The organism is Dechloromonas hortensis (assembly GCF_009469765.1).
GTDB lineage: Bacteria > Pseudomonadota > Gammaproteobacteria > Burkholderiales > Rhodocyclaceae > Azonexus > Azonexus hortensis.
Genome location: NZ_SSSQ01000014.1, coordinates 57,672 through 114,079 on the forward strand (window position 1 = coordinate 57,672; position 56,408 = coordinate 114,079).

The 56,408-nt window shown below is 58.9% G+C and carries 58 protein-coding genes and 1 pseudogene (2 of these 59 cut by a window edge); 39 read left to right on the forward strand and 20 right to left on the reverse strand.

The window, feature by feature from the left end:
- From GH663_RS17930 to GH663_RS17945, 4 genes and pseudogenes are all read right to left on the reverse strand, one after another.
- A protein-coding gene (locus GH663_RS17930) for a site-specific integrase (RefSeq protein WP_153133017.1) crosses the window boundary here: on the reverse strand, positions 1–1,100 show its 5' portion. 184 nt of this gene lie to the left of the window's left edge; the window shows 1,100 of its 1,284 coding nt (coding positions 1–1,100); its start codon is at positions 1,098–1,100; its stop codon lies off the left edge, out of view.
- Between the two features lie 17 nt (positions 1,101–1,117).
- On the reverse strand, positions 1,118–3,343 hold the full coding sequence (locus tag GH663_RS17935; protein WP_153133018.1) for a S8 family peptidase: 2,226 nt from the start codon (positions 3,341–3,343) through the stop codon (positions 1,118–1,120).
- Positions 3,344–4,516 carry an AAA family ATPase gene (locus tag GH663_RS17940; RefSeq protein ID WP_153133019.1) on the reverse strand — a complete coding sequence of 391 codons (1,173 nt, stop codon included), beginning with the start codon at positions 4,514–4,516 and terminating at the stop codon, positions 3,344–3,346. It abuts the gene before it with no gap.
- Between the two features lie 95 nt (positions 4,517–4,611).
- Positions 4,612–4,967 (reverse strand): annotated as a pseudogene (locus GH663_RS17945) (response regulator); the annotation flags it as partial.
- Positions 4,968–5,116: 149 nt separating this feature from the next.
- On the opposite strand from GH663_RS17945, the gene GH663_RS17950 reads away from it, so the two are divergent.
- The 8 genes from GH663_RS17950 (at position 5,117) to GH663_RS17985 (ending at position 15,758) form a co-directional block, all read left to right on the forward strand.
- Entirely contained in the window at positions 5,117–5,746 is a 630-nt protein-coding gene (locus GH663_RS17950) for a c-type cytochrome (protein ID WP_153133020.1), read from the forward strand.
- Positions 5,747–5,852: 106 nt separating this feature from the next.
- A complete protein-coding gene (locus GH663_RS17955; protein WP_153133021.1) occupies positions 5,853–6,287 on the forward strand; it encodes a DUF411 domain-containing protein in 435 nt (144 codons plus the stop codon).
- Positions 6,288–6,310: 23 nt separating this feature from the next.
- Positions 6,311–6,649, forward strand: a complete 339-nt coding sequence (locus GH663_RS17960; RefSeq protein WP_153133022.1) for a copper-binding protein — start codon at positions 6,311–6,313, stop codon at positions 6,647–6,649.
- A gap of 47 nt (positions 6,650–6,696) precedes the next feature.
- A complete protein-coding gene (locus GH663_RS17965; RefSeq protein ID WP_153133023.1) occupies positions 6,697–7,968 on the forward strand; it encodes a TolC family protein in 1,272 nt (423 codons plus the stop codon).
- Between the two features lie 8 nt (positions 7,969–7,976).
- Positions 7,977–9,548 carry an efflux RND transporter periplasmic adaptor subunit gene (locus tag GH663_RS17970; protein ID WP_343029834.1) on the forward strand — a complete coding sequence of 524 codons (1,572 nt, stop codon included), beginning with the start codon at positions 7,977–7,979 and terminating at the stop codon, positions 9,546–9,548.
- A gap of 11 nt (positions 9,549–9,559) precedes the next feature.
- Positions 9,560–12,694, forward strand: a complete 3,135-nt coding sequence (locus tag GH663_RS17975; RefSeq protein ID WP_153133025.1) for an efflux RND transporter permease subunit — start codon at positions 9,560–9,562, stop codon at positions 12,692–12,694.
- 10 nt (positions 12,695–12,704) lie between these two features.
- On the forward strand, positions 12,705–13,454 hold the full coding sequence (locus GH663_RS17980; protein ID WP_153133026.1) for an HD-GYP domain-containing protein: 750 nt from the start codon (positions 12,705–12,707) through the stop codon (positions 13,452–13,454).
- Positions 13,455–13,484: 30 nt separating this feature from the next.
- Positions 13,485–15,758 (forward strand): heavy metal translocating P-type ATPase, encoded by a 2,274-nt coding sequence (locus GH663_RS17985; protein ID WP_153133027.1) that lies wholly within the window; start codon positions 13,485–13,487, stop codon positions 15,756–15,758.
- A gap of 20 nt (positions 15,759–15,778) precedes the next feature.
- On the opposite strand, the gene GH663_RS17990 is transcribed toward GH663_RS17985, so the two are convergent.
- Positions 15,779–17,029, reverse strand: a complete 1,251-nt coding sequence (locus GH663_RS17990; RefSeq protein WP_153133028.1) for a type II restriction enzyme NmeDI-related protein — start codon at positions 17,027–17,029, stop codon at positions 15,779–15,781.
- 248 nt (positions 17,030–17,277) lie between these two features.
- Here GH663_RS17990 and GH663_RS17995 point away from each other — a divergent pair, with 248 nt between their 5' ends.
- The 4 genes from GH663_RS17995 to GH663_RS18010 all read left to right on the forward strand — a co-directional run bounded on the left by GH663_RS17995 (position 17,278) and on the right by GH663_RS18010 (position 19,014).
- A complete protein-coding gene (locus GH663_RS17995; protein WP_153133029.1) occupies positions 17,278–17,778 on the forward strand; it encodes a YHS domain-containing protein in 501 nt (166 codons plus the stop codon).
- 17 nt (positions 17,779–17,795) lie between these two features.
- Positions 17,796–18,026, forward strand: coding sequence for a DUF2933 domain-containing protein (locus tag GH663_RS18000; RefSeq protein WP_153133030.1), 231 nt, complete (start codon positions 17,796–17,798; stop codon positions 18,024–18,026).
- Positions 18,023–18,667: a methyltransferase family protein gene (locus GH663_RS18005; RefSeq protein ID WP_153133031.1), complete on the forward strand. Its 645-nt coding sequence runs from the start codon at positions 18,023–18,025 to the stop codon at positions 18,665–18,667. Before GH663_RS18000 ends, GH663_RS18005 begins: the two co-directional genes overlap by 4 nt.
- Positions 18,668–18,756: 89 nt before the next feature.
- Positions 18,757–19,014 carry a hypothetical protein gene (locus GH663_RS18010; RefSeq protein ID WP_153133032.1) on the forward strand — a complete coding sequence of 86 codons (258 nt, stop codon included), beginning with the start codon at positions 18,757–18,759 and terminating at the stop codon, positions 19,012–19,014.
- A 50-nt stretch (positions 19,015–19,064) separates the two neighbouring features.
- Here GH663_RS18010 and GH663_RS18015 read toward each other — a convergent pair whose 3' ends face one another.
- Complete coding sequence (locus tag GH663_RS18015) at positions 19,065–19,214, reverse strand: hypothetical protein (RefSeq protein WP_153133033.1); 150 nt, start codon at positions 19,212–19,214, stop codon at positions 19,065–19,067.
- 365 nt (positions 19,215–19,579) lie between these two features.
- Here GH663_RS18015 and GH663_RS18020 point away from each other — a divergent pair, with 365 nt between their 5' ends.
- A complete protein-coding gene (locus GH663_RS18020; RefSeq protein WP_153133034.1) occupies positions 19,580–19,831 on the forward strand; it encodes a hypothetical protein in 252 nt (83 codons plus the stop codon).
- A gap of 38 nt (positions 19,832–19,869) precedes the next feature.
- Here the strand turns inward: GH663_RS18020 and GH663_RS18025 are convergent, their stop codons facing one another.
- The gene (locus GH663_RS18025) at positions 19,870–21,276 is read right to left on the reverse strand and encodes a heavy metal sensor histidine kinase (protein ID WP_153133035.1); all 1,407 of its coding nucleotides are present in this window, start codon (positions 21,274–21,276) and stop codon (positions 19,870–19,872) included.
- Positions 21,273–21,950: a heavy metal response regulator transcription factor gene (locus tag GH663_RS18030; RefSeq protein ID WP_153133036.1), complete on the reverse strand. Its 678-nt coding sequence runs from the start codon at positions 21,948–21,950 to the stop codon at positions 21,273–21,275. Before GH663_RS18030 ends, GH663_RS18025 begins: the two co-directional genes overlap by 4 nt.
- Positions 21,951–22,127: 177 nt before the next feature.
- On the opposite strand from GH663_RS18030, the gene GH663_RS21395 reads away from it, so the two are divergent.
- The gene (locus tag GH663_RS21395) at positions 22,128–22,256 is read left to right on the forward strand and encodes a hypothetical protein (RefSeq protein ID WP_281349788.1); all 129 of its coding nucleotides are present in this window, start codon (positions 22,128–22,130) and stop codon (positions 22,254–22,256) included.
- 87 nt (positions 22,257–22,343) lie between these two features.
- Here the strand turns inward: GH663_RS21395 and copK are convergent, their stop codons facing one another.
- From copK to GH663_RS18050, 3 genes are all read right to left on the reverse strand, one after another.
- A complete protein-coding gene (gene copK / locus GH663_RS18040) occupies positions 22,344–22,631 on the reverse strand; it encodes a periplasmic Cu(I)/Cu(II)-binding protein CopK (protein WP_153133037.1) in 288 nt (95 codons plus the stop codon).
- A 105-nt stretch (positions 22,632–22,736) separates the two neighbouring features.
- Positions 22,737–23,129, reverse strand: coding sequence for a CzcE family metal-binding protein (locus GH663_RS18045; RefSeq protein WP_153133038.1), 393 nt, complete (start codon positions 23,127–23,129; stop codon positions 22,737–22,739).
- Between the two features lie 188 nt (positions 23,130–23,317).
- Positions 23,318–23,953: a recombinase family protein gene (locus GH663_RS18050; protein ID WP_153133039.1), complete on the reverse strand. Its 636-nt coding sequence runs from the start codon at positions 23,951–23,953 to the stop codon at positions 23,318–23,320.
- Positions 23,954–24,132: 179 nt separating this feature from the next.
- On the opposite strand from GH663_RS18050, the gene GH663_RS18055 reads away from it, so the two are divergent.
- The 4 genes from GH663_RS18055 (at position 24,133) to GH663_RS18070 (ending at position 28,615) form a co-directional block, all read left to right on the forward strand.
- Entirely contained in the window at positions 24,133–25,815 is a 1,683-nt protein-coding gene (locus GH663_RS18055) for a TnsB C-terminal domain-containing protein (protein WP_011494284.1), read from the forward strand.
- A gap of 2 nt (positions 25,816–25,817) precedes the next feature.
- Complete coding sequence (locus GH663_RS18060; protein ID WP_013741668.1) at positions 25,818–26,726, forward strand: TniB family NTP-binding protein; 909 nt, start codon at positions 25,818–25,820, stop codon at positions 26,724–26,726.
- A complete protein-coding gene (locus GH663_RS18065; protein ID WP_009288528.1) occupies positions 26,723–27,940 on the forward strand; it encodes a TniQ family protein in 1,218 nt (405 codons plus the stop codon). The genes GH663_RS18060 and GH663_RS18065 overlap by 4 nt, the downstream gene beginning before the upstream one ends.
- 75 nt (positions 27,941–28,015) lie before the next feature.
- Positions 28,016–28,615 (forward strand): recombinase family protein, encoded by a 600-nt coding sequence (locus tag GH663_RS18070; protein ID WP_034390065.1) that lies wholly within the window; start codon positions 28,016–28,018, stop codon positions 28,613–28,615.
- Between the two features lie 38 nt (positions 28,616–28,653).
- On the opposite strand, the gene GH663_RS21105 is transcribed toward GH663_RS18070, so the two are convergent.
- From GH663_RS21105 to merT, 7 genes are all read right to left on the reverse strand, one after another.
- Positions 28,654–28,857: a DUF3330 domain-containing protein gene (locus GH663_RS21105; protein ID WP_005413391.1), complete on the reverse strand. Its 204-nt coding sequence runs from the start codon at positions 28,855–28,857 to the stop codon at positions 28,654–28,656.
- 132 nt (positions 28,858–28,989) lie between these two features.
- Positions 28,990–29,226 carry a broad-spectrum mercury transporter MerE gene (gene merE, locus GH663_RS18080; protein ID WP_005413392.1) on the reverse strand — a complete coding sequence of 79 codons (237 nt, stop codon included), beginning with the start codon at positions 29,224–29,226 and terminating at the stop codon, positions 28,990–28,992.
- Entirely contained in the window at positions 29,223–29,588 is a 366-nt protein-coding gene (gene merD, locus GH663_RS18085; protein WP_005798827.1) for a mercury resistance co-regulator MerD, read from the reverse strand. The genes merE and merD overlap by 4 nt, the downstream gene beginning before the upstream one ends.
- A gap of 17 nt (positions 29,589–29,605) precedes the next feature.
- Positions 29,606–31,291 carry a mercury(II) reductase gene (gene merA, locus GH663_RS18090; protein ID WP_005798829.1) on the reverse strand — a complete coding sequence of 562 codons (1,686 nt, stop codon included), beginning with the start codon at positions 31,289–31,291 and terminating at the stop codon, positions 29,606–29,608.
- Positions 31,292–31,329: 38 nt separating this feature from the next.
- The gene (merC, locus tag GH663_RS18095) at positions 31,330–31,755 is read right to left on the reverse strand and encodes an organomercurial transporter MerC (protein WP_000522996.1); all 426 of its coding nucleotides are present in this window, start codon (positions 31,753–31,755) and stop codon (positions 31,330–31,332) included.
- Between the two features lie 27 nt (positions 31,756–31,782).
- The gene (gene merP / locus GH663_RS18100; RefSeq protein ID WP_004178136.1) at positions 31,783–32,058 is read right to left on the reverse strand and encodes a mercury resistance system periplasmic binding protein MerP; all 276 of its coding nucleotides are present in this window, start codon (positions 32,056–32,058) and stop codon (positions 31,783–31,785) included.
- Positions 32,059–32,071: 13 nt separating this feature from the next.
- A complete protein-coding gene (gene merT, locus GH663_RS18105) occupies positions 32,072–32,422 on the reverse strand; it encodes a mercuric ion transporter MerT (RefSeq protein WP_005798838.1) in 351 nt (116 codons plus the stop codon).
- Positions 32,423–32,493: 71 nt separating this feature from the next.
- Here merT and merR point away from each other — a divergent pair, with 71 nt between their 5' ends.
- From merR to GH663_RS18155, 10 genes are all read left to right on the forward strand, one after another.
- Positions 32,494–32,928, forward strand: a complete 435-nt coding sequence (merR, locus tag GH663_RS18110) for a mercury resistance transcriptional regulator MerR (protein ID WP_005798840.1) — start codon at positions 32,494–32,496, stop codon at positions 32,926–32,928.
- A gap of 298 nt (positions 32,929–33,226) precedes the next feature.
- Positions 33,227–33,610, forward strand: coding sequence for an ArsR/SmtB family transcription factor (locus GH663_RS18115; RefSeq protein WP_153133040.1), 384 nt, complete (start codon positions 33,227–33,229; stop codon positions 33,608–33,610).
- Positions 33,607–34,782 carry a tetrahydromethanopterin S-methyltransferase subunit A gene (locus GH663_RS18120; RefSeq protein WP_246181639.1) on the forward strand — a complete coding sequence of 392 codons (1,176 nt, stop codon included), beginning with the start codon at positions 33,607–33,609 and terminating at the stop codon, positions 34,780–34,782. The genes GH663_RS18115 and GH663_RS18120 overlap by 4 nt, the downstream gene beginning before the upstream one ends.
- A 22-nt stretch (positions 34,783–34,804) precedes the next feature.
- Positions 34,805–35,245, forward strand: coding sequence for a hypothetical protein (locus GH663_RS18125; RefSeq protein WP_170291455.1), 441 nt, complete (start codon positions 34,805–34,807; stop codon positions 35,243–35,245).
- Positions 35,242–36,405, forward strand: coding sequence for an ABC transporter permease (locus GH663_RS18130; RefSeq protein WP_153133042.1), 1,164 nt, complete (start codon positions 35,242–35,244; stop codon positions 36,403–36,405). The genes GH663_RS18125 and GH663_RS18130 overlap by 4 nt, the downstream gene beginning before the upstream one ends.
- Positions 36,398–37,087 (forward strand): ABC transporter ATP-binding protein, encoded by a 690-nt coding sequence (locus GH663_RS18135; protein ID WP_153133043.1) that lies wholly within the window; start codon positions 36,398–36,400, stop codon positions 37,085–37,087. Before GH663_RS18130 ends, GH663_RS18135 begins: the two co-directional genes overlap by 8 nt.
- Complete coding sequence (locus GH663_RS18140) at positions 37,074–37,580, forward strand: TlpA disulfide reductase family protein (protein WP_211371199.1); 507 nt, start codon at positions 37,074–37,076, stop codon at positions 37,578–37,580. Before GH663_RS18135 ends, GH663_RS18140 begins: the two co-directional genes overlap by 14 nt.
- Before the next feature lie 40 nt (positions 37,581–37,620).
- Complete coding sequence (locus tag GH663_RS18145; RefSeq protein WP_153133044.1) at positions 37,621–38,070, forward strand: protein-disulfide reductase DsbD N-terminal domain-containing protein; 450 nt, start codon at positions 37,621–37,623, stop codon at positions 38,068–38,070.
- A 108-nt stretch (positions 38,071–38,178) separates the two neighbouring features.
- Positions 38,179–41,148, forward strand: a complete 2,970-nt coding sequence (locus GH663_RS18150; protein ID WP_153133045.1) for a Tn3 family transposase — start codon at positions 38,179–38,181, stop codon at positions 41,146–41,148.
- A 163-nt stretch (positions 41,149–41,311) separates the two neighbouring features.
- The gene (locus GH663_RS18155; RefSeq protein WP_153133046.1) at positions 41,312–43,549 is read left to right on the forward strand and encodes a heavy metal translocating P-type ATPase; all 2,238 of its coding nucleotides are present in this window, start codon (positions 41,312–41,314) and stop codon (positions 43,547–43,549) included.
- A gap of 38 nt (positions 43,550–43,587) precedes the next feature.
- Here the strand turns inward: GH663_RS18155 and GH663_RS18160 are convergent, their stop codons facing one another.
- Complete coding sequence (locus tag GH663_RS18160) at positions 43,588–44,919, reverse strand: heavy metal sensor histidine kinase (RefSeq protein ID WP_153133047.1); 1,332 nt, start codon at positions 44,917–44,919, stop codon at positions 43,588–43,590.
- Positions 44,916–45,599, reverse strand: a complete 684-nt coding sequence (locus GH663_RS18165; protein ID WP_153133048.1) for a heavy metal response regulator transcription factor — start codon at positions 45,597–45,599, stop codon at positions 44,916–44,918. Before GH663_RS18165 ends, GH663_RS18160 begins: the two co-directional genes overlap by 4 nt.
- A gap of 144 nt (positions 45,600–45,743) precedes the next feature.
- Here GH663_RS18165 and GH663_RS18170 point away from each other — a divergent pair, with 144 nt between their 5' ends.
- The 11 genes from GH663_RS18170 to GH663_RS18220 all read left to right on the forward strand — a co-directional run.
- Entirely contained in the window at positions 45,744–46,121 is a 378-nt protein-coding gene (locus GH663_RS18170) for a hypothetical protein (protein ID WP_153133049.1), read from the forward strand.
- 136 nt (positions 46,122–46,257) lie between these two features.
- Positions 46,258–46,602, forward strand: a complete 345-nt coding sequence (czcI, locus tag GH663_RS18175) for a cation efflux protein, CzcI family (protein ID WP_153133050.1) — start codon at positions 46,258–46,260, stop codon at positions 46,600–46,602.
- 123 nt (positions 46,603–46,725) lie between these two features.
- Positions 46,726–48,048, forward strand: a complete 1,323-nt coding sequence (locus GH663_RS18180) for a TolC family protein (RefSeq protein WP_211371200.1) — start codon at positions 46,726–46,728, stop codon at positions 48,046–48,048.
- A gap of 15 nt (positions 48,049–48,063) precedes the next feature.
- On the forward strand, positions 48,064–49,662 hold the full coding sequence (locus tag GH663_RS18185; RefSeq protein WP_153133069.1) for an efflux RND transporter periplasmic adaptor subunit: 1,599 nt from the start codon (positions 48,064–48,066) through the stop codon (positions 49,660–49,662).
- 16 nt (positions 49,663–49,678) lie between these two features.
- Positions 49,679–52,864 carry a CusA/CzcA family heavy metal efflux RND transporter gene (locus tag GH663_RS18190; protein ID WP_153133051.1) on the forward strand — a complete coding sequence of 1,062 codons (3,186 nt, stop codon included), beginning with the start codon at positions 49,679–49,681 and terminating at the stop codon, positions 52,862–52,864.
- An 87-nt stretch (positions 52,865–52,951) separates the two neighbouring features.
- Entirely contained in the window at positions 52,952–53,257 is a 306-nt protein-coding gene (locus tag GH663_RS21455) for a zinc ribbon domain-containing protein (RefSeq protein WP_153133052.1), read from the forward strand.
- Between the two features lie 229 nt (positions 53,258–53,486).
- A complete protein-coding gene (locus GH663_RS18200; RefSeq protein ID WP_153133053.1) occupies positions 53,487–54,431 on the forward strand; it encodes a cation diffusion facilitator family transporter in 945 nt (314 codons plus the stop codon).
- Between the two features lie 28 nt (positions 54,432–54,459).
- Positions 54,460–54,885, forward strand: coding sequence for a hypothetical protein (locus tag GH663_RS18205; protein WP_153133054.1), 426 nt, complete (start codon positions 54,460–54,462; stop codon positions 54,883–54,885).
- 3 nt (positions 54,886–54,888) lie between these two features.
- Positions 54,889–55,140, forward strand: a complete 252-nt coding sequence (locus GH663_RS18210) for a hypothetical protein (RefSeq protein WP_153133055.1) — start codon at positions 54,889–54,891, stop codon at positions 55,138–55,140.
- A 33-nt stretch (positions 55,141–55,173) separates the two neighbouring features.
- Positions 55,174–55,803: a flagellar basal body rod protein FlgB gene (flgB, locus tag GH663_RS18215; RefSeq protein ID WP_153133056.1), complete on the forward strand. Its 630-nt coding sequence runs from the start codon at positions 55,174–55,176 to the stop codon at positions 55,801–55,803.
- A 287-nt stretch (positions 55,804–56,090) separates the two neighbouring features.
- Positions 56,091–56,408 carry the 5' portion of a DNA-binding protein gene (locus tag GH663_RS18220; protein WP_153133057.1) on the forward strand. Its footprint extends 759 nt past the window's final position, so 318 of the gene's 1,077 nt are visible here — the first part of the coding sequence; the start codon lies at positions 56,091–56,093; its stop codon lies beyond the right edge, outside the window.

The following is a 56,408-nucleotide window of genomic DNA, read 5'->3' on the forward strand; positions in this document are numbered from 1 at the left end:
AACTGCGCAAGGCAAGTGTTCGTCATGTCCCGCAAAGCATTGGCGACGCCGCGTCGGCCGCCGTTGAAGGCCGACAAATCGATGGAAACCTCGATCATTGCGAGTGGGATCTCGGCCAGACTGGGCAACTGCGGAATCGAGGCTGTTGCTGTGTCCGGCAGCGCTCGATCCAGTCCCTGCTCGAAACGCGCCTTCTGGTCGGTGCTGACTCCATCCAGATAGCGCATGGCTGCCTTCACGTCACGCCAGCCCACGTAACTCATCAACTCCCGGATATCCCAGCCGCTCATTCCAGCCCACTGCGCGAACCCACGGCGTAACGAGTGACTGCTGAAGGCCTCGGCATCGGCCACGCCTGCCCGGCTCAGCAACTTTCGAAGCATGGGAATGATACTGCTCGGGGTCAATTCGGCTTCAGATAGATGCCCCCAGCGATCGACCTTGCGGAATAGCGGTCCTCCGGTCAGTTTGGACAAGGCTAGCCAGTCTTCAACTGCCTCGACCGGACACAGCCGGGACAGTGCTGGACATGAGTAGCTTCGACCTTCCAGTTTTCGATCCCCTTTGCTGCGAGGCAAGAAACAGGTCAGCCCCTCGCCAGGCTTGATCTCGATAAACTCGATGCGAAGGTTGACCAGTTCGTCGGAGCGGAACCCGCGCCAGAAACCGAGGAGAATCAGGGCTCGATCCCGGGTATGTCGCAGGGCGCTGGCCGAATCCCCCCGGCCAACCGCTGCGGCCGTCGCCGACATGAGCCAGTCGGCAACACCGCGCAGAATTTCCAGCTCCAGCGGCTTGGCCCGCTTTTCCTGGGCTGGATGCAGGGTTCGGATACCTTTCAACAATTGCCGGATCTTCTGGGCTTTAGTCGGGTCTGGAAAACCATGATCCTGGTGCCAACGCGACAGCGCGGCGAGGCGATGCTTGAGGGTGTTCAGTGATAGGGATTCGGCGTAGGCAGCAAGGTAGCGGGAAATCGAATCGATGGTCGCTGGCAACAGGCCTCCCCACTCGATCTCGAAGTGCTGGATGGCTGACGCATAGCTGCGTCGGGTATTGGCCCGTTCAGCCGCATCGAGGTAAAGATCGACCTGGCTCATCGCATTCCCGACTGGATTTAGGTCCGTGCTCGTAGCGGCAGCGAGACCTGCGGTTCTAGAGCTTGCAATACAGCGTGGGCCTTGAGGATTTCCTGATGCAACTGCGTATGCTTCGGGGCATGCACGGTAACCACCAAGGCGTAGCGGATGGCCGGTGCTCCGGATGATGCCTGGCCACCGGCCTCGCGTGCGTTGTAATGCACGTCGAAGACCGGTTCCAGCAGGCTGCTGCCGTAGTAACTGTGCTCAGCGTGCAGCACTGTTTCCCACTTGCCCAGATCAGCCCGCAGTTCGGCCTCGGTCCGAAAGTCGGCCGATGGGAAAAAGCTGATCGACGACGCATTCGTAGCACCGGCCTTGCGCTTGCTGCTGTTGGGGCGAAAGGTAATGCCGAGACCGGCTTTCGTGTAGGCGCCGGCATCCTGAGGGTCGACCGGGCTGGCATAACAGAAGGTTGCCCGCAAACGTACCTTCCCCTCCAACTGGAAAGCCGGCAAAGGAATCGGTGCGCGCAGGAATTTTCCCGGGCGTAGCTCGCCCTGATAGATGATTCGAGCTTCCCCATCGTCACAGGTAATCAGGCGATTGATGTCCGACGGGACACGTCCCCAACCGACATGATGCACATCGTGCTCTTCATTGCTTTCGCAGCCATGGACCAACAGCGTCTTGATGGTCAACGGGTGTACAGGGTCGCCCAGAATAGCCCGGATACCGACTGCCGAGCGCAGCGCGAGTGGTGCCGCGAAGCTGGTTCCCAGCGTGGCGGCCAGGCTCGGTCGGCTACCAGGGGCTGCTACGTGAAAATACTCCTTGGGCGCTCCGCCAAACGCCACCACATCGGGTTTTCGTCTTCCCGGGCTACGACCGGGACCGGTGGCGCTGTAAGCGGCGCGTTTCCAATCAGCGCCGCTTCGGTCGGCAGCGCCCACGGATAACGCATTCACGCTATCAGAAGGCACCTGGATACGATTAAGGCCAAGTGCTGCATCGCGCTCACCGTTGTTGCCGACTGCGACGGTCATCAGGGTTTCACCATCGCTCAAAATGCTGTCGATCACCGCCGTCCACGCGTGTACATCTTGGTCCTCGACTGGCAGATCCGGACCCAAGCTGAGGTTGATGAACTGGTATTGACGGGAAAGCAGTACGGTTTCGACGTGGCCGAGCGTGCGATACAACTCATAGGGATCTTCCCCGTCGATCTTGGCATCCAGCACGCGATGATGGTCAACCGGCGCATAAGGACGTTCTGCCGCAGCTTCTGGCTCAATCGGCCCAAACAGCAAAGCCGAGGTGACGCCGAGGCCATGCTCGGTAAAGTCGGGTACGTCGCTCGCATCTTTGTCAGCCAGGAAATAGCGGCGGACATAGCCATCGAGGATGTGCTCCGTCGGTAGGCCGCCATCCAGGACAGCGACCTTGGGTTCGCGAGAAAGCGGCTCGCCGCTCGGCAACGAGAACGACACCGAAAGCGGCATGCTGCGGGTGACCGGACGTGCCGCCCGCAAATGCGGCATCGGCCGGACTACGCGGGTCAGGGTGAACTGGGCCAGGTTTTCCAGGCCGGCAGCGTCCCCCTCGACCGCAACGAACAGCAGGCGGCCCGCTTCAAATTCGAATTCGCCATTGACCTTGAAGCCACAGTCCTTGGCATAGTCGGCGAACATGGCACGAACATCCGAGGCGTCGCCCTCGGGGGGTAAATGCAGACCGACCTCGAAAACGTGGGCGATATGGGCGCCCTCAAGATGCAGGCGATCAGATGGGGTCATAGCGGCAAAGGTCTCGATGCGAGCAAACTGCTCGGCGACCGGCATCTGTTCGTTCAGGCTTCGGGCAAAAGCTGGGAAGTTTCCCAACGCTGCACGTGTGCCAGCCACGAAGAGTTCCGTGGTTTCTACTTCCGGCGGCGCCTTCTTCTGGGTCTGGCGACGCGGTTGGATACGGCGGGTCCGCGACCCGACCGAGGCGAGACCGACCTGATCGAGCAGCAGTTTCGGAAAGAAAGACTTGGCCAGGTAGGCTGGATGCAATACCAGACGGGCCACCGCCAGATCATCGGCGCAGGCTTTCGGCGACAGCGCCTGAAAAATGCTGTTGGCTGCCTCGATCTCCGGCACGATGACGCGTTTTGCCTCGCTGAGCGTATAGGGATGAGCCTTGTCGCCGACCTTCTTCTTGGGCGCTTCGATGGGATAGGTCAGCAATTCTGCACGACCGATCAAATATCGCGTAGTCATTTATTTGAGCCCCCTGCCTTTGCGGGGAGATGGCCCCGCATGTTTGCGAATGGTGTCGCGAGCGACCCCCGTCATCTGGCTGATCTGCATGTGCGTATGCTGACCCGCCTTGGCCAGTTCGATCGCGAGATTGAGGCGTTCTGCCTTGCTCAAGGCTTCCTGGCGCTGACCAAGTGCCGAGCCGATCAGTTGCTCCAACGGCGCCGTCTGCAAAACATGGCCGCGACGCAGTGCGTTGATGCTGCGTTCAACATCTGACAGCGACTGCCCCTGTAGGCCGGCGGCCAGTACATCGATCCAGGACTCAAACAGTTTCAGGTCGTCACCAAGGAATCGCTGGATGGCCACCGCAATCGCCGAGGCATCCGGTGCGTCGAACTTGAGGACCAGATCGAAACGTCGCCACAGCGCAGGATCGACCAGTTCCGGGTGATTGGTGGCGGCCAGAAGAAGCCCGCTGTCTGGCCACTGATCGACTTCCTGCAACATTACTGTGACCAGGCGTTTCAGTTCGCCGATATCGGACTCATCACTGCGTCGCTTGGCGATGGCGTCGATCTCATCGAGCAGCAGGACGGCTGCGTGTTTCTTGGCATGGTCCAGCGCAGCGCGTAGGTTGTTGCCGGTCTTGCCAAGCAGGCTGCTCATGACCGCCGTCAGGTCGAGCACCCATAGGGGCTTACCCAAGGCACTGGCGATCCAGCGGGCCGAGAGTGTCTTGCCGACCCCGGGTGGTCCAACCAGGATGGCTGAGCGGGTCGGGCTGATCCCCCGGGCGGCCAGTCGTTCTCGTTCCTGGCGTTCGCGAATAATGGCGCCGATGGCGCCATGAACGCTACCGGGAAGAATGGGCGGGGCCAACCCAGCGCGATCATCGAAAACCCGGATCAGCGCTAGGCGGGAGTCTCCGTCGACGGGGAGCGGCGCCTCGTTTGGCTCCATTGCCGGTGCGCCGCGCCGCAGGATTGAATTGCCCGCCGAGCGGGTTTGGGAAGCCTTCAGGGATTGGTCGAGACGTGCGGCTAACTCAGGGCGTTGCTGACGGTACTTGCGTATGAGACGCGCCAATAGCAAGCGGGTATCCTCATGAGAGTCTGAGGCGGCAAGACGGGCTAAATTGGCGAAGTCTTCTTCAAGAGTGTTGATATCGCCGGAGTTTGTTTTTTCTGCCACGAAATAGCCTTTTGCTGCGCGTTTGATTATGGCGAATTTTATGGCGAATATTTGTGGTTGGTCAATATTGTTTTTCTGGTGCTACCTACGTACTACCCCATGTTCATGTTGATACGCCCCCTTGCCAATAACTCGGAAAACGCAAATGGCTTCACCAGATAGTCATCAGCACCTAGTTCCAATCCCTTCACGCGGTCTTCAACCGAATCACGGGCAGTCAGAAACACTACGGGCATTTCTTTACCGGCACGTCGAATACCTTGAAGTACCTGCCAGCCCTCAATGCCCGGTAACATGACATCCAGTACGGCCAAGTCGTATGACTCGGTCAGTGCAAGGTGACCCCCTCCAAGCCATCTCTGGCTAGGTCGACCATAAAGCCGGCTTCTGATAGCCCTTGCTTAAGATAATCGCCTGTTTTCGGCTCGTCTTCGACGACTAATAGCCTCATCGAACCACTCCCTGTGATGCCTGTGTTACTGCTCATTTTGCTCTGAGGCGGCTGATTAGCCGCCTAGATTACGGAAATGTAATTTATCTGTCAGTATCTGGTTAGGTCGACTTCCCCAAAATGGTGCATGTTGAAATCAGGGGAAGTAGATGAAGCAATTTCTTTTTGGCGCTGTGTCCGTAGTTAGTCTCGGGGCTATCGCAGGCTACGCACTCATACAAAGCGGAAGCATCGACTTTGCTGCCGATTCGGCCCACTCACCCAGCATCATCAAGTTTATCGAATGGGCTCGTGAGCAGTCCGTAGCCAAGCAGGCTAAGGACATCATCCTTCCTACCGACTTGGCATCCGAAGAACGCATTCGTCGCGGCGCAGGAAACTACGAGGCTATGTGCGTTGGTTGCCACCTGTCACCCGGTGTCGAGGATAGCGAGATACGCAAGGGTCTGTATCCAAGCCCGCTAAACCTGTCGCTGGCAGGCGCGGCAGCCGAGGAACAAGAAACGGATGTCCGCCGATTCTGGATTATCAAACATGGCATTAAAGGTTCCGGGATGCCCGCCTGGGCGAAGGGCGGGATGGATGATGAAGCCATTTGGGACCTGACGGCATTCATCAAAATCTTGCCAAAGCTCTCGGCCACCGACTATCAGTCACACGTTGCAGCCAGCGAAGGACACTCGCACGCCGGCATGGAGCCCACTGCATCAGCACCGAGTTCGCCCAAACCTCATAACCATGAAGGCCATTCCCACAGCAAGCATGAGCACAGCCATTGAGGCCCTTTGATTACCGAAATGTAATTTTTGGGTCAGCTTGCTGTTGGGTGCAGATACCTAAACTTTGTGCCAATACGTTCCCCCTCACTGCTCAACGAAGGTCGATATGCTTAAGACCAGCTCCCTGATTTTTGCCCTCTCGCTGTTTGCCGGCATCAGCCTGGCCCAGGCGGCGGAACGCGTTGAAGTGTTCAAAAGCCCGTACTGCGGCTGTTGTGGGAAATGGGTCGAACACATGCGCAAGGCCGGCTTCGATGTCGTCACGAAGGATGTCAATGATGTGCCGGCGGCCCGGAAAGCTACCGGCATGCCGGAGCGCTTCGGTTCCTGCCATACCGCGAAAGTGGGTGGCTATGCCGTGGAGGGACATGTTCCCGCAATGGATGTCCAGCGCCTGCTGAAGGAAAAGCCCAAGGCGGTTGGCCTGGCCGCCCCAGGCATGCCCCAGGGCTCGCCGGGCATGGAAACCAATCACCCGCAACCCTACGACACGCTGCTCGTTCAGGCGGACGGCAGCTACCAAGCTTTTGCTAAACATTAACCCTTATCTCTCGGAGAACCCCCATGAATAAGCTGATTGCTTCCTTTGCTTTGGTCGCCACCCTGGCGCCTGCTTTCGCAATGGCCGCTGACCATGACATGCATGCCGGTCACGGCACCATGTACTCGGACGCTGCCCAATCCGCACTTATCGACGGCCTGGTGAAAAAGGTCGACAAGGCCGGCGGCAAGCTCACCGTCTCTCATGAAGCCTTGCCCAACGGCATGCCGGCCATGACCATGGCGTTCAAGGTCAAGGACGCCTCTTGGCTCGACAAGGTGAAGAGTGGTCAGAAAGTCCGCTTTGCATCGGACAACGTCAATGGTGCGATGACCATCGTCCGCCTGGAATTGCCAAAGTAAGCGTGTTGGCACGCGGTGCCACCGGAAATCATCACGAGGACAAACAGATGAAACGAATAACTACCTCGCGCCAACTCCTGTGCGCCGCGCTCACCGCAGCCTGGTGCCTGGGTGCCCAGGCCCAGGTTCAACCGGGCAGCAATGTTGAAAGCCTGCTTTCCCTGGCGCGGGAAGCCAACCCCGACTACGCCAGCATGCGTTATGAAGCCGATGCAGCGGCTGAACGCATCACGCCCGCTGGCGCTCTGCCTGACCCCAGGCTGCGCACGGAGCTGATGGATATTACCAAGGGCGGTTCACAAGGTGCCTCCCTGTCTCCCAGCCGTGTCGGCAGTACACGCTACACGCTGATGCAGGACATTCCCTGGTTCGGCAAGCGGGACTTGAAGCGTGAGATTGCCGTGCTTGAAGCAGATGGCGCCAAGGGGCGCGCCTACGGCACCTGGAGCGAGGTCGCCACCAAAATCAAGACCACCTATGCGCAGCTCTACTATCTTGCCCGCAATGACAGCCTGACCCGGGAAATCCTCGACCTGATGGTCCGTCTGGAAAAAATTGCCCAGGTCCGCTACGCCGGCGGCCTGGCTGCCCAGCAGGACGTCATCCGGGCGCAGGTCGAACAGACAGCGATGCGTAACGAACTCATCGCTCTGGAAACCGAGCATCATCATTTGATGACCCGCATGAATGCTCTTTTGGGGCGTCCGGCCACTGCACCATTGGCGATGCCTGAAGCCCTGCGGCCGTTGCCCACTCTTGCCAAGCTCGATTACACCTCCCTCGAAGAGCGAGCTCGCGCCAGGAACCCGATGCTGTCGGCTGCCGGGCACGGCATCGCAGCCGCCGAGAAGAGCCGCGACTTGGCCTACAAGAATCGGTACCCCGATTTGACGGTCGGCGTGGTGCCCAATCAGATGCAGAACGAAGTGAAGCAGTGGGACCTGATGTTCGAAATCAACATCCCCTTGCAGCAGGCCAGCCGGCGGGCCCAGGAACGCGAGGCGGAAGCGATGGTCTCGGCCGGCCGGGCGAAGCGTGATGCCATCTCGAACCAGCTGCTGTCCGACCTTTCGGCCGCACTCTCCGAACTGGAAGCCGCTCAGCGTAGCGAGCGGCTGACCACCGACAGCCTGCTGCCCCAGGCGGAACTGACCTTGAAGGCGGCGCTGACCGGCTATGAAACCGGCAAGGTCGACTTTGCGACCCTGCTGGATGCCCAGCGCCAGATTCGCCAGGCGAAACTCAACCAAATCAAATCGCGTGCCGAGGCCCAAGTCCGCCTTGCCGAAATCGAACGAATTCTCGGAGAAGACCTATGAACAAGGGAGTGATTGCCGCCGCCGTGGTGGCCGCGTTGGCCGCTGGTGGTGGCTATTGGGTTGGCCAGAAGAGCGCCCCGGCCCTGCACGTCGATGGCGCCACCAGCCTTGCAGTCGAGACTGCTAAGAAGGAACGGAAGATTCTCTTCTACCGCAATCCAATGGGCCTTCCCGATACGTCGCCAAGCCCGAAGAAGGACCCGATGGGCATGGACTACATCCCGGTCTACGAAGGCGAGCAAGACGACGAGCCGGCCTCTGCCAACCAAATCAAAATCAGCACCGAGAAGATTCAGAAACTTGGCGTGCGCACGGAAGCAGCCACCCTGCGCAATCTGGACAAGGTTGTCCGTGCGGCCGGTCGCATCGAACCGGATGAGCGTCGTACCTTTGCCATCTCTCCAAAATTCGAAGGCTATGTCGAGCGCCTGCACGTCAATGTCACCGGCCAGCCGGTCAGCAAGGGCCAGCCGCTCTTTGAGGTCTACAGCCCAGAACTGGTTTCTGCACAGCGTGAATACGCTATCGCTGTCCAGGGGCAAGAAAGTCTGAAGGGCGCAGAAAGCTACACCCAGGACAGCATGCGCCAACTGGCTGAGTCCAGCCTGGCCCGCCTGCGCAATTGGGACATCTCCGAAGAGCAGGTGAAGTCCCTGGCCAAGTCCGGTGAAACCCGGCATACGCTGACTTTCCGCTCGCCGGTCAACGGCATCATCACCGAGAAGAAGGCTGTCCAAGGCATGCGCTTCATGCCGGGCGACGCCCTGTATCAAGTCGCCGACCTGTCCTCCGTATGGGTAGTTGCCGACGTCTTCGAACAGGACATCGGTTTGGTGAAGCCCGGTGCCAAGGCCAGGGTCAGAATCAACGCCTACCCTGACAAGACCTTCGAAGGCACCATCAGCTATGTTTATCCGACCCTGAAGGCGGAAACCCGAACCATCCCAGTTCGCATCGACTTGCCGAATCCGAACAATCTGCTGAAGCCGGGCATGTTTGCCCAACTCGAACTGCCGACTGCAGCCAAGGGTGCGGTCGTCACCGTACCGAACTCGGCAGTGATTGATAGCGGCACGCGTCAAATCGTTCTGGTCCAGGCCAAGGAAGGCCGATTCGAGCCCCGCGAGGTCAAGCTCGGCGCGCGCAGCGATGACCGGGTAGAAGTCATTGACGGTGTCCGTGATGGTGAGCAAGTGGTTGTTGCCGCCAACTTCCTGATTGATGCCGAGAGCAATCTGAAAGCGGCTGTCGGTGGCTTCGGCCACTCCAGCCACGGCGGAGCTGCGCCGTCCGATAAGTCGGCGGCGGCCAAGGTCGGCAACAAGGCCGAAGGCAAAGTCGAAGAGGTCGATGCCAAGGCAGGAACGGTCAGCATCACCCACGGTCCAGTGGCCAGTTTGAATTGGCCTGGAATGACCATGGAGTTCAAACCAGCTAACGAAGCCATCATGAAGCAGTTGAAACCCGGGGCTGCGATTGACTTCGAGTTTGTCGAACGTGGCCAGGGTGAATGGGTTATCACGTCCGTTCAACCTGCTAGCCAGCCTGCTGCCAAAGCCAACCCGCACGCCGGTCACTGAGGAAGAGCGCGATGTTGGCAAAAATCATTGAATGGTCAGGACGCAACCGCTTCCTGGTCTTGCTCGCCACCTTGTTCATCATCGTGGCCGGCGTTGTAGCAGTCATGCGAACGCCGCTCGATGCACTTCCGGACCTTTCCGATGTCCAGGTCATCGTCTACACCGAATACCCCGGCCAGGCACCCCAGGTCGTCGAAGACCAGGTGACCTATCCGCTGACGACCTCGATGTTGTCGGTGCCCAAATCCAAGGTGGTCCGCGGCTTCTCGTTCTTCGGTGCATCCTTCGTCTACATCATTTTCGAGGACGGCACTGACATCTACTGGGCGCGCTCGCGGGTTCTTGAGTACCTCAACTTTGCCGCCGGCCGCATGCCCAAGGGCGTCACGCCGCAAATTGGTCCGGATGCCACCGGGGTGGGCTGGGTTTATCAGTACGCCGTGCTGGCCAAGGACAAGACGCTGGCCGAACTGCGCACCCTGCAGGACTGGTACTTGCGCTACCAGCTGACCAAGGCGCATGGCGTTGCCGAAGTTGCCTCGATTGGTGGTTTCGTCCAGACCTACCAGGTCACGGTCGACCCCGTGAAGCTGCGTTCCTACGGCATTCCGCTCGCAAAAGTCTCACAAGTCATTCGTGATTCCAACCGCGACGTCGGTGGCCGTGTTATCGAAATGGCCGAGACCGAGTACATGGTGCGCGGCAAGGGTTACCTGCGCGGCATAGGCGACATCGAGAACCTCGTCGTCAAGGCCGACAAGGGCACGCCGGTACTGGTACGTGACATCGCCCGCGTCGAACTGGCGCCCGACGAACGCCGTGGCCTGACCGAACTCAATGGTGAAGGCGAAGTGGTCTCCGGCATCGCCATGGCCCGCTATGGGCAGAACGCGCTGGAGGTCATCCACAACCTCAAGGAGAAAATTGGTGAAATATCGGCCGGCCTCCCGGAAGGGGTGACTATCGAGACAGTCTATGACCGCTCCGAGCTGATTCACCGGGCCATCGACACCCTGAAGCACACGCTGGCTGAGGAAAGCATCATCGTGGCGTTGGTTTGCGTCGTGTTCCTGCTCCACCTGCGTAGTGCGCTGGTAGCCATCCTGATGCTGCCAGTCGGTGTCCTGATGGCCTTCATCGCCATGCGCCTGCTCGGCATGAACTCAAACCTGATGAGCCTGGGCGGCATTGCCATCGCCATCGGCGCGATGATTGACGCGGCCATTGTGATGATTGAGAACGCCCATAAGCATATCGAGCGTTTGCCTGTGAACCACACGCACGGCGACCGGACGGAAGCCATGATTGCCGCCTGCAAGGAAGTCGGTCCGGCGCTGTTCTTCTCGCTCCTCATCATCACGGTTTCTTTCCTGCCGGTATTCACCCTGGAAGACCAGGAGGGCCGTCTGTTCTCGCCCCTGGCCTACACCAAGACCTTCTCGATGGCCGGCGCAGCGCTGCTCTCCGTCACCCTGGTGCCGGTCCTGATGATGCTGTTCATCCGCGGCAAAATCATGCCCGAGGCCAAGAACCCGGTGAATCGCTTCCTCATTTGGGTCTACCGTCCCATCATTGCCTGGGTCATGCGCTGGAAGAAAACCACCATCGTGGCCGCCATCGTGGCGCTCGTGGTCTCTATCTATCCGGCCAGCAAGCTGGGCTCGGAGTTCATGCCGACCTTGAACGAGGGCACTTTGTTATACATGCCGGCCTCCCTGCCAGGGATGTCGATTACCAAGGCGGCCGAGCTGCTGCAAACGCAGAACAAAATCATCAAGAGCTTCCCGGAAGTCGCCTCGGTGTATGGCAAGGCGGGCCGTGCCAATACGGCCACCGACCCGGCGCCAACCGAAATGTTCGAGACGGTCATTAACCTCAAACCGGAGTCCGAATGGCGCCCGGGATTAACGACCGACAAACTCATTGCCGAGATGGACAAGGCGCTGCAGTTCCCCGGTGTATCCAACGCCTGGACGATGCCTATCAAAGCCCGTATCGACATGCTTTCTACCGGTATCCGGACGCCCATCGGCATCAAGGTGTTTGGCAAGGACCTTACCGAGATGGAGCGCCTGGCCCGGGAAATCGAGACAGTGGTGAAGGAAGTGCCGGGAACCACGTCAGCGTTTGCCGAGCGGATTACCGGGGGCTATTACCTGAACATCGAACCAGACCGCACTCAGCTGGCACGCTACGGCCTGGCGGTTGGCGACGTTCAGGAGGTCATCGGGCAGGCGTTGGGTGGCGAGATGGTGACCACGACCGTCGAGGGCCGCGAGCGCTTCGGGGTGAGCGTGCGTTACCCGCGCGAACTCCGCTCTGACCCGCAGCAGATTGCCCAGCAGGTACTGGTGCCGACTATGGATGGCGCAATGATTCCGCTGGGGCAATTGGCGAAGATTGAAGTGGCTAAGGGGACGCCGGGCATCCGGACCGAAAATGCGCTGCTCTCCGCCTACATTTTTGTGGACATCCGGGAACGTGACATCGGCGGCTACGTGGCTGATGCCAAGAAGGCTGTCGCCGCCAAGGTCAAGTTCCCGCCGGGCTACTACGCGACCTGGAGTGGCCAGTTCGAGTCGATGGAACGCGCCATCGAGAAGATGAAGATTGTCGTACCGGTCACGCTGCTTATCATCTTCCTGCTGCTCTATCTCAACTTCAGGCGCCTGACCGAGACCATCATTGTCATGCTGTCGGTGCCGTTCGCTCTGGTGGGTGGTGTCTGGCTGATGTGGTTGCTGGGCTACAACCTCTCAGTCGCCGTCGCGGTCGGTTTCATCGCCCTGGCCGGTGTGGCCGCCGAGACGGGGGTCGTGATGCTGATTTACCTCGACCATGCCTGGGAGGCGCTCAAGGCCCAACGCCGGGCTGAGGGGAAGGAACCCAGCGTGGGTGACCTCTACGAAGCCATCATGGAAGGTGCCGTAGAACGGGTTCGTCCGAAGATGATGACCGTGGTAGCCATCATGGCGGGCCTCCTGCCCATCATGTGGGGCACGGGAACGGGGTCCGAAGTCATGAGCCGAATTGCAGCCCCGATGGTCGGCGGGATGATTTCCTCCACGGTTCTGACCTTGGCAGTCATTCCGGCTATCTACGCCCTGGTCAAGCAGTGGCGCCTTGCCCGGCACTTAGAATCTTGAAGAGCCAATCATGACCAACCTAGGTACAGCTGCTCCAACCTGCGCCCACTGCGGAAGTAACGACAAGGAGAGACTGTACCTAAAGGAGGACCATTGCCATTGCTGCGAGGGTTGCCTGCTGGACCGGTGTATCGGTCAGAAACCGACACTCGACCTGGCAGGGCTGTACTCTGGGTTCGTAGAGGCCCTTGTCCGCACGCTGGACCTGCGAGAACTGGAGACGGGGCTGCACTCTCGGCGAAGTGCCTGCCACACGCTGGTACTGGCCCGAAGAATCATTTCCGATGCCGAAGAGCTTCGCCAAATCTACTGGGGTGCCTTGCTTCACGACATCGGGAAAATTGGTATTCCCGAGCGCATTCTTCTGAAGACCGACGCATTGACGGATGAGGAATGGCTCACCATGCGTACCCATGTTGAATTGGGTTACTCAATCGTCAGTCAATTGCCCGGGCTCGAAAAAGCGGCCGCAGTCGTTCGAAGCCATGAAGAGCGCTTCGATGGTACAGGGTACCCACATGGACTGAAGGGCGAAGAAATACCCGTGGGGTCTAGGCTGTTCGCAGTAATTGATACCTTGGATGCCATCACATCTGACCGCTCCTATCGCCGTGGCCTTGAGTTCGACATGGCGAAAGAAGAAATCTTGAGGATGTCTGGCAGCCAGTTTGACCCGGTGGCAGTGGACCTCTTTTTGGCCGAAGAAAAGGTCTTGAGAGAAATGGTCGCACTGAAATGCGGCCGACCACAATCGGTGTAGCGCCAAGCAACAACGTAAAGGAGCGTGACCATGTTCATCGACCCCGTATGTGGAATGACGGTCAAGCCAGAATCGCCCCATGAAACTGTCTTGGAGGGGGTTACCCACCGGTTTTGCAGTGCCAAGTGCAAGGCAAAATTTGAAGCGGACCCGGCGCACTATCTAGCCCCCAAGCCGGAACCCCAGCCGGTGTCGGAAGAGGAATTGCAGCGGGAATACACCTGTCCGATGCACCCAGAGGTGCGTCAGCTTGGCCCCGGTAGCTGCCCGAAGTGCGGCATGGCGCTAGAGCCGCTTGTTCCTGACCTTGAGGTCAGCGAGGACAATTCGGAATATCTGGATTTCCGTCGCCGCTTCTGGGGAAGCTTGCCTTTAAGTGTGGTCGTGACCGTACTGGCGATGGGTGGGCACTACTTCGAGAACCTCTCAGCTGCGAACCGGACATGGCTTGAGCTCGTACTCAGTACCCCCGTCGTGCTCTGGGCGGGCGCCCCGTTCTTTGTTCGCGGCTGGCAGTCCATCGTGACCCGCCATCCCAACATGTGGACGCTCATCAGCATCGGTACGGGCGCAGCGTTTCTCTATAGCCTCGTGGCAGCCATCGCTCCTGGACTGTTTCCCACTTCCTTCGAGGCACACGGGCGTATCGGCGTCTATTTTGAGGCGGCAGCGGTCATCATTTCCCTGACCCTTCTGGGGCAGATGCTGGAGCTTAGTGCGCGCTCGCAAACCTCGGCAGCCATCAAGTCCTTGCTCGGCCTTTCACCCAAAACCGCCCGACGCATCAATGCCGACGGTTCGGAAGAGGATGTGCCTTTGAACCATGTCCATGTGGACGAACTGTTGCGCGTGAGACCTGGGGAAAAGGTTCCGGTCGATGGTGTCGTCGTCGAGGGACGAAGCACAATCGACGAATCGATGCTGACCGGAGAGCCAATCCCGGTCAGTAAGGAAGCCCAGGACAAGGTGATTGGCGCAACCCTGAATGGCTCAGGCAGTCTGGTTATTCGGTCCGAGAGCGTAGGTACCCATACCGTACTTGCCCAAATCATTCAGATGGTCGCCCAGGCGCAGCGTTCGAAGGCACCGATGCAGCGCTTGGCGGATGTCGTGGCCGGCTACTTTGTTGTTGCCGTGGTCGCCATTGCGTTCTTGAGCTTCTTCGGCTGGGGATTCTTCGGAGGCGAGCGCGGCTGGTTGTTTGGCCTCATCAGCGCCGTGTCGGTACTCATCATTGCCTGCCCGTGTGCGCTGGGCCTGGCGACACCCATGGCCATCATGGTGGCCACCGGCAAGGCCGCGACCCAGGGGATTCTCTTCCGGGATGCAGCGGCCATCGAGCGCATGCGGGAAATCGACACCATCATCGTCGACAAGACCGGAACGCTGACCGAGGGCCACCCGGCATTCGAGCAGGTCGTGCCTGTCAGTGGTGTTGCGCCTGATGAAGTCCTGCGTCTGGCGGCAAGCCTGGACCAAGGGAGTGAGCATCCTTTGGCCGAGGCGATTGTCCGCGCCGCCAAGGAGAGAAGCCTGGCGCTCGAGAAAGCGGAGAGCTTCGAATCCTCCAGCGGTATCGGCGTGCACGGACAAGTTGGCGGCCGTCGACTTTCACTGGGAAATTCGACCCTCATGGCCCAGGAGAACATCAACCTGAGTCCTCTTGTCGCTCAGGCGGAAGAACTCAGGCGAACAGGGGCCAGTGTGATGTATCTGGCCGCTGATGGCGTACTGCTGGGCTTGTTGGCAGTCTCCGACCCGATTAAAGCGAGCACCCCTGAAGCGCTAAAAACGCTTCGAGATGCAGGCATTCGCGTGGTGATGGCGACGGGCGACGGAGAGCTGACTGCCAAGGCGGTCGGCCAGCGACTGGGCATCAACGAGGTCCATGGCGAAGTGAAGCCGGCCGACAAGTTGGCCCTTGTTGAACGACTTCAGGCTGAAGGGCGGGTAGTCGCCATGGCGGGTGATGGCATCAATGATGCACCAGCCCTGGCGCGTGCCGATGTTGGCGTAGCCATGGGGACGGGGACCGATGTCGCCATGAATAGTGCTCAGGTCACCCTGGTCAAAGGGGACTTGCGCGGTATCGCCCGCGCTCAAGCGCTATCCAGGGCCACGGTACGCAACATGCGACAAAACCTCTGGTTCGCGTTCGCCTACAACGCTCTTGGCATTCCCATCGCGGCTGGCCTGCTTTATCCATTCTTCGGCTTGGTCCTGTCACCGATGATTGCCGCGGCCGCAATGAGCCTGTCGTCGGTCAGCGTGGTCGGGAATTCATTGAGGTTGCGGAGTGCCTGAGTCGTACTTGAATTAAGGGGTTATGCAGTACAGCGACATGCCACTTTGTTGAGAATCAGATGATCGTCACCGAGTTTGCAGAGAGACTCAAAATGCTTATCCAGGTCCTCGAACAGGATGTAGCCGATGGAGAAATCGTCGGGTCGCTGAAACATGGGGCGCTTGAGTTGGTCGATGATTTCCTTCTCGCGTTTTGACGGGGCCACTAGGTAGAGGCGCTCCTCCTTCCCGGGAAGAGAGAGCGCCATGTCGGTTAGCCGGAGAATTCCGGAATAGATGGACGTGCTTTTCTCAACCTCGAATGCACAGGCAATCTTCGACTCTCCCTTGTGGAGCCACAGAACATCAATGAGCTCGGCTGTGGAGTGCACATCAGAGGGCAACCCAAGATTAGGTAGTTTCTCGAGGCAACGATAGCCAAGGGGGCTGCCTTGATAGACAGCACTGCGGTCGTTTCGGGCGACCAGTGTGTCGTACCCAAGTGCTCGACCGAGTTCGCAAAGTTGGTGCTGGACCTTGGTGTGTAGACGTTCTTCCGCCAAATCCTGCTGCACTTGGGTGTGACGCTTAAGTCTGACCTGCTCGACCTTTTCGTGCTCAGCATTGAGGGTCTCGGCGCCATTGCATCCCAGGCGACCCACACCAATTTCAAATAGCATCCCGCTGAACGCGCCAAGGTCCTTCGAAAGAATTCCGATGGCCGCGTTGGCTTCAATGATGGTCTCCCGCATCTCAAGATAGCTTTCCCAGGAGCCCAGCTTTTTCTTCGTCTGAAACAGTGCGTTGAAGCCGTTCAGCATCGCGGTGTTGAAGGGAGGGAAGAGCGTCGGATGCAGGAAGTAGAGAATATTGCCGACCGATGGCCCCAGTCCCTTGATGCCTTTGGCAGAGAGCTTGAGTACTTCTTTTTCCAAGGCCCGGACATCCGTTGTCTCCAGGCATGCGTAGAGAAATTCGCCAAACGCCTGCTTATTACCTTCGTTTTCGTAGATGTCGGGAATCCGAAGCTTGGGCTTCCAGTAGAAAGGATGGGCTGCACCTTCGAACACCTGTTTTTGTTCCGAAATACACCCGAGGACAAACTCTAGGGAGGAGCCCTTGAAGTCATTGGGAAAGCGCCCATGCTTGATGTCATCGACCACCGTGCCGACACCGCGACGAATGCTCCGAAAGGCCTTGAGGCGCTCTTCATTGCTGATAAACCAGGTGTTGTATACCGACTCGGGGTCAGCTTTATAGGATTCGGCGGTCGGCTGCAGAGTTTGCTTCATGACATAGGTTTAGGCAGGAGGGATAGTTGGTTTTACCAGTGGGGCAGAGGGAGGTCAAATGTGACCCGGGCCTGAAGTTCCGATTTGTATAGGAACTGCCCAGAAAGCATGGAAATGCTGACTAACTTGTAATCTCGAAGTCATCCTGCCGACAGTATCGACAGCGCAAACTTGAAACTAAGGGAAGGAGCGTCGCAGCCCCCCCCCCGGAAGGGTATGCCGCTCCCCAGCCACAAGAGGTAGTTGAGATGAACCTCCATAACCTGCAAAGCACTGACCCGGTCTGTCTGACGAAGCTGAATGCCGCGATGGCAAGCCATCAGCTGACCTATCGGAATGTCACATACCACTTTTGCTCTGCGCACTGCCACGAGCGCTTCTCCGACAACCCTGTGTTCTTCAGTGCGCCTCGACGGATTGATGAGCAGCACCCGATACCCAAGCATCACCGGCTGCGGATTGCCTCGGTTCCGCAGGCTATCCGCGAGGAGGCAGGAATTCGTCTTAACGAAGTCCGAGGCGTGAGCCGCGTTTTCATCGGTGATGGCTATGCAGACATCGACTACGACTTGAGGCTGGTCAGCCTGAATCAGGTCGAGGCGGCAATGAAAGATGCCGGGCTGCCGCCTAAGGGCTGGCTGCACGGACTGAGACGCAGCTTATGGAGTTTTGTTGAGCATAACGAGCTCGAGAATCTGGCAAGCCAGCCATCCCCCTGTTGCAGCAGGCCACCCATCCGTGTTCGGTAAATCCAAGAGGATTCATCATGAACAACATTGAAACCCGAAACGACGCGCCCGAGAAACATCACGCAAGGCGCTCAAGCTTGGCCTGGTGGGTATTTGCCGCTATTGCGCTCTTTTACCTGCTGACCGAGCATCAGGCCCATTTTCTGGGCGCACTTCCGTATCTGCTCCTGTTGGCCTGCCCGTTGATGCATCTCTTCATGCACCACGGTCATGGTCACCACTCGCACGATGAGGGAGACAAAAAATGAAGACCGATACAAGCGACTATGGCCTTTGGTCACTAGTCATCATCAACTCGCTGTTCTTCATCTTCTTCGCTGCCAGTTTCTTCAAGCCACAATCCAAGCGGGACTGGAGAACGCTCGGACTATTTTCGGCATTTGTCGTCGCCTTGTTCACCGAGATGTATGGCTTCCCGCTGACCATCTACCTGTTGTCAGGCTGGCTGACCGACAAATTTCCTGGCATCAACTGGTTGTCCCACGACGCCGGCCACCTGCCTGAGATGTTGTTTGGCTGGAAGGTCAATCCGCACTTCGGGCCATTCCACATTCTTTCAAATGTATTCATCTTGGTGGGCTTCTGGCTGCTCTCCAAGGCCTGGCCAGTCTTGTATAACGCCCAACGCAGCGGAGAACTGGCGTGCACGGGCCCGTATAGCCGAATCAGGCATCCCCAATATGCAGCCTTTATCCTGGTCATGTTTGGTTTCCTGTTGCAGTGGCCAACCATCATCACTGTATTGTTGTTCCCGATTCTTGTTGTGACCTATGTGCGCTTGGCTCATCAAGAAGAACAAAGTGCTCTGGCCAATTTAGGAGGTTCCTACAGGCAGTATATGGAACATGTCCCGGCTTGGTGGCCAAGAGGAAACCTGACAAATAAGTAATCTATTTGTCACCTGCCTGACGGTTTCAAAGGCGCACACTGGAATTGTCTTAACAAGACTACCTTGTTTAACCTTTGAGGAGTATGGCCATGAAACTGCAATCCCTGCTTTCCGCTTCCATTCTGGCTACTATTACTGCGCTTTCGGCCAGTGCATACGCCGAAGAAAAGGCTGCTCCTGCTGCTGAAGTGAAGGCAGAAAAAACCGCCCCTGCTCAAGCTGCGAAGCCGCACTCCCATGTCGAAGAAAAAACCGGGATTCCGCAGGATGTGAAGCCTGCCGACCCTGCCAAGAAGAATGCCGCCAAGGACAAGACCAAGCACTACCATCCGCGAGATATGAAGTAATTCATGCTTCGGAACAGGCGGCTCTTCGGAGCCGTCAATCATTTGAAATGCTAGATTTCGACACCACGCGTCATGGAAGCCGTTGCGCTTGCAAAATGCTTGCAGAGGCCATCGGCTGTGACCATAAAGCGATTAGTTTCAGGTTCTGTCGAAATTTCTTGATGAGGCGCTGGGTTGTTGAATGCAATCATGGTTGCCAAGAGCTACCTCCTGTTGAAAAGAAAAGCGAGCACTGGCACGACGTTGGGCCTATTGACCCGTTGAAGGCAATTCTCGTCAAAAACGACTGAGCTATTAGGCCCGGTAATGGATTCGTGACGGTACTGAATGGCTTCTTCTGGCTGATGCTGTTGAAAAACTCGATTTTTTGGACGGTTGTAGAACACTCAGAAAATCAGACCTTCACAATCGCTCTGTATTGAACAATTGCACTCTCGGGAATATCAAACCGACCCCGAAAAATGGGCCAAAAAGTCAGCTTTTGAGTTTTTCAACAGAATCCGCTGAAACCAGTCATCACTCAACGAAACTGCGAACGACAGCTCATGGCCGATTGGGTGACGCCATGGCCTGCGCCAAATTTGGCCAGAAGGTTGCCGCCGCTTGCAAGCTGCTGTGTCATTACTCTAAAAATTCCGTTATGCCCCAACTCAAGAATTTGCCATCCGGACCTTACACGCTGACCGACCTGATTCTGGTTTGGTCGATGATCCTTGTGGTGTTCGTCGGATTCTGGCTTCTCAATCGATACCTCAAACGAGCCCCGAAGAAGCCCCCTTACGAAACGTCTGACGGATCGTTTGCAAAAACGAAATAAGCGCCACCAATAACGAAGTCGCCGCCTATTCGACCAGGTCACCGCGAAGGAGAAGTGGGGAGCAACAGCGTAAAGCGGGTCACCCCATTCGTTGAACACACATCGACGTTGCCGCCATGCGCAAGAACAATTGATCGCGTAATGGCCAGTCCGAGACCCGAACTTTCCGTGGTTCGCAGACGCGAACTATCGACCCGATAAAAGCGGTCGAACAGTCGAGGCAGATGTTCAGCTGGAATCTCGCTCCCGGTATTTTCGACGGCAATACGTGTCAAACCGTCATCATATTTATCGATTTGCACTGTAACCCCCCCATCGCTCGGGGTGTGACGCAGCGCATTGGACAGCAGATTGCTGACCGCACGACGCAGCATCAATCGGTCTCCGACGATTTGGCCGCTACCAGAGAGTGACAAGGCAATCGACTTCTCTTCAGCTAGCACGTCGTAATACTCCAGCAAATCGCCAATTTCTTCGGCGAGGTCTATCGGTTCCTGGCTAGGGATGATCTGGTTGTTGTCTGCCTTTGCCAGGAAGAGCATGTCGGAAATGGTACGCGACAAGCGTTCGAACTCTTCTGCGTTCGATGCCAGGATGTCCCGGTAGTCCTCTGCAGAGCGTGCTTTCGAGAGCGTGACCTGAGTCTGGGTCAGCAGATTGCTGACCGGTGTTCGCAACTCATGGGCCAAGTCCGATGAAAAATCCGACAGGCGCTGAAAGGACTCCTCCAGGCGCGAAAGCATGCCATTCAGGGTATCGGCCAGATCAGCCAATTCGCGTGGGATGGCTTCGACCGGCAAGCGAGTATGCAGGCGATTGGCGGTAATCTCGGCAGCCTGACGCTTAATGGCCAGCAACGGCAATAGGCCGCGCCGGACGACAAACCAGCCGAGCAATCCCATCGCCAGGGTTGCCAAGCTCATGAATCCCCACAAAGTTTGTCGGAAGGAAGTCATAAAGTGCTCGTGATGCGAAATTTCGGTGGCAATCACCACGGTATAACTGCTGCCTCCATCGGTGCCAAGTTTGACCGTTGATGAAATTCCCCGCCATGGCAGGCCGTCGTTGGTGCTCCATTTAAAGGGTTGCTCGCGCCTTGGCGTGGTGCGGGTAGTTAGTAGATCCTGCGGAAACACCATGGATTCGTTGGCATACAGCGTTTCACCATTCTGATCATAGACAGCAACGATCAGTCCGTGATGCCCCGTCAGCGCATCATCCAATTGCTGGGTCAGCGTCTCGTTCGGCTGATTGCCCGGATCTCGTTCCAGAATATGCCTTGCCAACTGCATTTTTCCATTCAGCACATCCAAATCCTGCTCTTCGAAGTGGCGTTCAACCGCATTACCGATAAGTAGGCCGAGCAGAAACAGTACGAAGGCCGAGGCTAGTGCAAACAGCAGGGTCAGGCGGAGCGTCAGGGAGGGACTGCGGGGCGGTGTCAATCGGTAATCTCCAGAACATAGCCCATGCCGCGCACGGTACGAATCAATTTGGGTTCATACCCCTCGTCAATCTTGAGCCTGAGGCGTTTGATAGCGACCTCGATGACATTGGTGTCGCTGTCGAAATTCATGTCCCAGACCTGGGAGGCAATCAATGATCGGGGCAACACTTCGCCCTGGCGGCGTAATAGCAGTTCGAGCAGGGCGAATTCCTTGGCGGTCAGGTCGATACGTTTGCCGGCGCGATTGACCCGGCGCCGCAGCAGGTCAAGTTCGAGGTCGGCGGCGCGCAAGAACTCGGACTCCTTCGCCTTGCCGCCCCGCCGTAGCAGGGTCCGGACTCGCGCCAGCAGTTCAGAGAATGCAAAGGGCTTGACCAGGTAGTCGTCAGCGCCCAATTCCAGTCCCTTGACCCGGTCCTCGACCTGGTCGCGTGCCGTCAGAAACAACACCGGCATTTCCTTGCCGGCCCGGCGTATCCCTTGCAGCACCTGCCAGCCGTCGATGCCCGGGAGCATGACGTCGAGGATCGCCAGATCATAGGCCTCAGTGAGCGCCAGATGCAGCCCGTCGAGGCCATTGATGGCCAAATCCACGACGAAGCCTGCCTCGACCAACCCCTGCTTGAGGTAGGTGCCGGTTTTGGTTTCGTCTTCCACCACAAGAACTTTCATCGCTCTCTCCATCAATCATTGGCTATTAATGGCGCATTTTCCGTCGCTTTTGGAGGCTGATTGCCTAGATTACGGAAATGTAATCCGCAAATCAGCCAGATGTTGGTTTGACAAAAGCAAGATGTCCACCATCGGAGCAAAAGACTCCGCAAATTCCCAATGGAGCCGGCTTTGTCATTGGAAGAGACACTGGGCATCATGGAGCGGGAAGTTGGGCAGCATTTCGATCCGGCGATCCATGCTGCCTTCCGGCGGGTTGCTCCGGTGCTGTACGAACAAGGCCAAACCAAGGACCATGCCCAATGAAGCCAGGAATTGAAGGCGATGCTTGAACGATATTTCAAAATGAAACCGGCCCCCGAAGGAGCCGCTGAATTCACGTGACGTGGGAAATCAACCGCCCTGATGACCTTCCTTCAACAGGTTGTCGAGGCGCATAACTTCGTCGCCGTGCATGATGATCTTCTGACCATCCTTGGTTTCCATTACGGTGTCTTTGTTCATGCGGGTGGCACGACCGTACTTATCTTCCATACCCATTTTCCCATCTTTGAAGATGTAGACCGTCGAGCCGTCTTTCAACTCAATCACCTGTTTTGCCGCAGCACGAGCCGCATCGGATGCGAAGGCAGTCACCGAGACTGCGCTCATCAAGGCAACCACCAGCATTTTTTTCAGCATTTCAATCTCCTCAGGAAGTTGTACTGCAATATGAATATTAGGGAGTTGTTCCTGACAATTTGCCAACCGCTGGATGACGATTCCATCACCCGGCAGTCAGGTTGATCATCCGCGCTGGTAGACAGGGTTTTCGGTCACGTAGACGGTGATGTCGTCGGCGCCGGATACAATCTTGGAGAGCGGGAACGGTGTGGTACCGAGCGTATCGAAGGTCCAGACGACACTCTTGCCACCAACATTTATCTTGATGGTCTCCAGACGCGTGACATTCAGATATTTGCTACCGCTGGGTAGGGTGACCTCGCGGTCAGCATTCTTCGTGGCAGCGTAGCCAAACGAAGCCAGTTGATTGGCCGTCGGAGCGGTCTTGGTTTCCGAAACGTGGCTCAGCCAGTGGTTGGCGCCGCCCTCGGAATAATCCTCGTGAGCGTAGCTTGTTCCGACAGTAGCGAGGCTGAGCGCAGCAATCAGGGCCAGTTGGGAAAATTTCGTTTTCATGGTTCTCTCCTTTTGACATCGGGTTAATCGTGTCGGACTCATTTCGTCCAACCGTGATGCCATCTTAGGATTGCGATACCAACAGGACGCTGACCCCCGAGTTACGTTTTTGAAAGGTTTGAGACGCAAATTGTCAGGAAGCAAACTGTCGATTTGGGGTCTGCTCACGAAACGGAAAAAATCGTACGCTAAGACCCATTGAGTTGCTTGCGCCGGCCTTCCAGCAGCTTCCGACCGTCTTCCCGCAGGGAGCCGTCCGGCCCGACATGCCGATAGAGGGTCTGGCGGGTGACGTCCAGTTCCTCGCATAATTCGCTGACTTTCGTCCCGGGCTGGCCCATGGCCGCCATCGCCAACCGGACTTTCGCCGGTGTCATTTTGAATGGCGCACCGCCTTTGCGGCCCCGCGCCCGCGCCGACGCCAGTCCAGCCTTGGTGCGCTCCGAAATCAGTTCTCGCTCGAATTCCGCGAGCGCCGCAAAAATGCCGAACACCAGTTTGCCGGCGGGCGTCGTGGTATCGATGGAAGCGCCGTGCCCGGTGAGCACTTTGAAACCAATGCCGCGTTGCGTCAGGTCATGCACGGTGTTGATGAGATGGCGCAGATTCCGGCCCAGTCGATCAAGCTTCCAGACCACCAGGGTATCCCCTTCGCGCAGCGCCTTGAGCATCGCCGTCAGACCTGGCCGATCATCGAGCCGCCCCGATGCATGGTCCTCATAGATGTGACCCGGCACAACGCCGGCGGCGATGAGCGCGTCCCGTTGCAGGTCAACACTTTGCGACCCGTCGGACTTCGAGACCCGCATGTAGCCAATAAACATGACCGTCACCTAAACGTTCGATTGTGTGACATACAAAAGCTGTCATTCAGAAGACGACTGCACCAATCAACGAGACATGAAGCCTGCTGTGCATACGGCTCCTGACAGCCCGATATCAGGACTCCTCTGCACGAAACTCGTCTATGCTCAATACTCGTGTGCACCAAAGCGAGGCGAGCATGGCGACCGATACCGTACCGATTGCCGAGCGCGGCGTAGCCACCCTGTCAGAACAGGCATGGGAGCGTGCTCGCTGCCGCGCGGAGATCATTGGGCCGTTGGCGCAGTCGGAGACGGTCGGGCATGAAGCGGCCGACGCAGCAGCCCAGGCGCTGGGTCTGTCCCGGCGGCAGGTCTACGTCCTGATCCGCCGTGCCCGGCAAGGTTCGGGGCTGGTCACTGATTTGGCTCTTGGACAGTCGAGCGGTGGCAAAGGTAAAGGCCGCTTGCCGGAGTCGGTCGAACGAATCATCCGCGAGCTACTGCAAAAGCGCTTCCTGACCAAGCAGAAGCGCAGCTTGGCGGCGTTCCACCGTGAAGTTGCGCGGGTGTGCAAGCTGCAAAAGCTGCGGATGCCGGCGCGCAACACGGTCGCGTTGCGGATCGCCAGCCTTGATCCACTCAAGACCACTCGACTTCGGGAAGGCCAGGATGCGTCCCGCATCCTGCAAGGTGTTGGCGGTGTTCCTCCGCCAGTCTCCGCACCGCTGGAGCAGGTACAGATCGACCACACAGTCATCGACCTGATCGTGGTGGACGAGCGCGACCGGCAACCGATTGGCCGTCCGTACCTGACCCTCGCCATCGACGTGTTCACCCGCTGCGTGGTTGGCATGGTGGTCACGTTAGAAGCGCCATCTGCCGTCTCGGTCGGCCTGTGCCTCGCACACGCCGGTTGCGACAAGCGCCCTTGGTTGGAAAGGTTGGACGTGGAAATGGACTGGCCGATGAGCGGCAAGCCCGCGCTGCTCTACCTGGACAACGCGGCCGAATTCAAGAGCGAGGCGCTACGCCGTGGCTGCGAGCAGCATGGCATCCGGTTGGACTATCGGCCTCTCGGGCAGCCGCACTATGGCGGCATCGTGGAACGGATCATCGGCACGGCGATGCAAATGATCCACGACGAATTGCCGGGGACGACCTTCTCCAACCCTGACCAGCGCGGGGAATACGCCTCCGAGAAGATGGCCGCCCTGACACTGCGCGAGCTGGAACGCTGGCTCGCATTGGCGGTTGGCACCTATCACGGCTCCGTGCACAACGGCCTGCTCCAACCGCCGGCCGCACGCTGGGCCGAAGCTGTCGCGCGTACCGGCGTTCCAACCGTCATCACTCGCACCACGGCTTTTCTGGTCGATTTCCTGCCCGTCCTCCGCCGCACCCTGACCCGCACTGGCTTCGTCATCGACCACATCCACTACTACGCCGATGCGCTCAAGCCGTGGATAGCTCGGCGCGACCGCCTGCCTGCGTTCCTGATCCGGCGCGACCCACGCGACATCAGCCGCATTTGGGTACTGGAGCCGGAGGGGCAGCACTATCTGGAAATTCCATACCGTACCTTGTCGCACCCGGCTGTCACCCTCTGGGAACAACGGCAGGCGCTGGCGAAATTGCGGCAGCAAGGGCGCGAACAGGTGGATGAGTCGGCGCTGTTCCGCATGATCGGGCAGATGCGCGAAATCGTGACCACTGCGCAGAAAGCCACGCGCAAGGCGCGGCGCGACGCGGATCGACGCCAGCATCTCAAGTCAACGGAACAACCTGTCAAAACCACGCCACCAGCGGACACGGACATGGCAGACCCGCAGGCGGACAACCAGCCACCTGCCAAACCGTTCGACCAGATTGAGGAGTGGTAGCCGTGGACGAATATCCCATCATCGACCTGTCCCACCTGCTGCCGGCGGCCCAGGGCTTGGCCCGTCTCCCGGCGGACGAGCGCATCCATCGCCTTCGCGCCGACCGCTGGATCGGCTATCCGCGAGCAGTCGAGGCGTTGAACCGGCTGGAAGCCCTGTATACGTGGCCAAACAAACAACGCATGCCCAACCTGCTGTTGGTCGGTCCAACCAACAACGGCAAGTCGATGATCGTCGAGAAGTTCCGCCGCGCCCACCCGGCCAGCTCCGACGCCGACCAGGAGCACATCCCGGTATTGGTCGTGCAGATGCCGTCCGAGCCATCGGTGATCCGCTTCTACGTCGCGCTGCTCGCGGCGATGGGAGCACCATTGCGACCGCGCCCACGGCTGCCGGAAATAGAGCAACTGGCGCTGACACTGCTGCGCAAGCTCGGTGTGCGTTTGCTGGTGATCGACGAGCTGCACAACGTCCTGGCCGGCAACAGCGTCAACCGCCGGGAATTCCTCAACCTGCTGCGCTTCCTCGGCAACGAATTGCGCATCCCGCTGGTCGGTGTGGGCACACGCGACGCCTACCTGGCCATCCGCTCGGATGACCAGTTGGAAAATCGCTTCGAGCCGATGATGCTGCCGGTGTGGGAGGCCAACGACGATTGCTGTTCACTGCTGGCCAGCTTCGCGGCTTCGCTCCCGCTGCGGCGACCTTCGTCGATTGCCACGCTGGACATGGCTCGCTACCTGCTCACGCGCAGCGAGGGCACTATTGGCGAGCTGGCGCACCTATTGATGGCGGCGGCCGTGGCCGCCGTGGAGAGTGGTGAGGAAGCGATCAACCACCGCACGCTCAGCATGGCCGATTACACCGGTCCCAGCGAGCGGCGGCGGCAATTCGAGCGGGAACTGATGTGAAGCCAGCGCCACGCTGGCCACTGCATCCGGCACCCAGGGAAGCCGAAGCCCTGTCTTCGTGGCTCAACCGCGTGGCCCTTTGCTATCACATGGAAGTGTCCGAGCTGCTGGAGCACGATCTTGGTCACGGCCAGGTTGATGACCTGGACACCGCGCCACCACTGGCGCTGCTGGCGATGCTCTCCCAGCGGAGCGGTATCGAGCTGGATCGGCTGCGCTGCATGAGTTTCGCCGGCTGGGTGCCTTGGCTACTGGACAGCCTTGATGATCAGATTCCAGCCGCATTGGAAACCTATGCGTTCCAGCTCTCGGTACTGCTGCCGAGACTCCGCCGTAAGACGCGATCCATCACGAGCTGGCGTGCCTGGCTGCCCACCCAACCGATACACCGCGCCTGTCCGCTCTGCCTGAACGATCCGGAGAACCAAGCCGTACTGCTCGCGTGGAAGCTGCCCCTGATGCTGAGCTGCCCACTGCATGGCTGCTGGCTGGAATCCTATTGGGGCGTGCCAGGGCGGTTTCTCGGCTGGGAGAACGCCGACGCCGAACCGCGCACTGCCAGCGACGCGATTGCGGCGATGGACCAGCGTACCTGGCAGGCACTGACGACCGGCCACGTGGAGTTGCCGCGCCGACGCATCCACGCCGGATTGTGGTTTAGGCTGCTACGCACGCTGCTCGATGAGCTGAACACCCCGCTTTCGACGTGCGGCACCTACGCGGGGTATCTCCGCCAAATCTGGGAATGCTGCGGGCATCCGCTGCGTGCTGGGCAAAGTCTGTGGCGACCGTATGAAACCCTGAACCCGGCAGTACGGTTGCAGATGCTGGAGGCGGCGGCAACGGCAATCAGCTTGATTGAGGTGAGGGATATAAGCCCGCCAGGCGAGCACGCAAAGCTATTCTGGTCCGAGCCCCAAACCGGGTTCACCAGTGGCCTGCCGGCGAAAGCGCCGAAGCCCGAACCCGTCGATCACTGGCAGCGTGCAATCCAGGCCATTGATGAGGCCATCATTGAAGCACGACACAACCCCGAGACGGCACGCTCGCTGTTCGCGTTGGCTTCCTATGGTCGGCGCGACCCCGCTTCCTTGGAACAGTTGCGCGCCACCTTCGCGAAGGAAGGCATCCCCCCGGAATTTCTGTCACATTATGAGCCTAGCCTACCCTTTGCATGCCTTAGACAGAATGACGGGTTAAGTGACAAATTTTGACGTGCAGAGCTTCCCGATGCAAACTGTCACATAATCGAACGTATATGTGACAGGTACAAGATGCTGATTGGCTACATGCGAGTATCGAAGGCGGATGGCTCCCAGGCGACGGACTTGCAGCGCGATGCGCTGGTCGCGGCCGGTGTTGATCCGGCGCATCTCTATGAAGACCAAGCGTCCGGAAAACGCGAGGATCGTCCCGGTCTGGCGAGCTGTCTGAAGGCACTACGGCCAGGCGACACGTTGGTCGTTTGGAAACTGGATCGGCTCGGGCGCGACCTGCGCCATCTGATCAATACCGTCCATGACCTGACCGGACGCGGCATCGGCCTCAAGGTGCTGACCGGGCACGGCGCGGCCATTGACACCACGACCGCCGCCGGCAAGCTGGTCTTCGGTATCTTCGCCGCGCTGGCCGAGTTCGAGCGCGAGTTGATCGCCGAGCGCACCGTGGCGGGCCTGGCCTCAGCACGGGCACGCGGCCGGAAAGGCGGCCGGCCGTTCAAGATGACCGCCGCCAAGCTGCGGCTGGCGATGGCGGCAATGGGGCAGTCAGAGACCAAGGTCGGCGACCTGTGCCAGGAACTTGGCATCACGCGGCAGACCCTGTATCGGCATATTTCACCCAAGGGCGAGCTACGTCCAGATGGCGAGAAGCTACTCAGCCGAATTTGATGCCGACATGAGGCGACGTAGCGAAAGCGTGGTTTGTCTCAATTTGACGGCGGCGAACCGCAAGCGTTCGGTTCGCCGCTCGTTTCGGTCGCAGTGCTGGCCCGCGCCTGGAAACGTTGATAACACTCCAGCCCGCAGAAGTGCTCGACGTACTCCGCGCCTTCCGGTGTGAAGGCGGCATCGAGCGGAATTTCCTTGCAGCACACGCAGCAACTGGTGGCGGTCGGATCATTTGCATTCATGGTGGCACCCCTCCATTGACTGACGAAGACGGCGAATGCCGCCGCCGGCATCGGCTTTGCGAACAGAAAGCCTTGCCCGCGCTCGAACGCTTGGGCCCTCCGCCGTAGTCCATCCATCCGGCCGGGAAGCGCTCATGATCTTTCCCTGAATGCCCGCAACGCCCGCGCCAGTGACAGAAGAAACAGGCCGGTCAAACCGAGCGCCGTGATGACCCAATACTCGACAAGGAATGCACCGGCGGTTGTGCCGGCCAGCACGGCAGCGAGGATGGACAGGTGGCAGGGGCAAGTCAGCACGGCCAGCGTGCCCCACAGGTAGCCGGTGAACGGTTTGTGCGTCTCGGCCGGCATGCGCTCGGGGCTGTTCATGGCAAACTCTCCGCATGCTGTGCCGGCGCGGTCGGCATGGCGGCCAACTGCACTTCCAGATTGGCCAACGCTTCGCGCCGGCGTTCGACGAACTGACGCAGCACAGCAAGCTGCGCGGCAGTTTCATCGCAGTTCGCCGCATCCAGCGCCCGGCACAGCCGCGCCAATGCGCCGAGGCCGATGCCCGCCTCGAAGGCGGCCCGCACGAAGCACAGTCGCTGCAAGGCGGCGTCATCGAACAGGCCGTAGCCACCCGTGGTGCAGGCGACTGGCCGCAGCAATCCACGCAGCAGGTAATCGCGCACGATATGCACACTCACCCCGGCATCAAAGGCCAACCGGGACACCGTGTAGGCGTTCATCGAACACCTCCTTTTCCTCATCCGGCACAACACGAAAGCTGCTTCACGTCCTTGCTGAAGGTCTGCGCCGCGAGCTTCAACCCCTCGACCATCGTCAGGTAGGGGAACAACTGGTCGGCCAGTTCCTGCACCGTCATGCGGTTGCGAATGGCGAGAACAGCCGTCTGGATCAATTCGCCGGCTTCCGGGGCGACGACCTGCACGCCGATGAGCCGTCCGCTACCTTCCTCGATGACCAGCTTGATAAAGCCGCGTGTGTCGAAGTTGGCAAGCGCACGCGGCACGTTGTCGAGCGTGAGCGTGCGACTGTCGGTTTCGATCCCGTCGTGATGCGCTTCCGCTTCGCTGTAGCCCACGGTTGCTACTTGCGGATCGGTGAACACCACGGCCGGCATCGCGGTTAGATTGATGGCAGCATCCCCTCCGGTCATGTTGATCGCGGCACGGGTGCCGGCCGCTGCCGCCACATAGACGAATTGTGGCTGGTCCGTGCAGTCGCCGGCCGCGTAAATGTGTGGCGTGCTGGTGCGCATGCCCTTGTCGATGACGATGGCACCCTGCGCATTGACGGTGACTCCCGCCGCGTCGAGTGCCAGGCTGCGCGTGTTCGGTGTCCGTCCGGTAGCGACCAGCAGCTTGTCGGCACGTACTTCACCGTGTCCCGTGGTCAGCACGAATTCGCCGTTCACATGCGCGACCTGGCTGGCTTGCGTGTGTTCCAGTACCTTGATCCCTTCGGCACGGAAGGCCGCTGTGACGGCCTCGCCGATGGACGGGTCGTCGCGGAAGAACAGCGTGTTGCGAGCTAGGATCGTGACCTGGCTGCCCAGCCGGGCGAAGGCTTGCGCCAGTTCCAGCGCGACCACCGACGAGCCGATCACGGCTAGGCGTTCGGGAAGGGTGTCGCTGACCAGGGCCTCGGTCGAAGTCCAGTAGGGTGACTCTTTCAGGCCCGGAATCGGCGGCACGGCCGGGCTGGCACCCGTGGCGACTAAGCAGCGGTCGAAAGCTACCACGCGCTCGCCACCATCGTTTAAACGGACGACCAGGCTCTGCTCATCCTTGAAACGCGCCTCACCATGTACAACGGTGATGGCCGGGTTGCCGTCCAGAATGCCTTCGTACTTGGCATGGCGCAGTTCTTCGACGCGCGCCTGCTGCTGGGCCAGTAGTTTGCTGCGGTCAATCGCAGGCACAGTCGCCGCGATACCGCCGTCGAACGGACTTTCCCGACGTAAATGGGCGATGTGGGCGGCGCGAATCATGATCTTGGACGGCACGCAGCCGACGTTGACGCAGGTGCCGCCGATGGTGCCGCGCTCGATCAGCGAGACGTGCGCGCCTTGCTCGACGGCCTTCAGTGCTGCCGCCATTGCCGCGCCACCGCTACCAATGACGACGACCTGCAACGGGCGTTCGTTGCCACTGGGCTTATCAGCGGCCCCTATCCAGCCGCGCATCTTGTCGAGCAGGCCGGCGCGGTTGTCCGTCGGTGGCGCATCGGCAAGCGTTGCCTCGTAGCCCAGTCCGGCCACGGCGGTAGTCAGCGCATCCGATGACGTGCCCGCCTCAATGGCGAGTTGCGCTGTGCCCTTCGGATAGGACACCAGCGCCGATTGCACGCCGGGCACTTTCTCCAAGGCTTCCTTGACGTGAGCCGCGCACGAGTCGCAGGTCATCCCGGTGATTTTCAGGGTGGTCATGTATTTTTCCTTTTCTGTGGTGGCTACGGCTGTTGCCGTCAGCCACGTTGTTCTGGCAATTCACAGCTGTCCGGCCCGCAGCGGCGATGTGCTGGCGAGATGAAATCCCAGACCGACACCCCAACCATCAAGGCCAGGCCGACATAGAGCAGTCCACCGCTCTGCCAGCCGTAAGCCCGCATTAAAAACACCGCTGCCAGCACCAAGATCGGGCCTATCGTGCCTAGCGCCGTGCGTCGCCACTGTCGATGATTGAGCCAAGCGATAGCATTGGCGAGTAACGCGATGCCGGCGAACATCGGCAGCAGGATGCCAATGAATAGCCCCTCGTACTGGCTCAAGAAGCCCAGTCCGATGGCCGCGCCAAAGCTGGCGATGGCAGGAAAACAGGCGGCGCAGCCCATCGCGGAAACGACGCTGCCGAGCGCGCCGGTTTTGCCAGCGATGCGCGTGATGAGTCCCATGTGTCGCTCCCGAGTTCGGTTAACGGATCAGCGTTTGAGGCTGGACGGATAGCCCGCGTCCTCGGTCGCCTTGGTCAACTTCTGGACGTTGGTCTTGGCATCGTCGAAGGTGACGACGGCCTGGCGCTTGTCGAAACTTACGTCGGTCTTGCTCACGCCCTCAACCTTGGAAAGCGCGTGCTTGACAGTGATCGGGCAAGAGGCGCAGGTCATGCCAGGCACGGACAGCGTGACGGTCTGAGTGGCGGCGAACACGGGGGCAACGAAAGCGGCGAGAGCGAGGGAGGCAAACAGCTTTTTCATGATGAACTCCTGATTAGTAGAAAAATGGCATGACGTAGGGAAAACCAAGCGCGACCAAGACCAACACGGCGACGAACCAGAAAATGAGCTTGTAGGTGGTGCGCACTTGCGGAATCGCGCACACCTCGCCCGGCTTGCAGGCTGCGGTCGGTCGGACGATGCGCCGCCAGGCAAAGAACAGTGCAACCAGCGCCGCGCCGATGAAGATCGGCCGATACGGCTCCAATACCGTCAGGTTGCCGATCCAAGCGCCGCTGAACCCCAAGGTGACCAGAACCAGCGGCCCCAGGCAGCAGGCCGAGGCGAGGATGGCAGCCAGCCCGCCGGCGAAGAGCGCCCCGCGCCCGTTTTGTGGTTCAGACATGCGCGTGTCCTTTCGAATTTAAATTGGATAGCGTAACCTTACTTCCGTAGTCATGTACGGAGTCAAGCAATATGGAAAACAATTTGGAAAATCTGACCATCGGCGTTTTCGCCAAGGCGGCCGGGGTCAACGTAGAGACCATCCGGTTCTATCAGCGCAAGGGCTTGTTGCCGGAGCCGGACAAGCCTTACGGCAGCATCCGCCGCTATGGCGAGGCGGATGTAACGCGGGTGCGGTTCGTGAAATCAGCCCAGCGGCTGGGCTTCAGTCTGGATGAAATAGCCGAACTGCTGCGGCTGGAGGATGGCACCCATTGCGAGGAAGCCAGTAGTCTGGCCGAGCACAAGCTCAAGGACGTGCGCGAAAAAATGACTGACTTGGCGCGTATGGAGTCGGTGCTTTCCGAACTTGTGTGTGCCTGCCACCTGCGGCAGGGGAATGTTTCTTGCCCGCTGATTGCTTCACTGCAAGGGAAGAAAGAACCGCGCAGTACCGACGCGGTGTAGCCAAGGGAACTACGCCTAAGCGTGCTTTATTTTCCGTTTTCTGAGGTGACGTCAACCGTCAGAAAAAACCGTGCGGCCGACTTTTGATAATTCGTGCTATCGCCTTCTGAAAATGACAAAAGCAGCTCCGTCAGAACTTCCGTTATCGTCACGTAACCCGTATTGTATTCTATGTGCCGAGAACGATAGTGACTGAGAGATTATGTAACAGTACTGGCACGTTCAGACCAAAAATTGGCTTGTACCTAGGTTGGTCTCGATATATCATTTTCGCAAATGTCTAAATGAGATTCGTAACGTGGCCACTTCCGCCAAAGTGATCGTCAGTCCAGTCTGCAACGTGACCTGCTTCGAGCAGGAGAAGGTCGCGCGAATCAAAGCCGAACTGGTTAAAGAGGAACACCTGCTGCCCCAACTCGCCGAGCTCTACAAGTTGCTGGGCAACGTCACCCGGCTCAAGATCCTGCTGGCACTCGCCCAGGGCGAACTGTGCGTGTGCGACGTGGCCCACGTGCTCGGGATCACCGTGGCGGCAACCTCCCATCAATTGAAGCTGCTCCGCGATCAGGGCTGGCTCGCCATGCGCAATGACGGCAAGATGGTCTATTACCGCGTACATAGCGAAGGTCTGCTCAAAGCGCTCAAAGGCGATTGCTGCCTGCTGGAGGAGCGGCTCGCGTGAGCAGCGCAGTTATCGACAACTCCACGCTGGAGGCAGTGCGCAGCGAATTGGGCAGCGCGATGACGGCCACCAAGTGCCATCGCTGCGGCTGCTATCAGGATACGGTGCAGGCGCTCGCCGGCTCGTCCGTCCTGCCGGCCGTCTTGGTATCGCAACTCGTCGAGGCGCGCGCCTTGTTCGAGCCCAAGCGCTACGACTGCCTGGGCTGCGAGGTCTGCTGGCCGGCCCTAGCCATCAACGCCGCCGCCGAGCTCGACCCGGCGCTCGCCCAAGCCGGCCACTGCGCCACCGAGGCGCCCGAGGAACGCGCCGGCTGGCCGCCATTGCCCGGGGACTACCGCGTGCTGCGCTTCCACGCGCCGGTAGCGGTGTGCACCCTGAACTCCGACGAGCTGGTGCCGTGGCTCGCCGCCGCGCACCCGCCCGGCCTAGCCATCGTCGGCAGCCTGCACACCGAGAATCTGGGTATCGAGCACCTGATCCGCAACCTGCTGCCCAATCCCCACGTGCGCTTCCTCGTGGTCTGCGGGGAAGATACGCGCCAGGCTATCGGCCACCTGCCGGGGCAGTCGCTGGTGAGCCTGATGCGCGAGGGTCTGGAGGAAAGCGGGCGCATCCGCGGCGCCCAAGGCAAACGTCCCATCCTCAAGAACGTCGGCCGCGAGCAGGTGGAGGCTTTCCGCCGCCGGCTGCAGGTGGTGGACCTGATCGGGACCACTGATCTCGAAGCGATCGCCGGCAGCATCGCCGAGGCCGCCGCGAACGATCCTGGCCCGGCGGAAGCGGTCACGGCCGAGGCGCCCGCGGTGCCCGTCCAATGGGCGGTGGAGCCGTTGCGCCTCGTCTCCGATCCAGCGGGTTACCTGGTGATCTACCCGGACCGGCGGCGGCACCTCCTGGTGCTGGAGCACTACGCCAACAACGGCGTGCTCACCCGCGTGATCGAGGGCGCCACGCCGACGGCCCTCTACGGCACGGTCATCGCCGAGGGGCTCATCAGCCGGCTCGACCACGCCGCCTACCTGGGGCGTGAACTGGCGCGCGCCCAGCATGCGCTCGCCACCGGGGAGGACTACGTGCAGGACCGCGCCCCGGGCGAAGATGATGCTGCATCGCCGGCCTGCTCCGGCGGCAGTTGCAGTTGTACGGCATCGGCCGCAGGCGTCCGATGAGAACATGAAAGGAATCAAGGAAATGAAGCAAGCCATCGTTTCAATCGTCATGGGCGCCGTGTTGCTGACAGGCGGCGCGCCCTGGACGGGCAACCATCTCGCCCATGCCGGTCTGCCCGACCTGTTCGGCAAGGCGCAACGGCCGCTCCCCAAGGGGGCCTTGCAGGTGCAGGACCTGGAGGCCGATCCGAAAGGCTTCAAGGGCAGCATCCTGGTGCGCGGTGTCGTCGCGAAGGTCTCGCCCTACGACCCGCAGCTGTTCGCCCTGATCGACTCGCGCGAAGCGAGGGTCTGTCAGGACCTCAATTGCGCCAAATATTACCTGCCGATCAAGGTCAAGGACGCCAAGCTCAAGCCCTGGGATGAACTCAACGTGCGCGGCACGATGGCCGAGGATCCCGCCAAGAAGCTCATCTATCTTCAGGCCGACTCGGTCGAGAACCTGGGGCCGATCAAGAAATGAACCTTGGCAAACTGGTCTGGCGCAACCTGCTGCGCCGACGCGGCCGTTTCATCTTCACCTTGGCGGGCGTCAGCGTCGGCATGGCGGCCTTCGTCGCCCTGATGACCATCGGCCAGGGCTTGACTGGCGAAATCAGGAAACAGGCGCAGGGGCTGGGCGCCAATCTGGTGGTCACGCCCAAGGGCTGGTGTGCCTATGAGCAAATCTCGGTGCTCACCGGGGAGCAACTGCCCGAGGCGATTCCGATGTCCGAGTTGGAGAAGATTCGCGCCGTGCCGGGTGTGAAGAGCGCGGTTCCCTACCTCAACGAGAAGACTGCATTTCGTAACCAGCCGGTGCCGGTGATCGGCATTTGGCCGCAGGAGATGCGCACGCTGCAGAAGTGGACGGTCGAGTCCGGGCGCTATTTCAACGCCCCGGACGAGCGCGCAGTGGTCATCGGCGCGGCCATCGCCAAGCAGTTCCAGCTCAAGCCGGGCGACGAATTCACCGTGCGCGGCAAGCCGCTGCCGGTGATCGGCGTGCTGCGCGAGGCGGGCACCAAGGACGACATCGCCACCTTCATTCCGCTGCCTCTCGCCCAGCAGATCTACGAGGTGCAGGACAAAGTGTCGTTCATCGCGGTCCAGGTCACCGACCTCGAACAAATGGAAGCGGTGAGTCTCAACATCCAGGAAGTCGCCAATGTCGCGGTGGTTTCCGACAAGCAATTGCTCGCCTCGATCCTGTCCATCGTCGGCACCGTCGGCGCCGCGATGCAGGCGGTGGCAGCCGTGGGCGTACTGGCGGCTGCCTTCGGCATCGTCAATACGCTGCTCACGGCCGTCTATGAGCGCCAGCGGGAAATCGGCATCCTGCAAGCCATCGGCAGCACCCGGCGCACACTGTTCCTCGCCTTCATGCTCGAATCCGGGCTCTACGGCCTGCTCGGTGGGCTCCTGGGCACGGCTCTGGGTGTCCTCGGTGCCTACCTGTTCGGCCCCGCCCTCACCGACAACGCGTTCACCGCCTCACTGCGCCAGTCGCCGACGCCGGCGCTCGACGAGGTAACGATCCTCTTCACGCTGGGATTCTCGGTGGGCCTCGCGCTGCTCGCCGGGCTCTACCCGGCGTACCGGGCGGCCAAGCTCTCGCCGGTGGAGGCGATGCGCCATGTCTGAGGCCGTCATCGCACTGGAAAGCGTCAGCAAGACCTACGGCAGCGGCGCCGCCACGACGCAGGCGGTCTCGGACGTTTCGATGAGCGTGGCGCGCGGCACCTGGGTCGCCATCATGGGGCCGTCCGGCCACGGCAAGAGCACGCTGCTGCAACTCATCGGTGGCCTGGACCGCCCGAGCGCCGGCCGCATCGTGCTGGACGGCGCGGAGATCGGCAGCCTCGACGCCACGAAACTTGCGGCGGTGCGCGGCCGGAAAATCGGCTTCGTGTTCCAGTTCTTCAACCTGATGCCGTATTTGACGGCGCTGGAGAACGTCGAGATTGCGCTGTGGCTCGGCGGTGCGGCCAAGCGCAACGGACGCGCCATGGAACTGCTGGAACACTTTGGCCTGGGCGACAAGGCCCACCACCTGCCGGGCATGCTCTCGGGTGGACAGCAGCAGCGCGTCGCCATCGCCCGGGCGCTGGCCAACGACCCCGACATCCTGCTCATGGACGAGCCCACGGGCAACCTGGATTCCGCCGCCGAGGCCGAACTGCTGACCTTGCTGGACGGCTTGCACCAGGCCGGCAAGACGCTCCTCATGGTGACCCACAATCCGGCGGTGGCGGCGCGCGCCGAGCGCGTGCTGCAGGTCAAGGACGGCCGGATCGTCGCGGATACACGCAATGGGACGGTTTAGAAGGCTCGGGCGCGGGCTGCGTTGGGCGCTGCTGGCGCTCGCCCTGGTCATGCCCTGGCATGTGCCCGTGCAAGCCGCGCCAGAGGCCCCCGCGTTCACGACCCTGGACGGGAAAAAAATCCGCCCCGGCGAGTTGCGCGGCAAACTTGTCCTGGTCAATTTCTGGGCGACGAGTTGCGGTGTCTGCCTGCAGGAAATGCCCGACCTGATCGCCACCTGGCGCCGCTATCGCAGCCGCGGCTTCGAGGTAATCGCGGTCGCCATGTCTTACGACGAGCCGGAGCAGATTCGCGCCTACATGGCGAAGCGCAGTCTGCCCTTCCCGGTGGTATTCGACCGGGACGGCGCGCTGGCGCGGGAGTTCGAGGGCGTGCGCGCCACGCCGACGACCTTCCTCATCGACCGCGCGGGCAAGCGCATTTCCAAGACCGTCGGCATCATCGATTTCGAGAAGTTGCGAGCCTTCCTCGAATCGGCCGCTGCGTCCGGTTGAAACAAGGGTAACGATTGAACCACGCAAAAGAGGACCAAGCATGACTCACACGATGACGAAACTGAAGCTGCACACTTTCCTGCTGGCGCTGCTGTCGCTCGCAGGGACGGCCGCCGCCTGGGCGGCGGAGCCCTTGCCGCCCGACCAGGCCTTCAAGCTGAAGGTTTCCTTTCGCGGCCCGAACACCGTGATCGCCGAGCTGGCGCCGGCGCCCGAGCACTACCTCTACAAGAGCAAGATCATCTTTGCCCTGAAGAATGCGAGCGGCGTGACGATCCGCCAGGTGCAACTACCGGCCGGGGAGGTCAAGAACGATCCAAACTTCGGCCAGATGGAGGTGTACCACAAGCCGATCAAGGCGGAAATCGCCTTGGACCGGACGCCCACGGCGAAGCGTCTGACCCTGCTCGCCCGCTACCAGGGTTGCAATGAGAAGCTGGGCGTGTGCTATCCACCGATCGATAAATCGGTGGACCTCGTGTTGCCATAGCCCACCTCTGTGGGCCAGAGGGCAGAGTCGGCGAGCAGGATGCCAAGTTCGCCCCGAATGCGGCAGCAGCCATGAAATCTACCAACACCTACGCACGGATGACTGACCATGCCCCGCCGCAGTTTGTTGACTCCTGCCGAGCGCACCGGCTTGCTTGCCTTCCCAACAACTGACGACGAATTCATCCGGCATTACACCTTCTCGGAACCCGACCTGTCGGCCATTCGCCAGCGACGCGGCAATCACAACCGGCTCGGTTTCGCGGTGCAGTTGTGTTATTTGCGCTATCCCGGCTTTGTCCTTCCAACCGACGCGGAGCCACCCGCGCCCTTGCTGTCCATCGTCAGCCGCCAATTACGTGTCGAGCCCGACATCTGGCCACAGTATGCCCAGCGAGCGGAGACCCGGCGTGAACACCTGACGGAATTGCAGGCATGGCTGAACCTATCGCCGTTCGCCATTGCCGATTACCGGCGTTTCGTCCACCAACTCGCCGAACTGGCCCAGCAGACAGACCGTGGCATCGTGCTGGCCGAAGCGCTCGTCGAAATGTTGCGACAGCAGCGCATCATCATGCCGGCGCTCGATGTCATCGAGCGTGTGTGCAGCGAAGCGCTCACGCGGGGCACGCGCCAGGTGTACGAGGCGCTGACTGCGCCGCTGTCGGAACATCATCGGCGCGCACTTGATGGACTGCTGGCGATCCGGGAAGGCACCAAGGGCAGCGGTCTCATCTGGCTGCGTCAGCCGCCCGGCCCACCGAAGCCCAAGCATGTGCTGAACCACCTGGAGCGCCTGAAAACCGTCCGCGAACTGTGGCTGCCGGATGGTCTCGAACACGCCATCCACCAGAACCGGCTGCTGAAGCTGGCCCGCGAGGGCGGGCAGATGACGGCGCAGCACCTGCGCGACTTGGAGCCGGCCCGCCGCTATGCCACGCTGGTCGCAGTAATACTCGACACGCGTGCCACGCTGATCGACGAAATCATCGACCTGCATGACCGGTTCATGGGAACGCTGTTCAGCAAGGCCAAGCGTAACCATGCCGACCGCTTCCAGCAGTCCGGCAAGGCGATCAACGACAAGGTGCGCCTGTACTCGCGCATCGGCCGTGCCCTGCTGGACGCCAAGCAGTCGGGCGGCGATCCGTTCGCCGCCATCGAGGCCATCATTCCGTGGGAGGTGTTCAGCGAAAGCATCACCGAAGCGGAAACACTGGCCCAGCCGGAGGACTTTGACTTCCTGTCCCTGGTCGGCGATGGCTTCACCCAGCTTCGGCGCTACACGCCAATCTTGCTGGAAGCGCTGACCATGAAGGCCGCACCGACAGCGCGGGAGCTGCTGGCCGGCGTCGAAGTGCTGAAAGGCATGAATGAGCGCCAGGCGCGCAAGGTGCCGGACGATGCACCGACCTCATTTGTGCGCAAGCGCTGGGAAAATCTGGTGCGTACGGCGGACGGATTGGATCGCCGTTTCTATGAGCTGTGTGTATTGTCGGAGCTGAAGAATTCGCTGCGCTCAGGCGATATCTGGGTACAGGGATCGCGGCAGTTCAAGGACTTCGAGGAATACCTGTTGCCGGCACCGCGCTTCACGGCGCAGCGCGAACAGAAGGAGCTTGGCCTCGCTGTCGAAGTCGACTGCGAGCGCTTCTTGCAGAACCGACTGTCGTTGCTGGAACGAGAGCTGGCGACCGTAGAACGGCTCGCCACCGCCAACGAATTGCCCGATGCCGCTGTCACCAGCAGTGGCCGCCTCAAGATCACGCCGCTGGATAATGCTGTCCCGGACGAGGCCGACGCGTTGATGCAGCAGGCTTACAGCCTGTTGCCGCATTTGAAGATTACCGAGCTGCTGCTGGAAGTCGATAGCTGGACGGGCTTCACCCGCCACTTCAAGCACCTCAAGAGCGGCGCGGCAGCCGACGACCAGCACCTGCTGCTGACGACCATTCTGGCCGATGCCATCAACCTGGGCCTGAGCAAGATGGCCGAATCCTGCCCCGGCACGACCTACGCCAAACTGACCTGGTTGCAGGCTTGGCATATCCGCGACGAAACCTACTCGGCCGGGCTGGGCGAACTGGTCAATGCGCAGTTCCGGCAACCGTTCGCTGCCTATTGGGGCGATGGCACCACGTCGTCGTCGGACGGCCAGAACTTCAAGGCCGGCGGTCGAGGCCAGTTCGCCGGCCAGGTGAACCTGAAATACGGCCAGGAACCGGGCGTGCAGTTCTACACCCACATCTCCGACCAGTACGCGCCGTTCCACACCAAAGTCATCAACGCCACGGTGCGCGACGCCACCCACGTTCTGGACGGCTTGCTATATCACGAGTCGGACTTGCGCATCGAGGAGCACTACACCGACACAGCAGGCTTCACTGACCATGTATTCGCGCTGATGCACCTGCTCGGTTTCCGTTTCGCACCGCGCATCCGCGACTTGGCCGACAAGCGCCTGTACATCCACGGTGACGCGAAACAGTATCCGACGCTCGCCGGCCTGATCGGCGGCAGCGTCAATGTGAAGCACGTCCGCGCGCATTGGGATGAAATCCTGCGGCTGGCGGCGTCGATCAAGCAAGGCACTGTCACCGCCTCATTGATGCTGCGCAAGCTCGGCAGCTATCCGCGCCAGAACGGTCTGGCGGTGGCGCTGCGTGAGTTGGGGCGCATCGAGCGCACGCTCTTCGCGCTCGACTGGATGCAGAACGTCGAATTGCGCCGGCGCGTGCAGATCGGCTTGAACAAGGGTGAGGCCAAGAACGCGCTGGCCCGCGCCGTGTTCCTGAACCGGCTCGGCGAAATCCGCGACCGCAGTTTCGAGAACCAGCGATATCGCGCGAGCGGCCTCAACCTAGTGGTCTCTGCCATCGTGTTGTGGAATACGGTCTACCTGGAACGGGCGGTGCAGGCACTGCGGGATTCGGGGAAAGATGTGGACGACAAGCTGCTGCCACACCTATCGCCGCTGGGCTGGGAGCATATCAATCTGACCGGCGATTACATCTGGCGGCAGAGCAGGCAGGTCGAACAGGGCAAGTTCAGACCACTACGGATGCTCGGCGAGGCTTAGCGTACGTTTTTTTCCGTTTCGTGAGCAGACCCCAGTGACGATGAAGAGGCCCAATATCTTCAGGAACTCCAACATGCTTTTCTCCTTGAACCGTTTCATTGTAGCCGCTTGACCTTGTAGCGACTCAAGGGTTTTTAATGGCATCAACGAACAGGAGATTGCCATGCCCCCCCATGCCGAGAAGCACCGATCCAATGAGCCTGAACGCTGCGCGTGTTCAGGTGGCTGTACGACTGATACGACCTCCACTCAGGATGCGCCGCGTGTCTCCGTATCCCACTCCTCAGGGAAATCGAGCGTTTTTCGGATTCCCGCCATGGACTGCCCGAACGAAGAAAACGATATTCGCAAGGCACTAGCAGGCATCGATGGGATTCGGTCGCTACGCTTCGAACTGGCTGCCCGGACCCTGACCATTGATGCCGAGCAGTCCGTCCAGAAAAGTGCGTTACAGGCCATCCGTCAGCTCGGTTTTGAAGTGTTGCCCATTGAGCATGAACAGACCGAAGTCCCATCAGGTCTCGGCGAGATCAGTAAGGCCTTGATCGCCCTGGCATTGGCCATCGGAGCCGAGGCGTTGGATTTCTTTGCACCCGATACCCTGCTGTTCAAGGGGCTGGGCATGGCGTTGGCAGCGGCTGCCATTGCCTTCTCCGGATTCTCCACTTATCGCAAGGGATTGTCCGCATTGCGGCGCGGCCAATTGAACATGAACGCCCTGATGGGCGTCGCCGTGACTGGCGCTTTCCTGATCGGTCAATGGCCGGAAGCAGCGATGGTCATGGCGCTTTACGCCATCGCCGAACTCATCGAGGCCCGGTCCGTCGATCGGGCACGCAACGCTATCAAGGGGCTCCTCGCCTTGGCCCCGGAAACCGCAGAGATTCGCCAAGGCGATGGTGGCTGGCTGGAGACGCCGGCCGACAAGGTCGTCATCGGTGCACTGGCACGGGTCAAGCCTGGTGCCCGCATCCCGCTGGATGGACGAGTGACCGCCGGCAGCAGTGCGGTCAACCAGGCGCCGGTCACCGGCGAGAGCATTCCTGTCGACAAGACAACTGGCGATCCCGTTTTCGCCGGCACTATCAACGAGACCAGCACGCTGGAATTCGAGGTGACGGCTGCCGCCAACAACACGACCCTGGCCCGCATCATCCATGCCGTCGAGGCAGCCCAAGGCACGCGGGCTCCCACCCAGCGCTTCGTGGATCGCTTTGCCGCCATTTATACGCCGGCCATTTTTGCGATTGCCGTGGCCGTGGCCATTTGCGGCCCCTGGCTGTTCGATTGGATGTGGACACAGGCGCTCTACAAGGCACTGGTTCTCCTGGTAATTGCCTGTCCCTGTGCGCTAGTTATCGCTACGCCGGTTACAGTTGTCAGCGGACTGGCCGCAGCCGCTCAGCGCGGCATCCTGATCAAGGGCGGCGTCTATCTGGAAGAGGCCCGTAAACTGCGCGCCATCGCTCTCGACAAGACCGGCACCATCACGGAAGGCAAGCCTCGTCTGGTAGCCACAGAGGTGCTGTCCCCCTTCGATCCAGAAGCAAAGGTGCTTTCCTGGGCCGCCAGCCTGGCCGGTCATTCGGACCACCCCGTTTCGAAGGCTATCGCCACCGGCCTGAACCTGCCGGAAAACGGCCTCACCGACTTCACCGCGCTTCCCGGTCGCGGCATCGAGGCCCGCCTGGACGGGCATACCTTGATTCTTGGTAACCATCGCTTGATCGAGGATCGTGGTCTGTGCAGCCCAGAGATCGAGGCGCGTCTTGCCGTTCATGAAAGTCAAGGGCGAACCGCCACTCTGCTGGCTACCGAGGATCGGGTACTGGCTATCTTCGCGGTGGCTGACACCATCAAGGAAAGCTCGCGGGAAGCGATTACCGATCTGCATCGCCTTGGTGTCACGTCGGTCATGCTCACCGGCGACAACGTAGCAACCGCAACCAGTATTGCCCGCCAGGCGGGAATCGACGATGCACGAGGCAACCTGCTGCCGGAGGACAAGCTGGCTGCTATCGAGGAACTGCAGGGGCGCTATGGCCCGACGGCAATGACCGGCGACGGTATCAACGATGCGCCCGCCCTGGCACGTGCCGATATCGGTGTTGCCATGGGCGCTGCCGGCACCGATACCGCCATGGAGGCCGCCGACGTGGTCATCATGAACGACGATTTGCGACGTATCCCGGAAACCATCCGTTTGTCCCGCCAGACACACGCCGTGCTCTGGCAGAACATCGCACTGGCCTTGGGCATCAAGGTCGTATTTCTCGGGCTCGCGGTGTTCGGAAATGCCACGATGTGGATGGCGGTATTTGCTGACATGGGCGCCAGTCTACTGGTCGTCGCTAACGGCCTGCGAACGTTGCGAACCTCTGCGCCGCAAACCAGAGACTGAAGACCCGTTGGCCTGCATCGACGAAAGCAGCGAGGCCGTCAGCAGGCCAGTCGTACGCCTATTTCGGTCTCGCCATCGGCGGATATTGCGAATGCCGCCCCGTCATGCATCCGGGCAATCGCGCTAACAATGGCGAGACCCAGTCCATGATTTTGGTGGCCGTGGCTACGTGACGTGTCTACGCGGAAAAAGCGATCGAAGATGTGGGGCTGGCTTGCAGCAGGAATCGGTTCCCCCTGGTTGATCACCGAGAGCTTTAGTTGTCCATCTGCTTCCGGCGCTATCCGGATCAAGATTGCACTTCCGTGCTCAGCATACCGGGCCGCATTATTCAGTAAATTGGACAGTACGCGCCGTAGCAGTGCAGCATCGAATAGGCCGGATGCATCACCTTCAATCGACAACTGAAGGTCGGACTCAATCAGCACTGCTTCATAGTAGTCAGCCACCTCAGTGCAGAGTTGGGCGAGGCTTTGAACGGGTATCCGCCGGGCTTTTGCACCCCGGTCGGCTTGCGACAGGAACAGCATGTCATTAACGATGCCCGACAGCCTGTGCATTTCTTCGAGATTCGCACCGATGCAATCACGCAGATTTTCATCCTTGTCGTTGCTACGCAAAGCCAATTCACTGCTAGCGATGATATTCGCCAACGGCGTTCTCAATTCGTGCGCTACATCGGCATTGAATCCTTCGAGTTGCTGGTAGGCTTTTTCCAGTCGATTTAGCAAATCGTTGAACTGATCGACAAGCACTTGTAGCTCGGCGGGAATCCCCTCAGTTTCCAACCGTTTGTCGAGGGAAAGTATTGCGAGACAGCGTGTTTGCTCAGCCAGTGTCCGAATGGGGGTCAGTCCAAAATAAACGAGCAGGTAACCGCCCACGGTGATCGCAGTACTGCCGATCAATGCAGCCCCCCAAAGAATGGCTGCGAGGCGATCCAGAATAGCCTCGTCGGGTGCAGTGTCGAGCGCCAATTCGGCAACGGCAAAATCTGTCCTCGAAGCTTCCTCGGGGAGTGCAAGCGAGAGAAAGCGCGCTTTTAACGGCCAAGCACTTGGCGTCGAAATGAAACGAGCCCCACCCAATCTATCGAGTAACTTGAGATGCAAGTCCCGATTGATCTTCAGAAGATCTTCCAGGTCATGTTCCAGTGTTCCCGGTTGCAGGTGTGCCGGCGTTTCTTCAAACAGGTGCTGAATTGCCGTACTGAGCTTTTCAAGGCGTAGATCCTGTTGTGACTCAAGATTAATTTTGACCGAGAAAAATACTCCGAGACACAAACATCCAAGGACACCCAAACTTAGTGAGGCGAGCCAGCGTACAAGGCGACCGCTCAGCGTCGGGTTAATCTGTTTGCCAAGTTTCATTCGCGCATTTCGAGGACATAACCCATGCCTCGTACGGTGTGCAGTAGTTGGAGCTCGAAGGGTGTATCCATTTTGGCGCGAAGTCGCTTGATCGAAACTTCGACTACATTGGTGTTGCTGTCGAAATTCATATCCCAAACCTGCTCGGCAATCTCGGTACGCGATAGCACCTCGCCTTGTTTCCTCAGAAACAGAGAAAGTAGCAGGAACTCCTTGGCACTCAGGTCGATACGCTGACCATTCCTGGAGACCTTACGGCGAGCCAGATCCATTTCAAGATCGTGCAATGCCAGACGGTTCGACGTGCTTTCCGGTTGATGCTGTGCCGAGCGGCGCAGCAGTCCCTGGATTCGAGCGATCAGCTCAGAAAAGGCGAACGGCTTGACCAGATAATCGTCGGCGCCAGTCTGCAAACCGTTGACCCGGTCTTCCACTTTACCCAGCGCGGTCAGCATCAAGACCGGGGTTTGTTTTTGGGTACGCAGGGCAGCCAGCAAGGCAAGTCCGTCCATGCCAGGCAGCATGGAGTCCAAGATGATGACGGAGTAATCAAACTCCAGACTCATGTGAAGTCCGGTTACTCCGTCATGGGCAAGGTCGACAACGAAGCCTGCCGTACCCAATCCTTTTTGCAGGTACTGGGCAAGCTTTTGCTCATCTTCGACAACCAATAGTTTCATTTCTTTCCAAATCGAAAGATGTCAATTTTGTAAACTTCCTGTTGGCGTTCTGTCAGTGCTGTTTTTTTATAGTTCACCTATGCCGTTCAGTTGTTCGGCATACATCAAAACCGATGAACGAAACATCAATGAAGGAGTTCCATCATGAACGTCAAACAAGCCCTTTCCATCCCCATACTTTGTGCCGGTTTGCTCCTGTCAGGTCAGGTGTTGGCCGACTCGGTCATGCACAGCACGCCGGAGGGCGCGACAAAATTCTACCCGGCGCACGGTTCGGGCAGCAAATCCGCCCAGCAAGTGCAACAGGAACTCGATGACTTCAAACGCAATCCAGTAAGTGCGGACGGCCAGTATCGTTATGTCGGCGGTGATCAAGGCTGGGTGCTGATTCCGCACGAATATGCCTATCGCGATGGGAAATGGCAACACGTCGACAAACTCCAGCACAACACACCTGCACCATCTGTGCAAATGACGCCGGAAGAAAAGAAGCAACGCGAGGCGTTGTACCAGGGTGGTTAATTCCGCACCGAGGACGGATATGTTGCCCATCGGACGATGACCAGGAAAACCCTGGTCATCAGCAACTCGCCTTTCCATACGTTACCCCCTGCAGGCTTACTGCTTGAACACATTTTGTTCTGTTACCATTCATCCCATGCGTCGCTGGCTATCTATTTTCCTGTTGATTGTTTTGCCGCTCCAGATTTCCTGGGCGGTGGCAGCGACCTATTGCCAGCACGAAACGGGATCGACGAAGCACTTTGGTCATCACGACCATAAGCATCAAGCCGAGGATGGCGAGAAGCTTGCGAAAGGCTCGGTCTCTGATGTGGACAATGATTGCGCAGTCTGCCATGCAGGCTGTGTTGCAGCATTGACCTCGTTCAGCAGTTTGCTGCCCAAGGTTGGGGCTGTTGCTGATCATTTTCGGACAGTCCAGCTTTGGGCTTCCCCACCAGACGAACAGCCTGAGCGTCCTAACTGGTCCATCTCCGCCTAATCGGCGGGGCTTGGGCATTTCCCAAATCTAATTGCTGCGGCCTAAGCCGCGTGCTGTGCCACTCTGTCAGTCAGATGGCGCCCCGCCGATTCCCCAACGTGTATTTCATCACTGGAGAATCGGATGTACCCAAGAAATTTTGCTGTCACGTTGCTACTCCGAACCTTGTTCGGACTCTCAGTGCTTGCCAGCACAAACCTATCGGCGCAGATGCAGGACGCGCTGTCTGTTGCGACGTTTGCACCTGCGCTCGCCAAGGAACCATCTGGTTCCTTGACCTTATCGGCGGCCATTGATCTCGCGCTAACGTTCAACCCGGAATTATCAGCAGCCGCGAACGAATTGCGTGCGGTCGAAGGGGCTGTGATCCAGGCGGGGGTTCTGCCTAATCCGGAAATTTCGACTTCCGTTGAAGATACGCAGAATAAGGCCACGCGGACCACAACTATCCAGCTGAGCCAACGGATCGAGCTTGGTGGCAAGCGCTCGGCTCGAATTGCATCTGCCGAGCGGCGCCGTGATGTAGCAGCAGCCGATCTGGCAGCCAAACGCCTTGACATACGCGCAACCGTGATCGGGGCCTTCTTCGATGTTCTGGTTGCTCAGGAGCGTATTCAACAGGCCGAGGACTTGCTCGGCCTGGCCCAACGCGCTACCCAGGCGGCTTCACGACGTGTGACTGCCGGCAAAATCTCGCCGGTTGAGGAAACAAAAGCCCGTGTCGCGGAAGCCTCGGCACGAGTGGAGTTGAATCAGGCACAACGCGAACTGGTGTCGGCCCGCAAGCGTTTGGCCGCAAGTTGGGGAAGTTCGACACCACGGTTCGAACAGGCCGAAGGGCGTACCGATTTGTTGCCGCCGATCCGCTCCACCGAAGAAATCACCCGCCGCTTGAATGCATCTCCGGCACTTCTTCGAGCGCGCCATGAAGTCGATCGTGTTTCTGCTCTCGCGGACTTAGAGCGCTCCCGCCGAATTCCCGACGTTACCGTCAGCCTGGGATCCAAAAAGGTTGAAGAGCTTGGGCGCAACCAAACCATTGTGGGTGTCTCAATTCCCTTCCCAATCTTCGACCGTAATCAGGGCAATGTGCTTGAGGCGCAGCGTCGAGCCGACAAGGCACGGGACGAGTTCAGTGTTACCGAGGTTCGTTTGGGTACGGAGGTAACACAAAACGAGGAACGTCTAAAAGCCCTGGTTGTTGAAGCACAAGCCTTGCAAAGCGAAATCATGCCGGGCGCCCGTAGCGCCTATGAGGCCGCCAGCAAAGGATTTGAGCTGGGGAAATTCAGTTTTCTGGAAGTATTGGATGCCCAACGCACCTTCTTTCAGGCGAGAGCCCAATACCTGAGAAGTTTGTCCGATGCTCATCGGACCGCTGCCGAACTGGAGCGCTTCCTGGGCTCCATCGATTCAATGCCATCTGTCGTACCCAGCCGTCCGTAGGAGCACGTCGTGAAAATGAATTTCAACAAGAACACCTTTAACCTCACCAAAAAGCAAGGGATCGCCATTGCCGTGATCTTGGCGACCGGAGTTGTCGCGGGCACCTGGATACTGGGTGGCAATACCTCCCAGCCCGCTGGAGAACAGCCTGAACACGCCAGCCACGCCGAAGCCAAGGGCCATGCCGATGCCGAGCATCATGGCAGTAAAGCGGTCGATGGACACGACCATGCCAAAGAACACGGAGATACAGAGCACCATGAGGCTGAACCAAAGTCGGGGCCGCATGGTGGCAAATTATTTTCCGAGGATGGTTTTGGTCTGGAATTGCTGTTGTCCGAAGATGGTGGCGAGCCTGGCTTCCGTGTCTGGTTGTTCCAGCAAGGAAAGCCACTTGCACCAACTGTGGCAAAAGTTTCGGTAGCACTGACGCGACCGGGCGGGGAGAAGCAGGAAGTCCTCTTTTCAGCCGAGAAAGACTACCTGAAAAGTACCAGCCAAATTGCAGAGCCGCATGTGTTCGAAGCCTCCATATCGGTGCTAATGGGAAATACCCCATTCCTGTTCATCGATACCCGGGAAGAAGGAAAAATCGAGCTAACGGACGAGCAAATTAAAGCTGCTGCCATCGGTATCCAGAAGGCCACTCCCGCCAAAATCAAAACAGCGGCTCAGCTTCCCGGCGAAATCCGGTTTAACGAGGACCGTACCGCGCATGTTGTACCCCGTCTTGCCGGAGTCGTCGAGAGTGTTCCTGCCAATCTGGGGCAAACAGTCAAGCGCGGTCAGGTTCTGGCTGTGATCGCCAGCACTGGCCTTTCGGAGCAACGCAGTGAACTTCTAGCAGCGCAGAAGCGTTTTTCGCTCGCCAAATCGACCTATGAGCGTGAGAAGAAGCTCTGGGAAGAAAAGATCTCTGCCGAGCAAGACTACCTGCAAGCCCAACAAACTTTAAGGGAAGCCGAAATCGCCGTTGCTAACAGCCAGCAAAAGTTGATTGCGCTGGGTGCCAGTGCCACGGTTTCGGGCAGCCTCAATCGTTATGAAATCCGCGCACCTTTCGACGGCATGGTCGTGGAAAAACACATCGCACTTGGCGAGGCAGTCAAGGAAGATGCCAGTATTTTCACAATTTCCGACTTGTCTTCCGTATGGGCGGAGATTGTCGTTCCTGCCAAAGATCTGAACGTCATCCGGGTTGGTGAAAAGGTTGTTGTTAAGGCAACTGCCTTCGACTCGAAAGCCGAAGGCAGCATCTCCTACGTGGGTGCATTGCTCGGACAGGATACGCGCACGGCCAAGGCGCGGGTCACTTTGGCCAACCCGAAGATGGCTTGGCGTCCTGGATTGTTCGTGAATATCGAAGTCGTTTCCAGTGAAGCCGAAGTTCCAGTCAGCGTTCAAACCGACGCCATTCAGACGATTGGTGACAAGAGCGTCGTTTTCATCAAGGTGCCTGACGGCTTCGTTGCACAACCGGTGACCTTGGGCCGTTCGGATGGCAAATTCATCGAAGTGGTTAGTGGAATGAAAGCAGGAACCCCTTATGCAGCGTCAGGCAGCTTCGTCCTGAAGTCGGAACTCGGCAAGGGTAGCGCCGAGCACAGCCACTGAGGCGAGGGAGAACAACATGTTTGAACGCATCATCCGCCTCGCCATCGAACACCGCTGGCTGGTTCTATTGGCCGTCTTCGGCATGGCTGGCTTGGGAATCTATAACTACCAGCGCCTGCCGATTGACGCCGTACCCGATATCACGAATGTTCAAGTGCAGATCAATACGGCAGCGCCGGGCTATTCGCCGCTCGAAGTCGAGCAGCGAGTGACCTTTCCGGTCGAGACCGTCATGGCCGGCCTGCCTCACCTGGAGCAGACTCGCTCCCTGTCGCGTTACGGGTTGTCGCAGGTTTCTGTGATTTTCAAGGATGGAACGGACATCTATTTTGCCCGCCAACTAGTCAATCAGAGGATTCAGGAAGCCAAGGAAAAACTCCCTGCCGGAATAGCGCCGGCAATGGGGCCCATCTCTACTGGCCTGGGTGAAATATATCTCTGGACGGTAGAAGCAGAGGACGGCGCCAAAAAGCCGGATGGCACTCCCTATACACCGACTGATTTGCGCGAAATACAAGATTGGATCATCAAGCCGCAACTGCGCAACGTGACAGGCGTGACTGAAATCAACTCGATTGGTGGCTTTGCCAAAGAGTATCAGGTAGCACCCAGCCCGGAAAAGCTGGCTTCCTACGGCCTGACACTTCAGGACGTGGTAATCGCCATCGACCGCAACAACAGCAACGTCGGCGCCGGTTATATCGAGAAGCGCGGCGAACAGTATCTGATTCGTGCTCCTGGCCAAGTGCGTAGCATCGAGGATATTCGTAACGTCATCCTGGGCAATGTCCAGGGCGTGCCGATCCGTATCCGCGACGTGGCCGATGTTGGCATCGGTCGTGAGCTACGTACAGGTGCCGCCACTGACAACGGGCGTGAAGTCGTTCTGGGTACCGTGTTCATGTTGATTGGCGAGAACAGTCGCACCGTCTCACGGGCGGTCGACCAGAAAATGGTCGAAATCAACCGCAATCTGCCGGAAGGCATCAAGGCAGTGACAGTCTATGACCGTACCGTCCTGGTGGACAAAGCGATCAATACCGTCAAGAAGAACCTTCTGGAAGGGGCGATCCTAGTCATCGTCATTCTATTCCTGTTCCTCGGCAACATGCGGGCAGCTGTAATCACCGCCATGGTGATCCCGCTCTCCATGCTGTTTACCTTTTCGGGGATGGTGACCTACCAGATTAGTGCCAACCTAATGAGCCTCGGCGCTCTTGACTTCGGGATCATCATCGATGGTGCAGTCGTCATTGTAGAGAACTGTGTTCGCCGTTTGGCCCATGCCCAGGCACATCACGGGCGACCGTTGACCCGGACCGAGCGCTTCCACGAAGTCTTTACCGCTTCGAAAGAGGCTCGCCGAGCGCTGCTATTCGGTCAGCTCATCATCATGATCGTCTATCTGCCGATCTTCGCGCTCACCGGCGTCGAAGGAAAAATGTTCCACCCCATGGCCTTCACCGTGGTCACCGCGCTCGTAGGTGCCATGATCCTCTCCGTCACCTTTATTCCCGCTGGCGTCGCACTGTTCATCGGTGAAAAGGTGGATGAAACGGAAAACTTCCTGATGCGGTCAGCCAAGCGTTGGTATGAGCCTGTTCTGGCTGGCGTCATGGCGAACAAGCCGGTGGTGCTGGTCTTCACGGCGGTCATGGTTCTTCTCTCAGGCTTGGTCGCGACGCGCATGGGGAGCGAATTCGTACCGAGCCTGAACGAAGGCGACTTTGCGATTCAGGCACTGCGAATTCCTGGAACCAGCCTTTCGCAGTCAGTAGCCATGCAGCAACAGTTGGAAAAGGGGCTCAAGGCGGAGTATCCGGAAATCGACAGGATTTTCGCGAGAACAGGAACGGCCGAAATTGCCTCCGATCCGATGCCACCCAATATTTCGGATGGCTACATCATGTTGAAACCCGAAGCGGAATGGCCAGAGCCACGGAAATCTCGGGACGAACTGCTGGCCGCTATCCAAAAAACCGTTGGAAAACTGCCGGGGAATACCTATGAGTTTTCCCAACCGATCCAGTTGCGCTTCAATGAGCTGATCTCCGGGGTACGCAGCGATGTTGCCATCAAAATATTCGGTGACGACATGGATGTAATGAACGATACGGCCAGCAAAATTTCTGCTGTATTGGAAAAAATCCCGGGTGCTTCCGAGGTCAAGATCGAGCAGACGACGGGCTTGCCTATGCTGACCGTGAATATTGACCGGGAGAAAACGGCTCGCTACGGACTCAATATTGGAGATGTCCAGGATGCGATCTCGACAGCAATTGGTGGTCGAGAGGCTGGAACCATGTTTGAAGGTGACCGACGCTTCGATATTGTCGTACGTTTGCCGGATAGCCTGCGTTCAGATCTCGAATCGCTAAAGCGTTTGCCGATTGCTTTGCCGAAGGGGGCTTCTGCTGGGAATGGGGTTGATGTACGCACGACCTACATCCCATTAGGGGAAGTCGCCAGTCTCGAACTCGCACCGGGTCCGAACCAAGTTAGCCGGGAAAACGGCAAGCGTCGCGTTGTTGTTAGTGCCAATGTTCGAGGACGAGATATCGGTTCCTTCGTTGGCGAGGCTCAGAGCCGTCTAGCCGAGGTCAAGATTCCAAGCGGCTACTGGACGGCCTGGGGCGGAACTTTCGAACAGCTGGAATCGGCCTCGAAACGTCTCAAGATCGTCGTACCCGTGGCCTTGCTGTTGGTATTCACGCTGCTATTCGCGATGTTCGGGAACGTGAAAGATGGGTTGCTGGTGTTTACAGGCATTCCGTTTGCGCTGACAGGCGGCATTGTCGCACTTTGGCTAAGGGATATTCCGCTCTCGATCTCGGCAGGCATCGGTTTTATCGCCTTGTCGGGTGTAGCGGTGCTGAACGGCCTCGTGATGATTTCCTTCATCCGTAATTTGCGTGAAGAAGGTCGCTCCCTGGATGATGCCATTCACGAAGGGGCGCTGACCCGATTGCGTCCTGTGCTGATGACGGCATTGGTCGCCTCGCTCGGTTTTGTCCCCATGGCGATTGCGACAGGTACCGGTGCGGAAGTCCAACGCCCGCTTGCCACCGTGGTGATTGGTGGAATCTTGTCGTCGACGGCGCTGACGCTTCTCGTGTTGCCGCTTCTATACCGCCTTGCTCACGGCAAAGACGCCGACGAGGAGGACTTCACGAAATCGATAGACGAGCCATCTGAAGCCTAGCGTTTTCTGTTCGTGACCGGGGGCTCCGTGCCGGATTCGGCATAAACCGTCGGTCACCCATTCTTCCACTCAAATACGGAGGCTGTTATGGGATTTTTTGAAAAACTCTTGCGAGGAGTCGGCGATTCGCATGGCGGAGATCATCATGGCCGCGAACGGAACAGCGGACATCATGGCTGGGGGAATCGTTATCCCTCAAATTCAGCGCCACCCACCAATAGCGCTACCGGTGGCCCCTCATGCCCGAAGTGCGGCTCTGCGACCAACCCTGGGGGACGCTACTGCACCCAATGCGGCGCAGCCTTGGTGCCCAGCAATTGTGCGGACTGCAATGCGAACCTCGCCCCGGGTACTAAGTTTTGCCCGAATTGCGGCAAGGCGCAGCAGTCCTGAGCTTGGTGTCATCCCTCATGGTCAAGCACATGATCCACAGCCACCTTGGGTTCCAGTTCCTCATGCTTACTCTGGGGCTGATTCTGACTTTTCTGGTGCTTTACGGATGGTTTTGCTGGCGGGAAGGCAGGCGCGGTAAGGCACCAAAATATTCAAGAAACCTTCGGCGTCGTCTCCAGATGACGAAGCAGAAATGGAAGCGACGCCCCGATGATCAAGGAGGGGCCGCATGAGTGCGAGTCACACCCACGCGCTCCCGAGCACCGAGAATGAACGTGCCCTGCGCTTTGCCCTGGCGCTGACTGGCAGTTTCCTTGTTGCCGAAGTCATTGGCGGCGTACTGACCGGCAGCTTAGCTCTCATCTCGGATGCCGCGCACATGTTGACCGATGCTGCCGCGCTCGCCATCGCATTGGCAGCCATCCGCATTGCCCGGCGCCCGGCCGATCGCCGGCGAACCTATGGCTATCACCGCTTTGAGATTCTGGCGGCAGCCTTTAATGCCATGCTGCTGTTTGCCGTGGCGCTCTACATCCTGGTTGAGGCTTACCGACGATTCACCTCCCCGCCCGAAATCCATTCGGTTGGGATGCTCGTGGTCGCCAGTATCGGCCTCATCGTCAATCTGATCAGCATCCGCCTACTGAGCGGGGGACAGTCAGATAGCCTCAACGTGAAGGGTGCCTATCTCGAAGTGTGGAGCGATCTTCTGGGCTCGATCGGCGTGATCGTGGGCGCGGTGGTGATTCAGCTAACCGGCTGGTCCTGGGTAGATCCGCTTGTGGCTGTAGCCATCGGCCTCTGGGTTTTGCCACGCACCTGGATCTTACTGAAGGACAGTCTCAACATCCTGCTCGAAGGCGTGCCCGAGGGCATCGACTTAGGAGAGGTAGAGCAGGCCATGCTGGTCGTTCCAGGCGTACTCGGCATCCATGACCTGCATCTCTGGGTGCTGACGACCGGCAAGACCAGCCTGACCGCGCATGTGGTTTACGACCAGACTTACTCCCCCGAGGAGGTTTTGATGCCCGCCTTACAGACGGTGTTGGCCAACCGCTTCAAGGTGGTCCACACGACGCTGCAATGCGAAACAAAACCCTGTGCGCACCAATCGGAAGGCTGCACCTACGTCGGCAGCACATCCGAGCACAACGATAAGCCAAATGACCATTAACCGATTTATCAACTGACATGGAGCTCCCATGAAACCTTCCACGGTACTCTCTGCTTTACTCTTTGCTTGCTTCGTCAATCTGGCATCCGCTGCGGACGACCATAAGGGCCATGCCCACAACGAGAAACCGGGCCAGGCCCACACCCATGACGCCAAGCCACAGCACGGAGGCGTCGTATCGGTCATCAAGGACATCAACTACGAGCTGGTGGCGAAGGCTGATTCCCTCACGCTCTACGTGACTGATCACGACCAGCCTGTCGATACCCGGAATGCGTCAGCTACCATAACGCTGCTGTCTGCATCAGACAAGACTGAAGCCAAATTGCTGCCAGCTGGAAGTAACCAGTTGCGTGCCCAAGGAGCCTTCAAGATCCAAGCCGGCACAAAGGCTGTCGCCTTAGTCAAACTCGGTGACAAGCCTGGCCAGAGTGTCCGTTTCGTCCTGAATTAGGCGATGGTCACCGCACCGCCCACTCGTTCACTGACAGCCAAGGCAAGGCGTCCGGTGCACAGCGTGGGCGATGCGTTTCCACAAATTGTTTTTCTCGCGGATACGGAGGCGGCTGGCTTCTTCCACGGGGCCGCCTTAGCAAGCTTCGCCGAGGCCTTTCCTCCTACGATCCTTGGTTTCAAGGAAGGCATCGGAATATTAATTCAGCAGTCGCGAGTAACCAGCACCCAACCAGAAATCGGACACAGCCAGTAGCCCCCACAGCCGTATTTCATCCAAGGAGTTTCTATGCCTGAGATTTCACCTTTGTTCCCTGCAAGACAGGCGGAAATTATTGGAAATGCTGCACTTGGTGCGTCCGATACAGGTGAAGAAAAAAGCTCAGCGGCATTTTCAAGCATCCTTGAAAACGCCATTTCGCGTTCGGCGGCTGCCAATGTTGCCTCAAGCGGGAATCTCGACCCTACCGGAAAATTGGCTCTTGGCACTACCCATTCATTTCACTTACCAGCGAACGAGAAACGGCTTAGGCAAGAAAATGGGGATTTCCAACAAACAATGCTCGGAATAAGGGCCTATAGGCAGCAAATTCTTGCGTCTAATATCGCCAACGCTGACACCCCTGGCTACAAAGCGATGGATATTGATATTGCTGAGGCCGCTGGTGGCGAGCAATCTCCTCTTCTTCAATTGAACGCCTCCTCGCCAGGGCATTTGAAGGGCAATTTTTCTTGGCAGTCGCCACCCGTTAGCCTGAAATATCATGTTCCCTCTCAGGCTGCGGCTGACGGAAATACCGTTGAAATGGATGTTGAGCGCCAGAAATTCGCAGAGAACTCATTGATGTATCAATTCTCCCTTGATCGGGTTGGTGGTGAGTTCAAGCACATGAAAGAGCTATTTCAATCACTGAAATAACAGGGGTCTTTTGTGTGTCGGTCTCGTTTCGTTTTTCAACCCCTCGGCATTACCTAACGGAACTTCGAATCTCTGAGTCACGTTTTTGAAAGCCTTTGGGCAGAAATTGTCAGGAAGCAAACCTGCCATTTCGTACCATCCCCACATGGCTTTTCCGCTCAGTCGCCCATCACAACCAATAATCAACCATTATCGCGTCTGAAACTTACGATTGTCTAAGCATTGAATTTCGTTGATTTAGTATGTAATATCATATTATGTAATACGGTACGAAATTCGAGGATGCCATGGCCAGAGCTGGAATCTACAAATCAGAAGTCGTCAGAGCACGTAACAACCTATTGGCGATGGGACGTTATCCATCGATCGATGCCATCCGTGGCGAATTGGGGAATACCGGCTCGAAAGGCACGATCCACCGCTATCTGAAGGAAATCGAGGAGGAGGAAGGTGGGAGTACCGGTACCCAGGTCGCGGTCAGTGAGGCCATTCAGGACTTGGCCGCCAGGCTCGCCGAACGCCTGCATGAGGAAGCCGATCAACGCGTGGCGGCACTGACCGACAAGCACAAGGCAGAAATCGCTGCGCTGAACGACACTACTACC

What these genes read in the sequence shown, in the direction of transcription:
- GH663_RS18020 (WP_153133034.1), top strand. Translation starts at nt 19,580, where the DNA reads ATGGCCTGCGCCAAATTTGGCCAGAAGGTTGCCGCCGCTTGCAAGCTG.
- merP (WP_004178136.1), bottom strand. Translation starts at nt 32,058, where the DNA reads ATGAAAAAGCTGTTTGCCTCCCTCGCTCTCGCCGCTTTCGTTGCCCCC.
- GH663_RS18150 (WP_153133045.1), top strand. Translation starts at nt 38,179, where the DNA reads ATGCCCCGCCGCAGTTTGTTGACTCCTGCCGAGCGCACCGGCTTGCTT.
- GH663_RS17955 (WP_153133021.1), top strand. Translation starts at nt 5,853, where the DNA reads ATGCTTAAGACCAGCTCCCTGATTTTTGCCCTCTCGCTGTTTGCCGGC.
- GH663_RS18180 (WP_211371200.1), top strand. Translation starts at nt 46,726, where the DNA reads ATGTACCCAAGAAATTTTGCTGTCACGTTGCTACTCCGAACCTTGTTC.
- merA (WP_005798829.1), bottom strand. Translation starts at nt 31,291, where the DNA reads ATGACCACCCTGAAAATCACCGGGATGACCTGCGACTCGTGCGCGGCT.
- flgB (WP_153133056.1), top strand. Translation starts at nt 55,174, where the DNA reads ATGCCTGAGATTTCACCTTTGTTCCCTGCAAGACAGGCGGAAATTATT.
- GH663_RS18205 (WP_153133054.1), top strand. Translation starts at nt 54,460, where the DNA reads ATGAAACCTTCCACGGTACTCTCTGCTTTACTCTTTGCTTGCTTCGTC.
- GH663_RS17960 (WP_153133022.1), top strand. Translation starts at nt 6,311, where the DNA reads ATGAATAAGCTGATTGCTTCCTTTGCTTTGGTCGCCACCCTGGCGCCT.
- copK (WP_153133037.1), bottom strand. Translation starts at nt 22,631, where the DNA reads ATGCTGAAAAAAATGCTGGTGGTTGCCTTGATGAGCGCAGTCTCGGTG.
- GH663_RS18190 (WP_153133051.1), top strand. Translation starts at nt 49,679, where the DNA reads ATGTTTGAACGCATCATCCGCCTCGCCATCGAACACCGCTGGCTGGTT.
- GH663_RS18030 (WP_153133036.1), bottom strand. Translation starts at nt 21,950, where the DNA reads ATGAAAGTTCTTGTGGTGGAAGACGAAACCAAAACCGGCACCTACCTC.
- merC (WP_000522996.1), bottom strand. Translation starts at nt 31,755, where the DNA reads ATGGGACTCATCACGCGCATCGCTGGCAAAACCGGCGCGCTCGGCAGC.
- GH663_RS17935 (WP_153133018.1), bottom strand. Translation starts at nt 3,343, where the DNA reads ATGACTACGCGATATTTGATCGGTCGTGCAGAATTGCTGACCTATCCC.
- GH663_RS18200 (WP_153133053.1), top strand. Translation starts at nt 53,487, where the DNA reads ATGAGTGCGAGTCACACCCACGCGCTCCCGAGCACCGAGAATGAACGT.
- GH663_RS18165 (WP_153133048.1), bottom strand. Translation starts at nt 45,599, where the DNA reads ATGAAACTATTGGTTGTCGAAGATGAGCAAAAGCTTGCCCAGTACCTG.
- GH663_RS18005 (WP_153133031.1), top strand. Translation starts at nt 18,023, where the DNA reads ATGAAGACCGATACAAGCGACTATGGCCTTTGGTCACTAGTCATCATC.
- GH663_RS21105 (WP_005413391.1), bottom strand. Translation starts at nt 28,857, where the DNA reads ATGAATGCAAATGATCCGACCGCCACCAGTTGCTGCGTGTGCTGCAAG.
- merD (WP_005798827.1), bottom strand. Translation starts at nt 29,588, where the DNA reads ATGAACGCCTACACGGTGTCCCGGTTGGCCTTTGATGCCGGGGTGAGT.
- GH663_RS17950 (WP_153133020.1), top strand. Translation starts at nt 5,117, where the DNA reads ATGAAGCAATTTCTTTTTGGCGCTGTGTCCGTAGTTAGTCTCGGGGCT.
- GH663_RS21455 (WP_153133052.1), top strand. Translation starts at nt 52,952, where the DNA reads ATGGGATTTTTTGAAAAACTCTTGCGAGGAGTCGGCGATTCGCATGGC.
- GH663_RS18210 (WP_153133055.1), top strand. Translation starts at nt 54,889, where the DNA reads ATGGTCACCGCACCGCCCACTCGTTCACTGACAGCCAAGGCAAGGCGT.
- GH663_RS18155 (WP_153133046.1), top strand. Translation starts at nt 41,312, where the DNA reads ATGCCCCCCCATGCCGAGAAGCACCGATCCAATGAGCCTGAACGCTGC.
- GH663_RS18185 (WP_153133069.1), top strand. Translation starts at nt 48,064, where the DNA reads ATGAATTTCAACAAGAACACCTTTAACCTCACCAAAAAGCAAGGGATC.
- GH663_RS18145 (WP_153133044.1), top strand. Translation starts at nt 37,621, where the DNA reads ATGACTCACACGATGACGAAACTGAAGCTGCACACTTTCCTGCTGGCG.
- GH663_RS18070 (WP_034390065.1), top strand. Translation starts at nt 28,016, where the DNA reads ATGCGAGTATCGAAGGCGGATGGCTCCCAGGCGACGGACTTGCAGCGC.
- GH663_RS18010 (WP_153133032.1), top strand. Translation starts at nt 18,757, where the DNA reads ATGAAACTGCAATCCCTGCTTTCCGCTTCCATTCTGGCTACTATTACT.
- GH663_RS17975 (WP_153133025.1), top strand. Translation starts at nt 9,560, where the DNA reads ATGTTGGCAAAAATCATTGAATGGTCAGGACGCAACCGCTTCCTGGTC.
- GH663_RS18130 (WP_153133042.1), top strand. Translation starts at nt 35,242, where the DNA reads ATGAACCTTGGCAAACTGGTCTGGCGCAACCTGCTGCGCCGACGCGGC.
- GH663_RS18125 (WP_170291455.1), top strand. Translation starts at nt 34,805, where the DNA reads ATGAAGCAAGCCATCGTTTCAATCGTCATGGGCGCCGTGTTGCTGACA.
- merR (WP_005798840.1), top strand. Translation starts at nt 32,494, where the DNA reads ATGGAAAACAATTTGGAAAATCTGACCATCGGCGTTTTCGCCAAGGCG.
- GH663_RS17980 (WP_153133026.1), top strand. Translation starts at nt 12,705, where the DNA reads ATGACCAACCTAGGTACAGCTGCTCCAACCTGCGCCCACTGCGGAAGT.
- GH663_RS18045 (WP_153133038.1), bottom strand. Translation starts at nt 23,129, where the DNA reads ATGAAAACGAAATTTTCCCAACTGGCCCTGATTGCTGCGCTCAGCCTC.
- GH663_RS18050 (WP_153133039.1), bottom strand. Translation starts at nt 23,953, where the DNA reads ATGTTTATTGGCTACATGCGGGTCTCGAAGTCCGACGGGTCGCAAAGT.
- GH663_RS17990 (WP_153133028.1), bottom strand. Translation starts at nt 17,029, where the DNA reads ATGAAGCAAACTCTGCAGCCGACCGCCGAATCCTATAAAGCTGACCCC.
- GH663_RS17965 (WP_153133023.1), top strand. Translation starts at nt 6,697, where the DNA reads ATGAAACGAATAACTACCTCGCGCCAACTCCTGTGCGCCGCGCTCACC.
- GH663_RS17995 (WP_153133029.1), top strand. Translation starts at nt 17,278, where the DNA reads ATGAACCTCCATAACCTGCAAAGCACTGACCCGGTCTGTCTGACGAAG.
- merE (WP_005413392.1), bottom strand. Translation starts at nt 29,226, where the DNA reads ATGAACAGCCCCGAGCGCATGCCGGCCGAGACGCACAAACCGTTCACC.
- GH663_RS17985 (WP_153133027.1), top strand. Translation starts at nt 13,485, where the DNA reads ATGTTCATCGACCCCGTATGTGGAATGACGGTCAAGCCAGAATCGCCC.
- czcI (WP_153133050.1), top strand. Translation starts at nt 46,258, where the DNA reads ATGCGTCGCTGGCTATCTATTTTCCTGTTGATTGTTTTGCCGCTCCAG.
- GH663_RS18140 (WP_211371199.1), top strand. Translation starts at nt 37,074, where the DNA reads ATGGGACGGTTTAGAAGGCTCGGGCGCGGGCTGCGTTGGGCGCTGCTG.
- GH663_RS18160 (WP_153133047.1), bottom strand. Translation starts at nt 44,919, where the DNA reads ATGAAACTTGGCAAACAGATTAACCCGACGCTGAGCGGTCGCCTTGTA.
- GH663_RS18000 (WP_153133030.1), top strand. Translation starts at nt 17,796, where the DNA reads ATGAACAACATTGAAACCCGAAACGACGCGCCCGAGAAACATCACGCA.
- merT (WP_005798838.1), bottom strand. Translation starts at nt 32,422, where the DNA reads ATGTCTGAACCACAAAACGGGCGCGGGGCGCTCTTCGCCGGCGGGCTG.
- GH663_RS18135 (WP_153133043.1), top strand. Translation starts at nt 36,398, where the DNA reads ATGTCTGAGGCCGTCATCGCACTGGAAAGCGTCAGCAAGACCTACGGC.
- GH663_RS18170 (WP_153133049.1), top strand. Translation starts at nt 45,744, where the DNA reads ATGAACGTCAAACAAGCCCTTTCCATCCCCATACTTTGTGCCGGTTTG.
- GH663_RS18055 (WP_011494284.1), top strand. Translation starts at nt 24,133, where the DNA reads ATGGCGACCGATACCGTACCGATTGCCGAGCGCGGCGTAGCCACCCTG.